Raw genomic sequence first — 57,671 nt, forward strand, 5'->3', positions numbered from 1 at the left:
AGCACCGCGTTCGCAGCACCGCAGGTAGTTGATAAAGTCGCCGCTATTGTTAACAACGGCGTGGTGTTAGAAAGTGATGTGGACGGCATGATGCAGTCCGTTAAAGGTCAGGCACAGCAGGCAGGACAGCAGCTACCCGATGATAAAACGTTACGCCATCAGATTATTGAACGTCTGATTATGGACAACATTCTCCTGCAAATGGCGAAACAGGCCGGCATTCAGATCAGCGATGCTCAGCTGGATCAGGCCATTGGCAATATCGCCGCACAAAATAAAATGAGTACCGATCAGCTGCGTAGCCGCCTGGCCTACGACGGCATCAACTACGCCACCTACCGTGAGCAAATCCGTAAAGAGATGCTGACCTCAGAAGTGCGCAATAACGAAGTTCGCCGCCGTGTCACTATTCTGCCGCAGGAAGTGGACTCCCTGGCAACGCAGATGGCCTCGCAGAACGACGCAGGCACCGAGCTGAACCTCAGCCACATTCTGCTGCCGCTGCCGGAAAACCCTTCACAGCAGCAGGTTGACGATCAGGAAGCGCTGGCGCGTAAACTGGTTGAAGAAGCCAAGGGCGGCGCTGACTTCGGTAAGATGGCCATCACCTACTCTGCCGATCCACAGGCGCTGAAGGGCGGTAACATGGGCTGGGGCCGTATTCAGGAGCTGCCGTCACTGTTCGGCCAGGCACTGATTACTGCCAAAAAAGGCGACATTATCGGTCCAATCCGTTCCGGCGTTGGCTTCCATATCCTGAAAGTGAACGACATGCGCGGCGACAGCCAGAGCATCTCCGTAACCGAAGTGCATGCCCGCCATATTCTGCTGAAGCCGTCGCCGATCATGACCGACGACCAGGCTCGCCAGAAGCTGCAGGAAGTGGCCAATGAGATCAACAGCGGCAAGCTGAGCTTTGCCAATGCGGCTAAGCAGCTGTCACAGGATCCGGGCTCTGCAAATCAGGGCGGCGACCTGGGCTGGGCTTCTCCGGAAACCTTCGACCCGGCCTTCCGTGATGCGCTGCTGCGTCTGCAAAAAGGCCAGATGAGCGCCCCGGTTCACTCTTCGTTCGGCTGGCATTTAATTCAGCTGCTGGACACGCGCCAGGTTGATAAGACCGACGCGGCGAAGAAAGAACGTGCTTACCGCCTGCTGTTCAACCGCAAGTTCGCGGAAGAAGCACAGACGTGGATGCAGGAAGAACGCGCCACTGCCTATGTGAAGATTCTGGATGCCAATGCGCAATAACTTTCGCGTCGTTATCACCCCCGGCGAACCCGCCGGGATTGGTCCCGATTTAATCGTTCAGCTGGCCCAGCAGGCCTGGCCGGTTGAACTGGTTATCTGTGCCGACTCCGAGCTGCTGCGCACCCGCGCGGCAGCTTTGCATTTACCCCTGACCCTGCGTGAATACCAACCGGATATGCCCGCTCAGCCACAGAGCGCGGGTACGCTGACCGTATTGCCGCTGCCGCTGGCGCAGCCGGTGACCGCCGGTGAGCTGTGCGTGGACAACAGCCATTACGTGCTGGCTTCCCTCGCCCGCGCCTGCGATGGCTGTCTGAACGGCGAGTTTGCCGCGCTGATCACCGGACCGGTCCACAAGGGTGTCATTAACGATGCCGGCATTCCATTCAGCGGCCATACCGAATTCTTTGCCGAACGCGCGGGCTGCGATCGCGTAGTCATGATGCTGGCAACGGAAGAGCTGCGCGTAGCGCTGGCAACCACACATTTGCCGCTGAAGGATGTTTCCGCCGCCATTACTCGTGAAAGCCTGCATGAAGTGATTACGATCCTGCATGCCGATCTGCAAAGTAAGTTTGGCAGCCGGGAGCCGCATATTCTGGTCTGCGGGTTGAATCCCCACGCCGGGGAAGGCGGCCATATGGGCCGCGAAGAAATTGACACCATTATCCCGGCGCTGGATGAACTGCGCCAGCGCGGGATAAATCTGACCGGCCCGCTCCCTGCCGATACGCTGTTCCAGCCCAAGTATCTGCAAAATGCAGACGCTGTACTGGCGATGTATCACGATCAGGGACTTCCGGTGCTAAAATATCAGGGCTTTGGCCGCGCGGTGAACATCACCCTCGGTCTGCCATTTATCCGCACGTCTGTCGATCACGGTACGGCTCTTGAGCTGGCCGGAAGCGGGCAGGCCGATGCGGGCAGCTTTAAAACGGCGCTTAACCTCGCCATCACAATGATTAAGAGCAGTAATGAATAGTCGCGTCCATCAGGGCCATTTTGCCCGCAAACGTTTTGGCCAGAACTTCCTTAACGATCAGTATATTATCGACAGTATTGTCAACGCTATCCACCCCCAGCGCGGCGAGGCGATTGTCGAAATCGGCCCCGGCCTTGGCGCACTGACCGAACCGGTTGGCGAGCGTATTGATGAAATGACCGTTGTGGAACTTGACCGCGATCTGGCTGCACGCCTGCAAACCCATCCGTTCCTTGGCCCGAAACTGACGATCTTCCAGCAGGATGCGATGACCTTTGATTTTGCGGCGCTCGCCGCAGAAAAAGGCCAGCCGCTGCGCGTGTTCGGTAACCTGCCGTATAATATTTCCACGCCGCTGATGTTCCACCTGTTCAGCTATGTCGGTTCGATTCGCGACATGCACTTTATGCTGCAAAAGGAAGTGGTGAATCGTCTGGTTGCCGGTCCGGGCAGTAAGGCGTATGGTCGTCTGACGGTAATGGCGCAGTACTACTGCCAGGTGATCCCGGTGCTGGAAGTCCCGCCGGAGTCCTTCACCCCGGCGCCAAAAGTTGATTCCGCCGTGGTGCGTCTGGTGCCTTATGCCACGCTGCCTAACCCGGTAGAAAGCGTTCGAGTGCTGAGCCGCATCACGACAGAAGCCTTCGGTAAACGCCGTAAAACGCTGCGCAACAGCCTGGGCCATCTGTTCACGCTGGAAGCGCTGGAAGAGATGAATATCGATCCCACCCTGCGCGCCGAGAACATTACGGTGGCGCAGTACTGCCAGCTGGCTAACTGGTTATCTGCGAATCCACAGCCGCAGGAGAGCTGAATATGAACGATACGCCCCGTGTTTGTGTACAGGTACAGAGTGTCTATATCGAGTCGCAGTCCGCACCTGATGAAGATCGCTATGTTTTTGCCTACACCATCACCATCCGCAATCTGGGGCGTGTTTCCGTTCAGCTTCTTGGCCGCTACTGGCTGATCACCAACGGTAACGGTCGTGAAACCGAAGTTCAGGGCGAAGGCGTTATCGGTGAACAGCCGCATATTGAACCCGGCGGCGAATACCAGTACACCAGCGGTGCAGTGCTGGAAACGCCAATGGGCACCATGCAGGGTCACTATCAGATGGTGGACAGTGAAGGCGAAAAACTACTGGTGGATATCCCGGTATTTCGTCTGGCCATCGCCAGCCATATTCATTAATCCGCTCTTTTCCCTTCAGCCTCTACTACCCTGCTTATCGCCGGGGATCGCCAGGGCTGCTTTCATATTTTCAGGACAGATGCATGAGTACTTATCTAATCGGGGATGTTCACGGCTGCTATGACGAGCTGCGGTCGCTGCTGGGTCAGGTTGCCTTCGATCCGCAGCAGGACCAGCTATGGCTGACCGGTGATTTGGTCGCGCGCGGTCCGGACTCACTGGAAGTACTGCGTTTTGTGCGTTCGCTGGGAGACTGCGTCAGACTGGTGCTGGGCAACCACGATTTGCACTTGCTGGCGGTGTATGCCGGCATCAGCCGCAATAAGCCCAAGGATCGCATTTCACCCCTGCTCCAGGCGGACGATGCCGATGAGCTGATCAACTGGCTGCGTCGCCAGCCGCTGCTGCAGGTCGATGAAGAGAAAAAGCTGGTCATGGCGCATGCCGGCATCACACCGCAGTGGGATATTGAAACCGCCAAAATGTGCGCACGAGAGGTGGAATCGGTACTGAGCAGCGATACCTATCCTTTGTTCCTTGATGCCATGTACGGCGATATGCCCAACAACTGGTCGCCGGAGCTGAGTGGCCTGGCACGGTTGCGGTTCAGCAGCAACGCCCTGACGCGGATGCGCTTCTGCTTCCCCAACGGTCAACTGGATATGATCAGTAAAGAATCGCCGGAAAGCGCCCCGCCACCGTTAAAACCGTGGTTCAACATTCCGGGCCCGGTCTCGCGTGAATACACCATCGCATTCGGCCACTGGGCGTCGCTGGAAGGTAAAGGGACTCCGGAAGGAATTATTGGCCTGGACACGGGCTGCTGCTGGGGCGGCACGCTGACCATGCTGCGCTGGGAAGATAAGCGGGTATTTACCCAGGTTTCCAGCCGCGAAAGTGAAATCCTGTAAGCACGGGCCTTGTTTAAAGCAAAAGGGCGGACAGCATTGTCCGCCCTTTTTAACTTCTCACGATTAACGACGATCGTTAACGACGGTCCAAAATCTCAAAGCAGAAGCTGTGGGAGTTTTTGTCGTCAGCATCGTGGAACTCGCTGAAGGTTGACTGCCACTCGTCCGGCTCATAGTCAGGGAAATGGGTATCCCCTTCCACTTCCGCATCAATGTGGGTCAGATACAGGCGATCGGCACGCGGCAACAGCTGCTCGTAAATACGACCACCGCCAATCACCATCAGCTCATCAACATCACCAGCGGCTTTCAGCGCGTCTTCGATAGAGGTCACCCAGGTCACCCCTTCCGCATCGCCTTTTTTACTGCTAATCACGATATTCAGGCGTCCCGGCAGCGGGCGACCAATGGATTCCCAGGTACGACGCCCCATCACCACCGGCTTGTTCAGGGTGTGGCGCTTAAACCAGGCCAGATCCGCTGGCAGATGCCACGGCATGGCATTTTCCATCCCAATTACACGATCGGCCGCCAGGGCCGCAATCAGGCTAATCATCATATAAAACTCAACAGGGGTAAAATTGGCGCCATCATACGGAAAGGCGAAAGTTTCGTCGATAGCAAAGCGTAGCTTATTCAGTAAAGGTTTATCAGGTTATCGGTTGCGTCACTTTCCCCACAATTTTCGCCATGAAATTCCCCGACGGCGTGCTAAAATTCTGCTTTCGTTAAGATGCAGACCACCATCATGTTAGAAACCAGTTTATTTGTCGCGACCATTGCGGCACTGGGAATGCTCTCTCCCGGACCCGATTTTTTCCTGATTATCAAGAACGCCGCTCGCTATCGCCGCAGCGCGGCGCTGATGAGTGCGCTCGGCGTTAACTGCGCCGTCGCCACCCATATGGCCTACTGCGTCGCCGGACTGGCGGTGGTGATCACCACCACGCCGTGGCTGTTTATGCTGCTGAAGTATGCCGGTGCGGGTTATCTGATTTACATCGGCATTCAGGCACTGATTTCTCGCGGCGGCAGCAAAATGGATCTCAGCCAGGTTGCCCCGGAACAGACCTCGCTGAAGAAAGCGTTCCTGCAGGGCTATCTGTGCAATCTGCTGAACCCCAAGGCCACACTGTTCTTCCTGTCGATCTTTACCCAGGTACTGAGCGTGAATTCCGACATCAGCGAAAAGCTGCTGTATGCCGGTATCATCCTTGGCCTGTCGGCGCTGTGGTGGCCGCTGTTGGTAGTGCTGATCCAGAGCGCTCCGGTGCGTCGCGGGCTCGCTAAAGCCCAGCGCATTGTTGATAAGCTGCTGGGCGGCGTTCTTATCGCACTGGGCATCAAGGTCGCGCTTTCCTGATCGCTACAGGCGGATCTGGCTGTCCGCATCAAACAGTTGCACTCTGGTCACATCCAGCGCAATACCGATGGTATCCCCGGCCTGTGCGCCAGAGCGCAGTGTGCTGTAAATCATCAGTGGAATGCCGTGCAGCGTACCGTGAATCAGTTCGGACAGCCCGGTCGGCTCCACCAGCGACACCTGTAGCGGCAGAGCGCCCTCGTCGGCCAGATCGCACAGCGTAATATTTTCCGGGCGAATGCCGTAAATCACCTCTTTCCCTGCCGCGATGCCATCGCGTTCGCCCAGCGGCAGCACCAGTCGGGTATTCACTTCCACACACGCGCCGCGATCGCCTCGCTGTACCCGCCCGTTAATAAAGTTCATAGGCGGGGAACCGATAAAGCTGGCGACAAATTTATTCGCTGGCGTGTCGTACAGCTCCAGCGGCGTCCCCACCTGCTGAATCACCCCGTGATTTAGCACCACGATGCGATCGGCCAGCGTCATCGCCTCCACCTGATCGTGGGTGACGTAAACGATGGTATTACTCAGCTGCTGATGCAGTTTTTTTATCTCCACCCGCATCTGGCCGCGAAGCTGGGCATCAAGGTTAGAGAGCGGCTCATCAAACAGAAACACCTGCGGCTGGCGCACAATCGCCCGCCCCATCGCCACGCGCTGGCGCTGGCCGCCGGACAGCTCTTTGGGGCGTCGATCCAGCAGGTGCGTCAGGCTGAGGATCTCCGCCGCGCGCTGCACTGCCGCATCAATTTCCGCCTTCGGACGTTTTTGCACTTCCAGGCTGAAGCCCATGTTGCGCGCCACGGTCAGGTGCGGATAGAGCGCATAGCTCTGAAATACCATCGAGATATCGCGATCCTTTGGCGCAACCTGATTCATCAGGCGGCTGCCGATGCGAATATCCCCACTGCTGGCCAGCTCCAGCCCGGCGATGGTGCGCAACAGGGTGGATTTACCGCATCCCGACGGCCCTACCAGCACCACAAACTCGCCGTCGGCGATAGTCAGATCGATATTGCGCAGCACCTCAACGTTGCCGTAGCGCTTCTGGATTTGAGAGAGAGAAATTTGAGCCATCGTGATTATCCTTTTACCGCGCCAGCCGTCAGCCCCTGGATCAGGTAGCGCTGAATGAAGGCGAAAAACAGACAGGCGGGGATCAGCGCCAGCACGGCGGCGGCCATCATATCTCCCCAGGAAACGGCGAATTTAGACACGAAGCTCAGCAGCCCGACCGGGAAGGTCATCACTTCGTTTTTATTAATCAGCATCAGCGAGAACAGCAGCTCGCTCCACGCGGCGGTAAAGACAAACCCCAGCGTGGCGGCCATGCCCGGCAGGGTCAGCGGCATCAGCACCCGATACAGCGCCTGAAAGCGGGTGCAGCCTTCCAGCATCGCGGACTCTTCCAGATCTTTCGGGATCGCATCGAAAAACGACTGCATCAGAAAGGTGGCAAACGGTACGTTGAACGCACTGTAAACCAGGATCAGACCGAACAGACTGTTGGTCAGCCCAAGCGGCGCCATCACCTTATAAATCGGTGCCAGGATCATCACCAGCGGGAACATCTGGGTAAATAGCAGCGCCGCAGCCATCACCGTTTTGCCGCGAAAGCCAAAGCGGGAAAACGCGTAGCCCGCAGCGGCCGCCACCACCGTCGACAGCGCGGCGGTGCCGAACGAGACGATCAGACTGTTGGTGAAGAAGGTCGGGAAGTCGCTCTCCACCAGCACCCGGCGGAAATGGTCAAGGGTCAGCGCCGCAGGCCACAGCCGGACGCCCTCGCTGAACAACAGGGGATCGGGGGTCAGCGAAATTTTGATCACCCAGTACAGCGGGAACAGCGCAAATAACAGATAACACAGGATACCGGCACGATGGCCAATCAAACGTAACAGTGCACTCATCGTCGCCTCCTTATTTCAACAGACGCTGGCGAATGCGCAGCAGCACCAGCGCGTAGCAGGTCATCAGCACCAGCAGGAATACCGCCATCGCCGAGGCGTAGCCGAAGTCCAGCTTGCGGTAGGCGGTGGTAAAGATGTAGCTGGAGAGGATCGAGGTGGAACCGGCGGGGCCGCCGTCGGTCATCACCACGATCAGATCGGCAAAGTTGGCGATCCAGATGGTTCGCAGCATCACAGTAATCGCGATCATCGGAGCCAGGAACGGCAACGTCACGCGCTTAAACTGCTGCCAGCCGCTGGCACCGTCCATCGACGCGGCTTCATAGAGATCCTTCGGGATCGACTGCAAGGCAGCAAGCAGGGTGATGGCAAAAAAAGGAATGCCAAACCAGACGTTGGCGATCACCGGCCCGTACAGCGCCAGCTGCGGATCGGAGAGGATATTGTACGGCTCGCTGAGCACGTGCAGATCCACCAGCCAGTGCGGCAAAATACCGATTACCGGGTTAAGCAGCCACGACCAGGTCAGGCCGGATAAAAATGCCGGTACTGCCCACGGCAGAAACACCAGCGCCTGCGCCCAGCGGCGCAGCGGGAACTCGCGATTCAGCAGCAGCGCCAGCCCCAGGCCCAGCGCGAACTGCAGCGCCAGCGAAGTCAGCGTCCAGTTCACGGTATGGCCCAGCGCCTTAAAGAAGCGCCGATCGTCAAACATCTGGCGGAAGTTATCCAGGCCAACCCAGCCGCTATCCATCGGATTCAACAGCTGAATATTCTGGAAGGCGTAGGAAATGCCGATCATCATCGGCACAAAAATAAACAGCCCGATCAGCACCAACGTCGGGCTGAGGTAAAGCCACGGCTCGGCCAGCATACGCAGGCGAGCAAAGCGCGGAGCGCTGGCGACGCGGCCAGCGGGGGTATCAAGCATCATAGGGCGTCTCCGTAAAGGCTCCCGCCTGAGCGGGAGTCACTGTTATTGCGTGGCCAGCCAGGCCTTCTGCTCTTTCGTCAGGTATTTCGCCCAGTCCTTGACCATGGATTCCGTATCGTTCTGATCCAGCAGGGTTTCCTGCGAACTTTCCTTCACAATCACCGAGTTAAAGTAGCCCCAGCCTTTCAGATGCGTCGGCATGGTCAGCGGCACATAGTTCGGGCTGTTCAGCTCGGCAAACCAGCCGGCAAACTGCGGCGAGTGGTAGTAAGGATCGTTTTCCGCCCCCTTGTAGATCGGCAGCGTACCCACGAACTTCGACCAGGTAAGGTTGTTTGACTCGCTGCTGAGGAACTGGATCAGCTGCCAGGATTGATCCTTCTGTTTTGCCTGTTTGAACACCGACCAGCCGGTATAGCCAATGGTCGGGAAGGCTTTGCCCGACGGGCCAACCGGCATCGGAGCTACGGCAAAGTCCTCGGCAGGCATGCTGTTTTTGATGGCGATCAGCGCATCCGGGTCCTGATCGAGCATCGCGCATTTACCGGAGTAGAAGCCGGAAACGATCTCGTTAAAGCCCCAGTTCACACTGTCCTTCGGCGCGCCGCCGCTCTGGTACATATCTACCAGCAGCTGCGCCCCCTTCAGCGCTCCGGGCTGGGTCAGCGTGCTGTTACCCTGCTTATCGAAGAAGTCCGGCGAGCCGTTCATCGCCGCCATAAACATCATCCAGGCGTTGGTGCCGCCCACGCCGCCGCGCATGCAGTAGCCGCTAATGCCGTTGCCCAGCGCGCTGATTTTCTTCGCATCGGCCACGAACTCATCCATGGTTTTCGGCGCTTCGCTCAGGCCCGCCTGCTGGAACAGCTTCTTGTTCCAGAACATCGCCCGCAGATAGAAGCCGTAAGGGATCATCGTCGCTTTACCGTTGGCGGCACGCGCCATCGCCAGCGCCTTGTCGGTCAGCTGCGGCGTGGCAGACCAGCTTTTCAGCTGCGGCTCCAGGTCTTCCAGCATATTGTTGCTGGCGTACAGCCCCTGCCAGGTATCCGGCATCTCCACTACGTCCGGCACCTGGCCGCTTTGCAGCATGGTGCCCAGCTTTTCAAACGCCTGGCCCCACGGCAGCGAGATCACCTCGATTTCCGTTCCCGGATGCTGTTTCTTGTAGTCCGTCAGCATCTCCTGCAAAACGGCGGTCCTTGCCGGGCTGGTGATCACCTCTACCAGCGTCAGTTTGGTGGCGGCCTGGCTAAAGACCGCGGCACCCATTCCCAGGGCGGCGACCACGCACTGGCATAACAAAGCGCGCATAGGATGTTGCATGATGATGACCTCTGGTTAGATGAAATGTCCCGCCGGGCGGGGTTTAGCGTGCGGCGGCAATCGCCTGCTGCAAGTCGAGCCACAACTCTTCCGTCTCTTCCAGACCGATAGAGACGCGCACCACGCGGGGCGACACGCCAAAATCGCGAGCGGAATTAAACTCTCCTGCCTGGTTGAGCACCGAAATCGCCGGCATCACCAGGCTTTCAAAACCGCCCCAGCTCACGCCCATATGGAACAGGCCAAGCGCATTACAGAAGCGGGGAATATCCACCGACTCATCCAGTTCGAAGGCGAACAGCCCGCTGTAGCCGCTGAGGGCGGAGGAAGGCAGCGGTTCAAGACCGGGGTGATAAACGCGGGTGACCTGCGGATGCGCCAACAGCTGCCGGGCAATGCTCAATGCGCTCTCCTGATGCTGACGCATACGCAGCGGCAGCGTACGCAGGCCGCGGATCAGCAGCCAGGCTTCGTTAGCCGACAGCTTGCCGCCGAGGAACGGGCTGACACCGCTGGTGATAGCGGCAATACGTTCGCGGCTGGCAATCACCAGCCCGGCCACCACATCGCTGTGGCCGCTGATGTATTTCGAGGCGGAATGCACCACGATATCGATGCCCAGCGTCAGCGGTTTTTGATACAGCGGCGACGCCCAGCTGTTGTCGATAATGGTGGTGACGCCCATCGACTGCGCCAGTTCGGCCAGCGAACGCAGGTCCTGTTCGCCCATCACCCAGCTGCTCGGGCTTTCCAGATACAGCAGTTTCGCGTCGGACAGCGCCGCTTTAACCGACTCAAGCGACTCGCCGTCGACGAATTCGCTGCGAATACGGAAGCGCTGGCAGAAACCGCGCAGGAAACGATAGGTATCCGGGTAAACGTGATTGATACACACCACTTTGTCCCCGGGCGATACCACGCTGAGAATGGCGTTGCTGATCGCCGCCATGCCGCTGCTGAATGCCAGGCAGGCTTCCCCCTGCTCCAGCTTCGCCACCTTTTCCTGCAGCTCTTTCACCGTCGGGTTATCCACGCGGGAATAGAGCGGCTGGTCGCTGTCGCCACGGAAGCGGGCAATCATGCTGTCGTAGTCGCTGAAGCTGAACAGCGAAGACTGGTAAATCGGCGGCGATACGGCCCCTTTGTCATGACGGGCATCGTGGGTTAACTGGGTCTGGTCACTACGCTTTTCTGGCTGCATGGATCACGTCCTTCATGTCACGTTCGGTTATGTCAAGAATCAGATGGCTGACGCGCTTTGCCTCATCGGCATCGCGCTGCTGTATGGCCTCAAACAGTGTGCGGTGTAGCGGAAACGAGTCGCTGAACAGCGCCTGCTCGGGCGGGGATTCAAAAAAGGCGTGCAGGGTGTCGTACAGCCCCACCACCATATGCAGTAACAGCGGGTTGTGCGCCGCCTGGTAAATACTGGAGTGAAATAGCCAGTCCTCCGCGCCGGCGGAACCGACGGCCAGGTGCACGCGCTCCATCTCCAGCAGACGCTGTTCAATCAGCAACAGGTCATCCGCCGTGGCGCGCACCGCCGCCAGCGAGCAGGATTCGGCCTCAATAATTCGGCGGACCTCCAGCGCGTGCAGCATGTTTTGTGAGTCGTTTTTGAAGCGCAGCGACAGAAAACTGTCATTGCTGGTGACTTCGGCCTGCAGAAAGGTGCCGCTGCCCTTGCGCCGCACGATAATGCCCAGTGTTTCCCAGCGTTTCAGCGCTTCGCGCACCGTATTGCGGCTAACGGCAAGCTGCTCCGCCAGCACCCGCTCCGGCGGCAGGCGCTCGCCGATCTGCATCCCTGACTGCGCCACATAGCGCGTCAGCGCATCGAGCACCAGCACATCACTGTGCTGTACAGCTATCGGTGCCAGTGCGGCGGGAAGTAATGACATGCTGCCTCCTGAAATTGGTCCAACAACTCAACCTGTCAGGGACACTGCAAAGAGAATGCCAAAATTTATACATATGATTTAACTGGTTATTTGTATTTGATAAGAAAATCTTCTGAGCGGGAAAGGTGCAGAATTGCGAAGCATTGCGCAGGGATTGAGCAAGGTGCGAGACATGTCTGAGGCAAGCAAGCAAAATCAGGGTGTTTAATAAAACGACAAAAAAACCTTGAACTAACCCATATTTGGGCATAGTTTAGAGCCTGGAGAAACAGCAGTGGATGCTATCTTTGTAGAACTTCCGCCGTTTGCACGTCATCGTGCCGACTATCTTACTGACGAAGCGTTCCGCAGTTTGCAGAATTTGCTTATGCTCTGCCCCACCTGCGGTGACGTGATCCAACACACCGGTGGGCTGCGTAAAATACGCGTGGGCGACAACCATCGCCATAAAGGAAAACGCGGTGGCTCGCGGATAATCTATTACTGGTGGCAGGAACAGGCACATTTTCTGCTGTTTACCATTTACAGCAAAGGTGAAATAGGCGATCTCTCGCCGCCCCAGCGCGAACACTTACGCGCGTTGCTAACACACCTGACTAAAGGATGATGATCACATGGAAAAACGCGATCTTTACGCTGAGCTGGTTGAAGGTTTTGGCGCTCTGGCTGAACAGCAGCAGGGCAAGAAAACCCTGAAAACCCACCGTCTGACGGCCAGGGCCGAAATTGCTCTGGCACCGGAAGAGCTGCGCACTATTCGTGAAAATTTACAGCTTTCACAGGCGGTATTTGCGCAGTATTTGCAGACCGGACTGACCACCTATCAGAACTGGGAGCAGGGGCGGGCAAAACCGAATAAACAGGCTATTTTACTGATCCGCCTGATCGAGAATGAGTCCACCACGCTGGAGACTCTGGCAAAAATTGGTTAAAAAAAGGGGCGACCAGAAAACTGGTCGCCCCTTAACGCCTCTGTAGCGGTCAGGCATGCCTGACCTGGCCCGACGAGAGGGTGATTAACCGTTAATCTGCGCGTGCATTTCCTGCACTGAGATAACCTGGTCGATCGCGCTGGCGTTCAGCGAGTTGGTGGTGGCGAAGGCACCGTTCAGCGTGGTGTCGTAGTGCACTTTATACTGCAGCGCACTGCGGCGGATCAGCTTGGAGTCTTCAATCGCCTGACGGCCTGCGGTGGTGTTAACGATGTACACGTACTCACCGTTCTTCACGCGGTCCTGAATGTGCGGACGGCCTTCATGCACCTTGTTGACGCGACGCACTTCGATACCGGCAGCTTTCAGCACCGCTGCGGTGCCGTCGGTGGCATCCAGCTCAAAGCCGAAGCCCAGCAGACGACGCGCCAGCTCAACGATACGTTTCTTATCGCCTTCACGAACCGACAGCAGCGCACGACCGCTCTTCTTCATGTTGCTCTGCGCACCCAGCATCGCTTTGCTGAAGGCTTCAGCGAAGGTGCGGCCTACGCCCATCACTTCACCGGTAGAACGCATTTCCGGGCCAAGGATAGGGTCCACGCCCTGGAACTTGTTGAACGGCAGCACCACTTCTTTCACCGAGAAGTACGGCGGGATAATTTCTTCGGTCACGCCCTGCTCAGCCAGCGTTTTACCGGCCATCACGCGCGCGGCCACTTTCGCCAGCGGCACGCTTGTAGCTTTAGAGACGAACGGCACGGTACGAGCAGCACGTGGGTTCACCTCAATCAGGTAAACTTCGTTATCCTTCACCGCAAACTGCACGTTCATCAGACCGCGTACGCCCAGCTCGAAGGCCAGCTTCTCAACCTGCTGACGCATCACATCCTGAATTTCCTTGCTCAGCGTGTAGGCCGGCAGGGAGCAGGCGGAGTCACCAGAGTGAACGCCAGCCTGTTCGATGTGTTCCATGATGCCGCCAATCAGCACCTGCTCACCGTCGCAGATCGCATCTACGTCGACTTCTACCGCGTCATCCAGGAAGCGATCCAGCAGCACCGGCGCGTCGTTGGAAACGGAAACCGCCGTGGTGAAGTAGCGCTTCAGGTCGATTTCGTCGTAAACGATTTCCATCGCCCGGCCGCCCAGCACGTAGGAAGGACGCACAACCAGCGGATAGCCGATGGTGGCCGCTTTCTCTACCGCCATTTCGATGGTGGTAACAGTGGCGTTGGCAGGCTGTTTCAGCGCCAGGCGGTCAACCGCCTGCTGGAAACGCTCGCGGTCTTCAGCACGGTCAATGGCGTCCGGGCTGGTGCCGATAACCGGTACGCCTGCGGCTTCCAGCGCACGCGCCAGTTTCAGTGGAGTCTGGCCGCCGTACTGTACGATAACGCCTTTCGGCTTCTCAATGCGCACGATTTCCAGCACGTCTTCCAGCGTGACCGGCTCGAAGTACAGACGATCTGAGGTGTCGTAGTCGGTGGAGACGGTTTCCGGGTTACAGTTCACCATGATGGTTTCGAAACCGTCTTCGCGCAGCGCCAGCGAGGCATGAACGCAGCAGTAGTCGAATTCGATACCCTGGCCGATACGGTTTGGACCGCCGCCCAGCACCATGATTTTGTCGCGATCCTGATTCGGGTTCGCTTCGCACTCTTCTTCATAGGTGGAGTACATGTAGGCGGTGTCGGTCGAGAATTCGGCCGCACAGGTATCCACACGTTTGTACACCGGGTGCAGGTTGTGCTGCTCGCGCAGTTTACGAATTTCTGATTCGGTCACACCGGCAACCGCTGCCAGGCGCGCATCGGCAAAGCCTTTACGCTTCAGGGTGCGCAGGAAGTCATAGGTCAGGCCGTTCAGACCGACTTTCGCTACCTGCTGCTCCAGCTGAACCAGCTCTTCAATCTGCACCAGGAACCAGCGATCCACGTTGGTCAGCGCGAAGACATCTTCCACGGTCATTCCGGCACGGAAGGCGTCGGCGATGTACCAGATGCGGTCTGAACCGGCATCTTTCAGCTCGCGGCGAATGATGGTCAGCGCTTCAGCATCGTTAAGGTCAACTTTCGGGTCGAAGCCGTTCGCGCCCACTTCCAGACCGCGCAGCGCTTTCTGCATGGATTCCTGCAGCGTGCGGCCAATCGCCATCACTTCACCCACGGATTTCATCTGGGTGGTCAGACGGTCGTTAGCACCGGCAAATTTCTCGAAGTTGAAGCGTGGGATCTTGGTCACCACGTAGTCGATGGACGGTTCGAACGATGCCGGGGTCAGGCCGCCGGTGATATCGTTGGTCAGTTCATCGAGGGTGAAGCCCACCGCCAGCTTGGCGGCGATTTTAGCAATCGGGAAGCCGGTCGCTTTCGATGCCAGCGCGGAAGAGCGTGATACGCGCGGGTTCATTTCGATAACGATCAGGCGGCCGTTTTCCGGGTTAACGGAGAACTGCACGTTGGAGCCACCGGTTTCCACGCCGATTTCACGCAGCACCGCCAGCGAGGCGTTACGCATGATCTGGTACTCTTTGTCGGTCAGCGTCTGTGCTGGCGCAACGGTAATCGAGTCACCGGTGTGGATGCCCATGGCATCGAAGTTTTCAATCGAGCAGACGATGATGCAGTTGTCGTTTTTATCACGCACCACTTCCATCTCGTACTCTTTCCAGCCAATCAGCGACTCATCAATCAGCAGCTCGTTGGTTGGCGACAGATCCAGACCGCGTTCGCAGATCTCTTCGAACTCTTCGCGGTTGTAGGCGATACCGCCGCCGGTGCCGCCCATGGTGAAGGAAGGACGAATGATGCACGGGAAGCCCACGTCGGCGGCAACCGCCAGCGCTTCTTCCATATTATGTGCGATACCGGAACGCGCGGTGTCCAGGCCGATGCTTTTCATCGCCACGTCGAAGCGGCGACGATCTTCAGCTTTATCAATCGCATCAGCGGTGGCACCAATCATGGTCACACCGAACTCTTCCAGCACACCACGGCGCTCCAGCTCCAGCGCACAGTTCAGCGCAGTCTGGCCGCCCATGGTTGGCAGCACGGCATCCGGGCGCTCTTTTTCAATGATTTTACGCACCACTTCCCAGTTAATCGGCTCGATGTAGGTCGCATCGGCCATATCCGGGTCGGTCATAATGGTCGCCGGGTTAGAGTTCACCAGAATGACGCGGTAGCCCTCTTCACGCAGCGCCTTACACGCCTGCGCACCGGAATAGTCAAACTCACAGGCCTGACCGATAACGATAGGACCTGCGCCAATGATCAGGATACTTTTTATGTCTGTACGTTTTGGCATTGCTCTCTCTCCTGACCTTATTTCGCGCTGGAACGGTAAGCTTCAATCAGTTCGATAAAGTGATCGAACAGGGGGGCTGCATCGTGCGGGCCCGGGCTGGCTTCAGGGTGACCCTGGAAGCTGAAAGCCGCTTTATCCGTGCGGTGAATACCCTGGACCGTGTGGTCAAACAGTGAGGTATGCGTCACGCGCAGATTCGCAGGCAGGTTGCTGTCATCAACGGCAAAGCCGTGGTTCTGGGCGGTAATCATCACGGTGTTCTTATCGTGATCTTTCACCGGGTGGTTGCCGCCGTGGTGACCGAGTTTCATCTTCACGGTTTTTGCACCGCTGGCCAGCGCCAGCAGCTGGTGACCGAGGCAGATGCCAAATACCGGAATATCGGTTTCCAGGAAACGCTTAATTGCGCTGATGGCGTAGTCGCACGGCTCCGGGTCACCAGGGCCGTTGGAGAGGAAAATACCGTCCGGGTTCAGCTTTAATACGTCTTCAGCCGGAGTCTGTGCAGGCACCACGGTCAGGCGGCAGCCGCGATCCACCAGCATACGCAGAATATTGCGCTTCACGCCGTAATCGTAGGCCACTACGTGGAACGGCAGTTCGCCTTCCGCTTTCGCCGCAGGCAGGTCGCCTTCCAGCGTCCAGCTACCCTGCAGCCAGCTGTAGGCTTCCGGGGTGGTCACTTCTTTCGCCAGGTCCATGCCTTTCAGGCCAGGGAAGGCTTTAGCCTTTTCCAGCGCCACGGCAGCGTCCAGTGCATCTCCGGCAATAATGCAGCCGTTCTGCGCCCCTTTTTCGCGCAGCAGACGAGTCAGCTTACGCGTATCGATATCGGCAATAGCGACAATGTTGTTGCGGACCAGATAGTCGGTCAGCCCTTCTTCATTGCGATAGTTGCTGGCAATCAGCGGTAAGTCACGGATCACCAGACCCTGTGCATGTACCTGAGTAGATTCTGCGTCAGCTGAGTTGGTGCCGACATTGCCGATATGGGGATAAGTAAGAGTAACGATTTGGCGGGAATAGGAAGGATCAGTGAGGATTTCTTGATAACCGGTCATTGAAGTGTTGAAAACAACTTCTCCCACTGCCGATCCGGTTGCCCCGATGGCCCGACCGTGGAATTGGGTTCCGTCTTCCAGAACCAAGAGCGCTGACTTAATCAAAACATCCTCCAGGGAATAAACAGTCACAATATCTGCATATTAATTCAGAAATAGAGCCGAATCAATGCAAAAACTGCCTGACTGCTCAGTTTTTGGCAAATTGCGCGCATTCTAATGATCGCCCTCGCGAATGTCTACCCTGCGAGGCACTTTTTCTTCACTTTTTAACTCACTGGTTGGTTTATAAGAAGATTAACGCTGAAAACACCACATATCCTGGCAATAAAATCGGTTGCCTGCCAGTGAATGCATAAAAATGGATGCGGGAACGTGAAAAAGTGGACCAAATGGTCAAAAATCTTATAAAAAGGAGGATGAATGATAGGTAAAGTTAGTTTTATAAGACCTACAGACTATAAATTACAAAAAGATGTCATTTTTAAAAAATAAAAAGGGCAATAAAATTATTGCCCAGCCAATCATAAACTTATGATTGAAATAACCACATCACGATGGTTTACAACACTTATAAATCATCAAGATTAAGCACACTTCTCATGTCAAAAAGACCTGATTTATGCGCACCCAACCATAATCCTGCCTTAACCGCGCCATTAGCAAAGGTCATGCGGCTGGAAGCCTTGTGGGTAATCTCTACGCGCTCGCCGATATCTGCAAACATTGCGGTATGCTCTCCGACGATATCGCCTGCACGGACGGTGGCAAAACCGATGGTTTGCGCCTTACGTTCCCCGGTGATCCCTTCACGGGCATAAACCGCGTGCTCATTCAGATCCCAGTCCATGGCATCGGCAATCGCCTCACCCATCGCCAGCGCCGTACCGGAAGGAGCATCGACTTTATGACGGTGATGCGCTTCTACAATTTCGATATCCGCGTACTCACCCATGACTTTGGCCGCTTTTTCCAGCAGCTTGAGCACCAGATTCACACCGACGCTGAAGTTGGCGGCAAACACGATACCGATATCTTCCGCAGCGGCTTTGATTGCGGCTTTCCCGGCGTCATCGAAACCGGTAGTACCAATTACCATCGCTTTTTTATGCTGGCGGCAAAATTCCAGATAGTTCAGCGTCGCTTCCGGGCGGGTGAAGTCGATCAATACGTCGAAGTCGTTGACCACCGCATCCAGGCTGTCGCTAATCTTCACGCCCTGTAAGCCACAACCCGCCAGTTCACCGGCATCGCTGCCAACCAGAGAAGAACCGGCACGCACTAGGGCGGCACCCAGACGTGCACCTTCAGCCTGAACAGCAGCCTGAATCAGCTGACGCCCCATACGCCCTGCGGCTCCCACAACGGCGATACGGATTTCTGCGTTACTCATAATTATTCATTCCTGACAGATTTCTATGCATGCAAAGCGCATACAGATTAACCACGCGTTAACCTCTGCGCCACAATTAAAACCACATAATTAGAATTTTACGCCAGCTGGCGCAGATTATCAGTAAAACAGATTTATGGTGGATCGGGGAGAGGTTGTCACTGATGGATTTGGGTTGGGGAGAAGGCTGGATCATGGCGTGGCTGATGTTTTTTCCGCTGATGGCTTTGGGTTGGGGAGAAGGTTGGATTATGACGTGGCTGATGTTTTTGCCGCTGATGACTTTGGGTTGGGGGGACAGCCTCTGCGGCTTCCGGGCGGTCCTCGCGCCGCTGCGCGGTACCTTCGTCTACGGCATCCGGCCTGTCAGACCGGTGAAGATGGTGCATCCCTGCACCAGCTTCACCTGACACCAACATCCTTGTTGGTGTCTCCTGGCCTGCTGCCTCCGCCTCAGCGCTGCGGAATGCCCTGCAGCCGCAGAGGCTGTCCCCCTTCCATCAATCGTGTCGCGGGTTCAAAGACAGCGTCAGATACAGCGAGTAGATATGCGGCTATTGCTTCATAGATTTACTGGCTTTTGGCTATCCCTGTTGCCGTCTCCTGACCTGCTGCCTCCACCTCAGCGCTGTGGAATGCCCTGTCCCCTTTCACCAATGGATGTGGTGGGTCTAAAGATAACGTCAGATATATGATCGTATTCAACAGGCAACGCGGAAAATGAGGCGAGGACGGATGGGCTTTGGCAGGGCAATCCGCAGCGCTGAACGCAGAGAGGAAGACTGGACTCGCCAACAGGACGTTGGCGAGAGGTGAAGCTGGCGCAGGGACGCGCCATCTTCACCGGTCCAAAAGGCTGACGAACGCAGTGAGGGAACCGGGCAAAGCCCGGCGCGAGGACCGCCAGGCCAAAGCCCATCCGTCCTCGCTGCAACCTATCTGATAGCCACCGAAATCACAGTAAACTATTCGATCTACCGAACCTCAACGCGCAATTCTGCAGCTTTAAAGACTTCATCCAACGAAACGAATACGCATAAGGTCGTATTCAACAGGCAACACAGAAAGTAAGGCGAGGACGGATGGGCTTTGGCAAGGCAATTCGTAGCCTGGAATAGAAAGAGGCCGTTTTCAACAGGCAACGCGAAAAATGAGGCGAGGACGGGTGGGCTTTGGCAGGGCAATCCACAGCGCGGAACGGAGAGAGGAAGACTGGACTCGCCAACAGGACGTTGGCGAGAGGTGAAGCTGGCGCAGGGACGCGCCATCTTCACCGGTCCAAAAGGCTGACGAACGAAGTGAGGGAACCGGGCAAAGCCCGGCGCAAGGACCGCCAGGCCAAAGCCCACCCGTCCTTGCGACTACCCGAACAACAACCATCAATACAACAGCGATCTATACACCTGCAATCTGAGCAACAGCCCCGAGACAACAGCAAGCGAAACAAACCGATTATTCGACCTGCCGAACCTCAACGCGCAGCTCTTTCGGCACTTCAAACACGATATTCTCTTCGCGACCAATCAGCTCAATGGCATCCACACCGCCAAGCTGATTCAGCCGCTGGATAACTTCCTGCACCAGCACGTCAGGAGCCGATGCACCGGCAGTAACGCCAACGCAGCGTGCGCCTTTGATCCACTCTTCCTGAATATCATCGGCAGAATCGATCAGCCGTGCCAGCTTACCGGCGCGCTGCGCCAGTTCAGCCAGACGGTTGGAGTTAGAGGAGTTTTTCGAACCCACCACCAGCACCACGTCCGCATCCTTCGACAGTGTACGCACCGCTTCCTGGCGGTTGGTCGTCGCGTAACAGATATCGTCTTTACGCGGACCCACAATTTTTGGGAAACGCGCACGCAGGGCATCGATCACTTCATAAGTGTCGTCCACCGACAGCGTGGTCTGAGTCATAAAGCACAGGTTGTCTTCATCCTTCACCTGCAGCTTCCACACATCAGCGGGCGCTTCCACCAGGTACATACCCCCTTTCGGGTTATTGTACTGGCCCATGGTGCCCTCGACCTCCGGGTGACCGGCGTGGCCAATCAGGATCGCCTCGGTGCCCTTACGGCTGGCACGCGCAACTTCCATATGGACTTTGGTCACCAGCGGACAGGTGGCGTCGAACAGCATGGTGAGATCGCGCGCTTTCGCTTCTGCACGCACCGCCTGGGAAACGCCGTGGGCGGAGAAAATCAGAATGCAGCCATCCGGCACTTCGCTGATTTCCTCAATAAAAATCGCCCCACGTTCGCGCAGACTGTTAACCACGTAGCGGTTATGCACCACTTCATGACGAACGTAAATCGGTGCGCCGTACATCTCCAGCGCACGCTCGACAATGCTGATAGCGCGATCAACGCCCGCACAAAAACCGCGTGGGTTAGCCAACAGGATCTGCATTCGCCGCCTCCAGTACCGGATTAATCTCCAGTACTTCTACGTCAAAATGAATGGTCTGCCCGGCCAGCGGATGGTTGAAATCAACGGTGATTGAATCACCGGAAATCTCACGAATCACACCGGGCATTTCGTTACCGTCCATGCCGGAGAACAGCATAATTGCGCCAACCTCCGGTTCGCCTGCCTGCATAAAATCACGGCGCGAGAAGTACTGGATCAGGTCCGGACTGATGCCGCCAAAAGCGTCTTCAGACTCCAGCGCAAAGGCATGTTTGTCACCAACCTTCAGTCCAATCAGCTGGTTTTCCAGCCCTTCGGACAGGCTGCCGTCACCCAGACAAAACAGCGCTGGCTTACCGTTATTGCGTGTGGACTCTGCGGTCGATCCATCCGCCAGTTTTAAGGTGAAATGCACCAGCAGTGAGCTGTCGCGCTGTACAGAATCGATCATGCCCTACCCTTTATTCTTAGCCTGTTTACCGGCCGGGCTGATAAACCCTTCCAGTACGACCAGCGCGGCACCTATACAGATAGCGCAGTCGGCGATATTAAACGTGGCAAAGTGCCAGTCTCCAACATAAAAATCGATGAAGTCCACCACGAAGCCATGATATGACCGGTCGAACAGGTTGCCCAATGCGCCACCCACGATCAGCGCATAGGCGATGTTATTCAGTTTATTGCTCGCCGGGCTACGGTACATCATCACCAGCAGCACTACGACAATAGCGATGGCAATGCCGGCGAAGAACCAGCGCTGCCAGCCACCTTTATCGGCAAGGAAGCTGAACGCCGCGCCGTAGTTGTGAGCATAAAAGAAGTTAAAAAATGGCATCACCGGCATCGACTCGTGCAGCATCAGCGTATTCATAATCCACTGTTTACTGGCGAAATCGATGCCAATCACCACCAGCACCAGCCACAGCCAGCGCAATCCGGTAGAAAGAACGGGGCGGCTCATTATGCAAACTTACGCAGTTCGCCGCTGCCCGCGACGTTGGTGGCACAGCGACCACAAACGTCTGCATGCGCAGCGTTCTGGCCGATATCGGTGGTGTAATGCCAGCAGCGCGGGCACTTCTCACCGTCTGCTTTACGCAGAGCGATCTTCAGGCCTTTGACGATCTCGCTCTGCTGCGCGTCGTCGCCAGCCTGAGCGTAATCCGCCACCTGAGCACCGGAGGTCAGCAGCACAAAGCGCAGCTCTTCGCCCAGGCTGTTCAGCTTCGCGGCCAGCTCAGCATCGGCATACAGCGTCACGCTGGCTTCCAGAGAGCCACCGATCAGTTTGTCTGCACGCGCCTGCTCAAGCACCTTGTTCACTTCGCTACGCACTTTCAGCAGATCCGCCCAGTAGGCGTCGTTCATGGACTCATCCGCCGCCAGGCCGAACAGGCCATCGAACCACTCTTCGGTAAACACGTACTGGCTGCGTTTGCCCGGCAGGTAGCCCCAGATTTCATCGGCGGTAAACGACATGATCGGTGCCATCCAGCGCACCAGCGCCTCGGCGATGTACCACAGTGCGGTCTGGCAGCTGCGGCGCGCCAGGCCATCGGCCTTCGCGGTGTACTGACGGTCTTTGATGATGTCGAGATAGAAGGAACCCATTTCCACCGAGCAGAACTGCATCAGGCGCTGAACTACTTCATGGAAGTCATAGGCTTCATAAGAGGCAACGATATCGTTCTGTGCTGCCAGCGCACGGCCCACTGCCCAGCGATCGACAACGACCATATCTTCCGGTTTCACCAAATCGGTTTCCGGATTAAAGCCCGCCAGGTTAGCCAGCAGGAAGCGCGCGGTGTTACGAATGCGGCGATAGCTGTCGGCTGAGCGCTTAAGGATTTCGTCGGATACGGCGATTTCACCGGAGTAGTCGGTAGAAGCGACCCACAGACGCAGAATATCCGCGCCCAGTTTGTTCATCACGTCCTGCGGCGAAACGGTGTTGCCCAGCGATTTGGACATCTTGCGGCCCTGACCGTCAACGGTGAAACCGTGGGTCAGTACCTGACGATAAGGCGCTTTGCCCTTCATCGCCGTTGAAATCATCAGTGAAGACATAAACCAGCCGCGATGCTGGTCAGAACCTTCCAGATACATATCCGGTGCATGGCCGCCGAACTCAGGACGCGCATCCACAACGGAGTAGCTGGTGGAGCCGGAGTCAAACCATACGTCCAGCGTATCCGGTACTTTCACATAGTTGTCGGCGTCATCACCCATCAGCTCACGCGGGTCAAGATCCCACCATGCCTGGATACCTTCTTCCTCTACGCGCAGCGCGACTTTTTCCATCAGCGCCAGGCTGTCCGGATGCAGCTGCTCGGTGTCTTTATGCACGAACAGCGCCATCGGCACGCCCCAGGTACGCTGGCGTGAGATACACCAGTCAGGACGGTTCGCCACCATCGCTTCGATACGCGCCTGGCCCCAGTCCGGGATCCACTGCACGCCTTTGATCTCTTTCAGCGACTGCGCACGCAGGCCTTTCTGATCCATGCTGATAAACCACTGCGGAGTAGCACGGAAGATAATCGGCGTTTTGTGACGCCAGCAGTGCGGGTAGCTGTGGTGCAGTTTTTCAACATGCAGCAGTGCGCCCTTCTCTTTCAGCAGCTCAACGATCATATCGTTGGCTTTAAAGACGTTAACACCGTCCAGCGTCGGGTAGGTACCCGGCAGATAGCTGCCGTCCGGACCAACCGGGTTAGCGGTTTCCAGACCGTATTTCTGACCGATAACATAGTCATCCGGACCGTGGCCCGGCGCGGTATGCACAGCACCAGTACCGGCTTCCAGCGTAACGTGCTCACCCAGCACGACTTTCGACTGAATCTGCTCCAGGAACGGATGCTGGAACAGCTGAAGCTCCAGCGCCTCACCCTTGCATTCGCCCAGCACGGTCCACTCGGCCACGCCCGCGCGTTTCATCACGCTTTCTACCAGCTCTTTCGCCAGGATCAGGCTGCGGCCTTCGATCTGCAGGAGCTGATACTCAAATTCCGGATGCAGTGAGATACCGCGGTTGGCCGGCATGGTCCACGGGGTGGTGGTCCAGATAACCAGCGATACCGGGCCTTCTGAAGCGGCAACGCCAAACTTCGCGCGCACGGCATCAGCATCCAGCGCGTTAAACATCACGTCAATGGATGGAGAAGTTTTGTCGTAATACTCCACTTCGGCTTCCGCCAGCGCAGAGCGGCAGTCCAGGCACCAGTGCACCGGCTTAGCGCCTTTGTGCAGGTGACCGTTACCGATGATTTTACCCAGCGCGCGGATGATGTTGGCTTCGGTTTTGAAGTTCATCGTCAGGTACGGGCGATCCCAGTCACCCAACACGCCCAGGCGGATGAAGTCGGCTTTCTGTCCTTCAACCTGCTCGGCAGCGTATTTGCGGCAGGCAGCACGGAACTCGGCCGGGGTCACTTTCTCGCCCGGCTTGCCGATCATCTGCTCAACTTTGTGCTCGATAGGCAAACCGTGGCAGTCCCAGCCCGGTACGTAAGGCGAATCGTAGCCCGCCATGCCTTTCGACTTAACGATAATATCTTTCAGAATCTTGTTTACTGAGTGACCAATATGAATGCTGCCGTTCGCATAAGGAGGGCCATCATGAAGGATAAAGGTTTTTTTCCCTTTTTTGGCTTCGCGGATGATGCCGTACAGTTTGTCATCATACCAACGTTGCAGCATTCCCGGTTCGCGTTTGGCCAGATCGCCACGCATCGGGAACCCCGTTTCCGGCAAATTCAGGGTTGATTTATAGTCACTCATCAGATTCTCGATTCCGTATTTCGCTTCAGTTCTGTTTAAACCGGTGTCTTCAGCCCGAAAAAGTCGCGGGCAGTCACCACATCTTTAGCAATTTGCTCTTTCAGTGCATCGAGCGAGGCAAAGCGCTGCTCGTTGCGAATTTTTTTACGCAGCACCACATCAATATGGCGCCCGTATAGGTCGATAGCGACATCCAGCAGATGCACTTCCAGCTGCTGACGCAGCCCGGCAACGGTGGGTCGGGTGCCAATATTGGCGACGCCCGGCAGCGGACGCTCCCCAAGGCCCAGGACTTCAACGGCATACACCCCTTTTACCGGGGAAACGGTACGACGCAGCGGCAGGTTAGCGGTGGGGAAACCAATCGTCCGGCCCAGCGCATCGCCGTGGACCACGCGACCAGAAATGCTGAAGGGATGCCCCAGCAAAACGGCGGCCTGCGCCAGATCGTCGTCTGCCAGCGCCTGACGTACCGCCGTGCTGCTGATGCGTTTGCCATTATCGCAAAATGTCTGGGTGCTGATGACATCGAAACCGTATTCGACGCCAGCCTTCTGTAATAACAGGAAATCGCCCTGGCGACCAGCGCCAAAGCGGAAATCATCACCGACGACAAGGAACTGCACGCCCAGCTTATCGACCAGCAGATCGGCAATAAAACTTTGCGCCGTGTGGGCAGCAAAACGCCTGTCGAAGCGCACGCACAGCACGTTATCAATACCGGCTTGTTCAAGGTAACGAACTTTTTCACGCAGGCGGGTCAGCCGCGCCGGGGCACCGTCAGCCGCGAACAGCTCCAGCGGCTGGGGTTCGAACAGCATCACCATCACCGGCAGATTGCGCTGTCGCCCTTCTTCGCACAGGCGCGCCAGCAGCGCCTGGTGACCGCGGTGTACGCCATCGAAATTACCGATAGCCAGTACGCAGCCGCGATGCTGCTCTCTCAGGTTATGTATACCGCGGATAAACTTCATGGCTGGCTCAAATTTGTGGAAATCGGCGGATTATACCTTGTACAGCGATGAAGGTTAACCCGCGATTGCGGGCTTTCGCGCTTTCTTACTGCCATTTCATTCTGTATGGTACTCGCTGGCCATGGGATTATATTTTTTCTTGTGAATAAGCTGTATTCGCCAGGCTTATGCTGGTAGAATCTTGCGCCATCGAAACGTAACCAAGTGCCAATGTTTCATCGGCGCTTATTTGCACAAATCCATTGACAACCGAAGGCGAAAAGGGCATATTCCTCGGCCTTTGAATTGTCCTCATAGAACTATTTGGGAGTTGGACCTTGGCTAATATCAAATCAGCTAAGAAACGCGCCGTAACGTCTGAGAAGCGTCGTAAGCACAACGCTAGCCGTCGTTCAATGATGCGTACCTTTGTTAAGAAAGTATACGCAGCTATCGCTACTGGCGATAAAGCAGCTGCACAGGCTGCATTCAATGAAATGCAACCTATCGTGGACCGCCAGGCAGCTAAAGGCCTGATCCACAAAAACAAGGCTGCTCGTCATAAAGCAAACCTGGCTGCACAGATCAGCAACCTGGCGTAATGCCGGCTTGTTAATCCGCGTTAAAAAGACCGCCTTACGGCGGTTTTTTTATGTCCGTTAAACGGCAAACAGCGCGCTGAAATCCTTATTGCAGATCCGCTGTACCGCCGGATGCTGAATCATTCGTTCAGCAAAAATCACGTGGTACTCTTCAACCACCGCCTCCGCCTGGCCCAGTTCAACAATCCCCTCAGCGTAATAACTCTCTTTGCCATACAGCGTGGGTGCCACAAAAATGGCCCGATTTGCGGCTCCAAAGGCCTTCATCAGCGCCGCATCATCGAATTCACCCAGAATGGTAACGTCCAGATTCTGTGACTGAAACCAGTTCAGCAGCCTGCGCCCCAACATTGAACGCCTGCCGGGAACCAGCAAATTATGCGCGGTCAGACAGGCAGGAAACGCGCTATCGGGCAGCGCATCATGGCACCAGAAGCTAATGCCACATTCGCCCAGCTTGATGGAAAACAGCCCCGCCTGCTGCGAGGAGTCCACCGGGCAGTCGGAGAGGATCATATCCAGTTTGTGTTCGCTGAGCTGCTCCAGAAGCAGTTCATGGGTAGACTCAAAGCAGCGCAGATGGATAGGCTCCGCTTCCTGTACGGCGGTCGCCAGAATCTGGCTGACCAGCTTTTTGGATAACGCATCGGCCACGCCAACGTCAAATAGCAGGCTCGCTTCCTTGCGATAGTTAACGATATCCAGCATCTCCTGGCTGAGGGTAAACATGCGGTCGGCGTAGCGGAAAACCAGCTGTCCCAGCTCTGAGGGCACCAGCCCCCGCCCCTGCCGCTTAAACAAGCGCCCCTGCAGACGCTCTTCCAGCGCCTTCAGCTGGCCGGTAATGGTCTGTGGCGTAAGGTTGAGTACCTCAGCAGCTTTAACCACCGAGCCGGTTTTACAGACCTGCCAGAAGTAATAGAGGTGGTTAAAGTTCATCTGCGACATGTCATCCCTCGCGTTGCCTTACTTCAGCTTAACCCGCAGCAGCAGATAGCCCACCACGGCGGAAACCACCGAGCCGGTCAGGATGCCCAGCTTCGCCAGGGTAACCATCTCTTCATGCTGTGCATCAAAGGCCAGTGAAGCGATAAAGATCGACATGGTAAAACCAATCCCACACAGCACGCCAACGGCGGCAATATCGACCATTTTAGTTCGCTCAGGCAGCGCAGCAATTTTCAGCTTCACGGACAGCCAGCAGATCAGCGTAATCCCTAACGGTTTGCCGATAAACAGGCCAAGGATAATCCCCAGCGGTACGGCGGAGAACAGACCGTTAAGCGACACGCCGCTCAGCGATACCCCGGCATTGGCAAAGGCAAACAGCGGCAGAATAACCCAGCTGACCCACGGCTGTAATCCGTGCGCCAAATCGACCGACGGTGAAACACCCTCCTTTTCCTTCAGCGGGATAAAGAAGCCGACAATGACCCCCGCCAGCGTGGCGTGAACGCCGGATTTCAGCACCGCAATCCACAGCACCATCCCGACCAGCAGATACAGTGACGTTTTACGAACGCCACACAGATTAAGCAGTGCCAGCGCGACAATCGCAGCAGCAGCAATACCCAATGAGAGCAGCGAAAGGTCGCTGGTGTAGAAGAAAGCGATAATCACGATCGCCCCAAGATCGTCAATGACCGCCAGCGCCATAAGGAACATTTTTAACTGTACCGGCACCCGACTCCCCAGCAGCGCGAGAATACCCAGCGCAAAGGCAATGTCCGTGGCGGTGGGGATCGCCCAGCCGTGGATCGCCAGTGGATCGTTATGGTTAAAGGCGGTGAAGATCAGGGCCGGAGCCAGCATTCCGCCCAGCGCGGCGATCAGCGGGAACATCGCCCGCTCGCGACTGTTTAGCGAGCCGGTGACCAGTTCGCGCTTCACCTCAAGACCAATCAGAAGGAAGAACAGCGCCATCAGCGCATCATTGATCCACAGCAGCAGATCTTTGTTGATGTCGAGTTCACCAAAACGGAACTGCACCGGCATCGCCAGCAGCGCCTGATATCCCTGCTGCGTCGCGCTATTGTTTGCCAGAAGCATCGCAATGGCAGCGGCCACGATCAGGACCACACCGCCGGTGGCGTCATTGTTAAGCAGACGCTTAAGAGCTGTTTTCATCGAAGATTCCATTAATTCGAGTGTGTGCGTGAAGAAGACCACAGCATACTCGTTTTAACTCTTCGTAAAAAAAAGATTATAAATGGTTAACCGATCGGAATTTCCGAAGAATTGCTCTCCGCTGCCGTATGCCGATACGAAGCCGGGAAAATTCCCGTGAGCCGCCACAAACATGCCGGTGAAAACGGAAGCCGCATAAAGCAAATGGGCGATCTCTGCCGAGATCGCCCATCAAATACCACGCTCAGAGCTAAAGCAGATTAACGCGTCAGATCGTCAAAGAACTTTTTCACGCCGTCAAAGAAACTCTTTGAACGCGGGCTGTTCTGATCGCCGCTCGGGCCACCGAAGCTCTCTTCCAGCTCGCGCAGCAGCGTTTTCTGCTTCTCATTCAGGCTGACCGGGGTTTCCACCACCACGCGGCACAGTAGGTCGCCCTGAGCACCACCGCGTACGGATTTCACGCCTTTACCACGCATACGGAACAGCTTGCCGGTCTGCGTTTCTGCAGGCACCTTCAGCTTCACGCGGCCATCGAGGGTCGGCACTTCAATCTCACCACCCAGGGCTGCCATTGCGAAGTTGATCGGCACTTCACAGTACAGGTTGTTCTCTTCACGTTCGAAGATACGGTGTTTTTTCACCTGAACCTGAACGTACAGATCGCCAGACGGTGCGCCGTGCTCACCGGCTTCACCTTCGCCGCTCAGACGAATGCGATCGCCGGTATCCACGCCCGCCGGAATTTTCACCGACAGCGTTTTTGATTTCTCTACACGACCGTGGCCGTGACAGGCGTTGCACGGATCTTTAATCACCGAACCGCGACCGTGACAGGTTGGACACGCCTGCTGAACGGTGAAGAAGCCCTGGCGCATCTGCACCTGACCTGCACCGTGACAGGTTGAACAGGTCTGCGGCTTGGTTCCCGCTTTCGCTCCGCTACCGTGGCAAACCTCACACTCTTCCAGCGTTGGAATGCGGATCTCTTTGGTCACGCCGCGTACCGCTTCTTCCAGCGTCAGTTCCATGTTGTAGCGCAAATCAGCACCGCGTGCGGCGCGCTGCTGACGGCGGCCTCCGCCGAAGATATCGCCGAATACGTCGCCAAAGATATCGCTAAAATCTGCACCGCCACCGCCGAAACCACCGCCGCCGCCGCCCATTCCGCCCTGTTCAAAGGCAGCATGGCCGTACTGATCGTAAGCCGCACGTTTCTGCGCATCGGTCAGAATTTCGTACGCTTCTTTGATCTCTTTGAATTTCTCTTCGGCTTCTTTATCGCCCTGGTTGCGGTCAGGGTGGAACTTCATCGCAAGACGTTTATAAGCCTTTTTGATTTCACGCTCTTCCGCAGATTTGGAAACGCCTAAAACCTCGTAATAGTCTTTCTTCGCCATTGTTATTGATCCTGCCCTTAACATGCGTGCACGGGCGGGGAGAAATCTCCACGCCCGTGCTGGTTAATACGATGCTCCATCAGGGGAGCATCATGCCCGCTCAAGGGCGATTATTTCTTGTCTTTAACTTCTTCGAATTCGGCGTCAACGACGTCGTCATCTTTCTTACCTTCGGCTGCTTCGGCTGCGCCGCCAGCGGCCTGCTGCTGCTGAGCAAATTCCATCAGCTTACCGGACACTTCCATCAGCGCCTGGATTTTCGCTTCAATCTCAGCTTTGTCTTCGCCTTTCAGCGCAGTATCCAGCTCGGTCAGAGCCGCTTCGATTGGCGCTTTCACGTCTGCTGGCAGTTGGTCACCGGCATCGGTCAGCTGCTTGCGGGTGCTGTGCGCAACCTGGTCACCCTGGTTACGGGTCTGCACCAGCTCTTCAAACTTGCGGTCAGACTCGGCGTTAGCTTCTGCATCACGCACCATTTTTTCGATCTCTTCGTCGTTCAGACCGGAAGAGGCCTTAATGGTGATCTTCTGCTCTTTACCGCTGTTTTTGTCTTTAGCGGATACGTGCAGAATACCGTCGGCGTCGATGTCGAAGGTCACTTCGATCTGCGGCATACCGCGCGGCGCAGCCTGGATACCGTCAAGGTTGAACTGGCCCAGTGACTTGTTATCCGCAGCGCGTTTACGCTCACCCTGCACAACGTGGATGGTTACCGCAGACTGGTTGTCTTCAGCGGTAGAGAACACCTGGCTGTGCTTGGTTGGGATGGTGGTGTTCTTGGCGATCAGTGAAGTCATCACGCCGCCCATGGTTTCGATACCCAGCGACAGTGGGGTAACGTCCAGCAGCAGAACGTCTTTTACTTCACCGGCCAGTACGCCACCCTGTACGGCTGCGCCCACGGCAACGGCTTCGTCCGGGTTAACATCTTTACGCGGCTCTTTACCAAAGAACTCAGCCACTTTTGACTGCACCATTGGCATACGCGTCTGGCCACCAACGAGGATAACGTCGTTGATATCAGACACGGACAGGCCCGCATCCTGCAGCGCAACTTTCAGCGGCTCAATAGAACGAGTAACCAGGTCTTCTACCAGTGATTCCAGTTTCGCACGAGTCACCTTGATGTTCAGGTGCTTAGGACCGGTCGCATCCGCCGTGATGTACGGCAGGTTGACGTCGGTCTGCTGTGCAGAAGACAGTTCGATTTTCGCTTTTTCAGCGGCTTCTTTCAGGCGCTGCATAGCCAGCGGATCGTTGTGCAGATCGATACCTGAATCTTTCTTAAACTCAGCCACCAGGTAGTTGATCATGCGGCTATCGAAGTCTTCACCACCCAGGTGGGTATCACCGTTGGTTGCCAGAACTTCGAAGGTTTTTTCGCCGTCAACTTCATCGATTTCGATGATAGAGATATCGAAGGTACCACCACCCAGGTCGTATACCGCGATAGTGCGGTTGCCCTGACCTTTATCCAGACCGTAGGCCAGTGCGGCTGCGGTTGGTTCGTTGATGATACGTTTGACTTCCAGACCAGCGATGCGGCCGGCATCTTTGGTTGCCTGACGCTGTGCATCGTTGAAGTAAGCCGGTACGGTAATAACCGCTTCAGTCACCGGCTCACCCAGATAATCTTCGGCTGTTTTCTTCATTTTTTTCAGCACTTCTGCAGAGATCTGCGGAGGTGCTACGCGCTGGCCTTTCACGTCCAGCCATGCGTCACCGTTGTCAGCGCCAACGATTTTGAACGGCATGATTTTAATATCACGCTGTACTTCTTCATCCTGGAAGCGACGGCCAATCAGGCGCTTAATCGCAAACAGGGTATTCTGCGGGTTGGTCACGGCCTGACGTTTAGCAGGCTGACCCACCAGCGTTTCACCATCCTGAGTGTAAGCAATGATGGATGGCGTGGTGCGATCGCCTTCCGCATTCTCCAGTACGCGTGCCTTGCCGCCATCCATGATAGCTACACAAGAGTTAGTCGTACCCAGGTCAATACCAATAATCTTACCCATCTAAACGTCTCCCACTTAAATTCATTTCAAATCAGGTTATGAACCTTAAATGCGGGCATTATTCACAGTTTCAACTGCTCATCCCGCTCTTTTTTTTCCAGGTCCGTAGCCTCGGATGCCAATTAAGATGGGGCCGCCAGGCGCCGCATCAAGGGGCAACAGCAAAAAAAATTCGTTTTTTTTGAAAAAAAACGGACCGGCAGAGGCCAGTCCGGTTTAACCACGGCAAATCAGGGGTTACTGCGCGCTGACCTGCTGCAGTAAAACGCGCTGCGCGGATGCCCGCTTAAGCCACAGACCGACCAGTACACCGACCCCGGCCAGGCCCAGAACGTAATAAGCCGGTGCCATCGGCGTCAGCTTCATCATCAACGTGACCATGATCGGCGTCAGCCCACCGAAAATGGCATACGAGAGATTGTAAGAGAAGGAGATCCCGGTAAAGCGGACCGCAGGTGGAAATGCCGACACCATGACGAAAGGCACCACGCCAACGACGCCAACGCACAGACCGGCCAGCGCATAGGCGCTGAATAGCCAGGCCGGATACTCGGCGGCAACGGTAAAGAAGGTCCAGCTGGTCACTGCCAGCAGCAGGCTGCCGACGATCAGCGTGGTTGCCGCACCGATGCGATCGACCAGCGCACCGGAGATAATGCAGCCGAAGATCAGCATCACCGTGGCCAGGCTGTTCGCTTTCAGGGTCAGCGCCGCGGGCAGGCCGTGGAGTTTTTGCAGCAGCGCGGGTGCCATCAGCAGCACCACCACAATACAGGCGGAGAGCAGCCAGGTCAGCAGCATCGACACCACCACGCTCTGGCGATGATGGGCAATCACCGTCTTCAGCGGCAGCTCATCCGATAAGGCTTTGCGCTGCTGCATCTGGGTAAACACCGGCGTTTCGTGCAGCCAGCGGCGCAGATACATGGCCAACAGGCCAAAGGCACCGCCCAGCAGGAAGGGAATACGCCAGCCGGTCTCGGCGATAGTCTGCGGTGTCATGCTGGTATTAATCAGCGTGGCGACCAGCGATCCCAGCAGAATGCCAAAGGTCAGTCCGGCGGTCAGCGTACCGCAGGCAAAACCTACGCGCTTTTGCGGCACGTGTTCGGCCACAAACACCCAGGCACCGGGAACCTCACCACCAATAGCCGCACCCTGCAAGACGCGCAACAGGAGCAGCAGAATGGGGGCAGCAATACCCAACGTGGCGTAGGTGGGCAGCAGGCCCATCGCCAGCGTTGGCAAAGCCATCAGCAGAATACTCAGGCTGAACATTTTCTTGCGCCCTTTGCTGTCACCAAAGTGGGCCATGATCAGACCGCCAAGCGGACGGGCAAGATAGCCGGCAGCAAAAATAGCAAAGGTTTGCAGCTGGCGTAGCCATTCCGGAATATCGGCGGGGAAAAACAGTTCGCCAATCACCGCTGCAAAAAAAACGAAGATAATAAAGTCGTAGAATTCCAGCGCGCCACCAAGCGCGGCGAGCACCAGGGTTTTGTAATCCTGTCGGTTCAGAGGTCGTGCATGTGCTTGTTCCATGATTCTTCTGATAAATCCATAGTCTGAGAGCAGAAAAATAATTACACCTTGTAAAGCTATGCTTACTATAACGGCAATTATCATCTACACCAGACGGCACTGGATCTTATACCTGAGAATCCTGTTTTTTAGCTGTTTGTCTCGCGGCGAGCGCTTTTCGGCCTAAATGCTGCTACTACCTGCGGGTTAGTTTCAATGTAAGGTCCGTCAAGCAGTTGAATGCAGTAGGGCACGCTGGCAAAAATACCGTGCACAACCGTCTTGCCCTGCTCATCCTTCAGCCCTTCCAGCGTCTCTTTGATCGATTTCGGCTGGCCCGGCAAATTAATCACCAGCGACTGTTTGCGAATCACACCAACCTGACGGGAAAGGATAGCGGTAGGAACAAAATTCAGGCTGATCTGCCGCATCTGTTCGCCAAACCCGGGCATCTCACGATCGGCGATTGCCAGAGTGGCATCGGGCGTCACGTCGCGGCGAGCAGGCCCGGTGCCACCGGTGGTCAATACCAGATGGCAGAAAAGCTCATCAACCAGTTCGCAGATTGCCTGCTCGATCATCGGCTGCTCATCGGGGACCAGCCGCTTCTCAATTTTGAACGGCGTGGATAGCGCTTCAGAAAGCCAGGCTTCCAGCGCGGGAAGCCCCAGATCCTGATAGATGCCGTTTGCCGCGCGGTCAGATACGGAGATCAGGCCAATGCGAAGTGTATTCATAGGTATTTGCCGTCAGATAGAGAAAGTTAACGCAAGGATAAACCATAGCAAAGCAGGATGTATAGCGAGGGTGGCGATTGGAAATTCAGAGACAGAAACGGTAGAAGCCAACGCTGCTACAGCTTCAGGTGTCAAGGCTGGAGCGCCAAATTAACTGGAGCTGTAGCAAGGTGGCTGGCGGGTTAATCCCCGGGAGCTTACGTCAGTAAGTGACCGGGGTACGTCCGCGCAGCTAACGCCGCTACAGCTTCAGGTATGAAGGCTGTTACAGCAGGTCAGCGATCATCTTGTCGAGCTTGCCCTGGTCAACGGCAAAGTTACGGATGCCTTCAGCCAGTTTCTGAACCGCCATTGGGTCCTGGTTGTGCTGCCACAGGAACTCAGACTCGGTCATTTTCGCCGGACGTGCTTTCACTTCACCGGTGTAAGACAGTTTACGCTCGATGCTGCCTTCGGTCTCAGCCAGCTCTTTCAGCAGGCCTGGAGAGATGGTCAGACGGTCGCAGCCAGCCAGCTCAATGATTTCGCCTACGTTACGGAAGCTTGCGCCCATCACCACGGTCTCGTAACCGTGCTGCTTGTAGTATTCGTAGATTTCAGTCACAGAGATCACGCCTGGATCTTCAGCCGGTGCGTACTCTTTCTTATCAGTGTTAGCTTTGTACCAGTCGAGGATACGGCCAACGAATGGCGAGATCAGGTACACGCCAGCTTCGGCGCAGGCGCGCGCCTGAGCGAAGGAGAACAGCAGGGTCAGGTTACAGTTGATGCCTTCTTTTTCCAGCTGCTCTGCGGCACGGATACCCTGCCAGGTAGAAGCCAGTTTGATCAGGATGCGGTCGTTGCTGATGCCGGCATCGTTGTACAGTTTGATCAGGCTACGCGCTTTCGCGATGCTGCCTTCGGTGTCATAAGACAGACGTGCATCGACTTCGGTAGAAATACGGCCCGGAACCAGCTTAAGGATTTCCAGACCAATGTTGACGGCCAGTTTGTCCGCGGCGAAAGAAACCTGCGCTTCTTTGTCGCTGCTCTGCTCACGTGCCCAGGCAACTGCTTCATCAATCAGTTTACGGTATTCAGGGATCTGGGCGGCGCTGAGGATCAGAGAAGGGTTGGTGGTTGCATCCTGCGGTTTGTAGAGTTTCATCGCTGCGATGTCACCAGTATCGGCAACAACGGTAGTGATCTGACGCAGGGAGGATAATTTGTCCGTCATAGTTGTCATTCTCATCAAGGTTGAAACAAGGTTGATTTGTCAGGGTGTTGAAAATGTCTGCCCCGGATGATAGCACGCGTACCCTGCCACGCAACAACCATAAAACCCTGTGCCACAGGGGGATAAAACCTCAACACAAACGGGCTTTTTTCGTTCCTTTACGATGAATCAGCAGATCCACCAATGACAGCGATTTGTCCTCTTTAAACGCTTTTTTGCTACAGTATGCACTGGCAATTTTTCGCGATGCACAAGGACCCCCGATCATGTTGATGGTAATTTCCCCCGCAAAAACGCTGGACTATGAAAGCCCGCTGGCGACCAAACGTTTTACCCAGCCCGCGCTGCTGGAGGAGTCACAGAAACTGATCGCCGTTGCGCGTCAGCTTTCCCCGGCGCAGATTGGTTCCCTGATGCACATCAGCGACAAGCTGGCGGTGCTGAACGCGGAGCGCTTCAATGACTGGCAGCCTGAGTTTTCCCCTGAAAACGCGCGCCAGGCCATTCTGGCGTTTAAAGGCGATGTGTACACCGGCCTGCAGGCGGAAAGCTTTAGCGAAGATGATTTTGACTATGCACAGCAGCACCTGCGTATGCTTTCCGGTCTGTACGGCCTGCTGCGCCCGCTGGACCTGATGATGCCTTACCGGTTAGAGATGGGTATCAAGCTGGAAAACCCGGCGGGTAAAGACCTCTACAGCTTCTGGGGCGACCGGCTGACCCTGGCGCTGAACGATGCACTGGCTGCGCAGGGCGATAATGTGCTGGTGAACCTCGCTTCCGACGAGTACTTCAAGTCTGTAAAACCTAAGCAGTTGAACGGCGAGATTATCAAGCCGGTGTTCCTCGATGAGAAGAACGGCAAGTTCAAAGTCATCAGCTTCTACGCCAAGAAAGCGCGCGGTCTGATGAGCCGCTACATTATTCAGAACCGCCTGACGAAGCCCGAGCAGCTGAAAAAGTTTGATGTGGACGGATACGTTTACGATGCCGACGGCAGCAAGGGAAATGAGCTGGTGTTTAAGCGGCGTGAAATGGCGTAAAAAAAACGGAGTGGGCGATACCCTCTCCGTTTTGTCGCTGATTAACCGACTGTGAGCGGCTAATCAGCGTGATAGCCAGGGGCGAAGCTTTCCGCCCCGGCACAAATTACTTCTTCAGCAAGAATTCACGCAGATCGGCAAATTCGGCCTTCATGTTGTGCGACAGCAGCGGCAGGTCCGCACGCTCGGCCAGGGCTTCCGGCAGAGGCAGCTTGCGGTCAAGGATCGCTTCCACGCTCTCGATGAACTTCGCCGGATGCGCGGTGCCGAGGAACAGACCAAACTCCCCTTCCTGCAGCTGATCGCGCAGCAGACGGTAGGCAATCGCCGCGTGAGGTTCTGAGATATAACCAAGATCGGCCAGCTCGCGCATGGTCTCTTTGGTGGTTTCATCACTCACCGCACCAAAGCCCAGATCCTGCAAACGCCAGGTTTTACGGCGGAAGATCTCTTCCACGCGCGGCCAGTTGTTTGGCTGCGACACATCCATCGCGTTAGACAGCGTGGCAACGGTGGCGTTTGGCGTCCACTGGCCGTCGGCCAGGAAGCGCGGCACGGTATCGTTGGCATTAGTAGCGGCGATAAAACGCTTCACCGGCAGGCCCAGTGATTTGGCCAGCAGACCCGCAGTCAGGTCGCCAAAGTTACCGCTTGGTACCGAGATCACCAGCTGATTACGTTTTTCCTGCGGCAGCTGAGCGACGGCTTCGAAGTAGTAGCAGATCTGCGCCAGAAGGCGGCTGATATTGATCGAGTTTGCCGAGTTCAGGCCAATCGCCTTTTTCAGCTCTTCATCGTCAAAGGCCTGCTTAACCAGCGCCTGACAGGCATCAAAGTCACCGTCGATAGCGATAGTCTGGATGTTGCCACCCAGCGTACAGAACAGTTTTTCCTGCAGCGGGCTGATTTTACCCTGCGGATACAGGATCACCACGCGCACGTTTTCCATGCCGTAGAAGGCGTGAGCCACTGCGGCACCGGTATCACCCGAGGTCGCGGTCAGAATGGTGATCTTCTCATCTGCATCGCTGACGTGGGAAAGCATCTGCGCCATAAAGCGGCCGCCGAAGTCCTTAAAAGCCAGAGTCGGGCCGTGGAACAGTTCCAGAGACGCGATATCATCAGTCACGCTGGCGACCGGAGCCGGGAAGGTAAAGGCGGTCTTCAGACGCGCCAGCAGCTGTTCTTTTGGAATTTCATCGCCGATAAACGCCGACAGGATCTTGCTGCTGCGAGTGACGAAATCCTCCTCCAGCAGTGCATCAATATCGGTCAGTTCGAATTCGGGTAATTCCAGCGGAAAGAACAGGCCCTGCTGTGAACCCAGCCCCTGCTTCACCGCCTGGGCGAAGCTAACCTGCTCGTTGTGATCCTTAAGATTGTACAGTTTCATGCGTTATCCCAGTTTACGTGCGCCTGCCGTATCTAAACGACAAATATGAACGAAGCCTTCATCATTTTGCAGATAGTTCTGGCGAAGCCAGTCCGCCATCCGCTGTGCCGTATCCAGCTGATTGCATACGGCAAACAGCGTCGGCCCTGAACCCGAAATACCGCAGGCCAGTGCGCCGATATCGGCAGCGGCCTCGCGCGCTTCGGCAAAGCCGGGCAGCAGTCGGGTACGGTAAGGTTCAGCAATCACATCCTGCATCAGCTTCGCGGCCAGTTCTGGCTGCTGCGTATGGCAGGCATGAATAAAGCCGCCGAGGTAGCGGCCGTGGCGAATAATATCCTCTTTGCGATACTGCGCGGGTAAAATCGCGCGCGCCTCGGCGGTAGAGACTTTGATCCCCGGATACGCCATCACCCACAGCCAGTCATCAAATCCTGGCACGGACTGACTGATAATGCCGTTTTCTTCCAGCATCAGCTGCATGCCGCCAAGGAAGCACGGCGCAACGTTATCGTAGTGTACACTGCCGGAAATACGCCCTTCCAGCTCGCCCATCAGGGCCAGCAGCTCGGTATCATTCAGCGGTTTGCCGCAGAACTCGTTCATCGCCATTAAACCGGCCACTACCGAGCAGGCGCTGGAACCGAGGCCGGAACCGATCGGCATATTTTTTTCCAGCGTCATCGCCACCGGCACGCGCTTGCCGATGGCTTCACAGAAGCGATCCCAGCACTGATAGACAATGTTTTCTTTCGGATCGGCGGGCAGTTTGCTGACAAAGCTGCCTTCATTGAGCAGGCTGAACTCGTCAGCCGCTTCCACGCTGACGCAGTCGCCCAGCAGCGTACCGTCAATCGGCGATACCGCCGCCCCAAGCACGTCGAAGCCGACGCTGACGTTGCCAATTGAGGCAGGGGCATGAATCTTAACCATGTTTAAACTCCCAACTTCCACGACAGAGTGCGTAACAGATCGGCAAACACGCCCGCCGCGGTCACATCATTACCGGCACCGTAACCACGCAGCACCAGCGGAATTGGCTGATAGTAACGGCTGTAGAAGGCCAGCGCGTTTTCGCCGTTTTTCACTTTAAACAGAGGATCGTTACCGTCCACGGCATCAATCTTCACTTTGCAGACACCGCCCTCTTCAATCGCACCGACGAAGCGCAGGACTTTACCCGCGTCACGCGCACTGGCAACCCTGGCGGCAAACGCATCATCCAGTTCCGGCAGACGCGCCATAAAGGTATCGACATCAGCAATGGCGGTAAACTCTTCCGGCAGCACCGCTTCGATCTCAATATCATCCAGCTCCAGCTGATAGCCCGCTTCACGCGCAAGGATCAACAGCTTACGCGCCACGTCCATCCCGGAAAGATCGTCGCGCGGGTCCGGCTCGGTAAAGCCCATCTCACGTGCCATATGCGTGGCCGCAGAGAGTGATACGCCTTCGTCCAGCTTACCAAAAATAAACGACAGCGAGCCGGAGAGAATACCGGAGAAGCGAATCAGTTCGTCACCGGCGTTGAGCAGATTTTGCAGGTTCTCGATCACCGGCAGACCGGCACCAACGTTGGTATCGTACAGGAACTTACGGCGTGATTTCGCCGCCGCCGCACGCATCTGCTGGTAATAGCTATACGACGAGGTATTGGCCTTTTTGTTCGGCGTCACCACATGGAAGCCATCGGCCAGGAAATCGGCATACTGATCGGCAACCTGCTGACTCGATGTACAGTCAACGATCACCGGGTTCAGCAGGTGATATTCCTTCACCAGGCGCTTCAGCCTGTCCAGATCGAACGGCTCTTTTGCCGCCTGCAGCTGTTCCTGCCAGTTTTCCAGCGGAATACCGTGAACGTTAGTCAGCAGCGCCCGGGAATTAGCAATACCGCAAACGCGCAGATCGATATGTTTGTTCTTCAGCCAGGCCTGCTGGCGATTAATCTGATCGATTAACGCACCGCCGACACCGCCGCTGCCGATCACGAACACCTCAATCACCTGATCGGTGGCAAACAGCATCTGGTGCACTACGCGCACGCCGGTGGTCGCTTCATCATTACTGACCACAGCGGAGATAGAGCGCTCGGAAGAGCCCTGAGCGATAGCAACGATATTGATGTTGGCGCGGGCCAGCGCGGAGAAGAACTTGGCCGAGATGCCGCGCAGCGTGCGCATGCCGTCGCCGACCACGGAGATCACCGCCAGCTGCTCCATCACATCCAGCGGCTCCAGCAGGCCGTCCTTCAGCTCCAGATAAAATTCGTCTTCCAGCACTTTACGGGCCCGCGACAGCTCGCTCTGCGACACGCAGAAGCTGATGCTGTATTCCGATGATGACTGAGTGATCAGCACCACTGAGATACCGCTGCGGGACATGGTGGCGAATACGCGCGCCGCCATGCCAACCATGCCTTTCATTCCCGGACCGGAAATGTTGAACATCGCCATATTGTTCAGGTTGGTGATGCCTTTTACCGGCGTGTCATCATCGCTGGCACTGTCACCGATTAACGTACCTGGAGCCTGTGGGTTGGCGGTATTTTTTATCAGGCAGGGGATCTGGAACTGGGCGATAGGAGCGATGGTGCGAGGATGGAGAACTTTAGCGCCGAAGTAGGAAAGCTCCATGGCCTCCTGATACGACATTGACTTAAGCAGCCTCGCATCCGGGACCTGACGCGGGTCGCAGGTATAGACGCCGTCAACGTCAGTCCAGATCTCGCAACAGTCGGCACGCAGACAGGCGGCCAGCACCGCAGCAGAATAGTCAGAACCGTTACGGCCCAGCACGACCAGTTCGCCGCGCTCGTTACCGGCGGTGAAACCGGCCATCAGCACCATATTGCTGGCAGGGATTTTACTGGCAGCGATGCGGCGGGTCGATTCCGCAATATCCACGGTTGATTCCAGATAGTGACCAACTGCCAGCAGATTCTCTACCGGATTGATCACGCTGACGCCGTAGCCGCGCGCCTGGAGCAGCCCTTCCATAATGGCAATTGAGAGTTTTTCACCGCGGCAGATGATGGCAGCATTAACGCTGTCCGGGCACTGTCCCAGCAGGCTAATCCCGTGCAAAACCTGCTTAAGCTGGGTGAACTCCTGATCGACCACGCTCTTCAGGCGGTCAAAGTCGAAGCCCGGCTGAGCATCGGCCAGTCCCTGTAACAGCTCAGCAAAAATACGTTCGGCATCGCTGAGATTCGGCGCGGCATCCTGGCCACCGATGGTTTTTTCAATCATCGCCACCAGATGATTGGTAATTTTTGCTGGCGCGGACAATACGGTAGCAACCTGTCCCTGCTTTGCATTGCTTTCCAGAATGTCAGCCACACGCAGAAATCTTTCCGCATTGGCTACCGAGGTTCCACCGAATTTCAGCACTCGCATGTTCAAACTCTCCTGAATTTTCACCAAAAAAAAGCCCGCACTGTTCAGGTGCGGGCTTTTTTCTATTTTACTCTTTATGCGTCAGCCCGCACCGTTACCTGTGGTAATGGTGGTGGTAATAATGATTGTGGTAATCAGGCTGTTTTTACGCATTTTAGATTTATCGTCTGTCTGTAAAATCTGTCGGCCTTCAGAAGTAAAGCAATTGCCCCACTAAGTCAATTTTTTTATCGCCTGCGCCTTATCGGCCCGGCGACGTCAGTTGAGACAAATTTAGCCTGATGCCGATCTGTTCTGTTATCCCTGCGATGGATAGCAGTAAATCACGCCATCAATTCGGCATTAGCCAGCGTTTTTATCTGCCAGCTTTTTTTCCACGTCGTGAAGTAAACGATGCAGCATTGCCGTATCCCGCTGCTGTAGCAGACCCAGCCGCTGCTGAAGCCAGTCCGCCAGTTTAACGTCACCCGTTACGTCCAGCTTCTCCAGCAGCAGCTGCGCACGCTGGCGCAGTGCGGCAAGCTGGGGAACCTCTGCCGCAGGCTCGGCGGCAGCACTGACCTGGCGCAGCGCAGATAGCTGGTAACAGTAGACCATCACCGCCTGGCCCAGATTCAGCGACGGATAGTCCCCGGCCATCGGGACCCCTGTCAGCAGATCGACCAGTTCCAGTTCTTCATTGGTCAGGCCGCTATCCTCACGGCCAAATACCAGTGCGGCGCTGCCAATCCACTGCTGCTTTTCTTCCAGTACGGTTTGTACCTGCTGTGGCGTTGCGTAGTAACGAAACTTTGCGCGACTGCGTGCCGTGGTGGCAATGCTGAAATCGATATCCTCAAGCGCGGCGGCCAGCGATTCCCAGTGCGTGGCATTATCGAGGATCTCGCAGGCTCCGTGGGCAACCCGTCTGGCGGCATCATCAAGATGGACATCGCTACTGACAATACGTAACTCACTAAATCCCATGGTTTTCATCGCACGCGCAGCGGCACCAACGTTTTCAGGACGAGCAGGAGAAACAAGAATAAGAGGGAAACGCATAACCGCCTTTACTATTAACAAAACCAGAGCGGGTACTTTGCCATGCCAAAGGCACAAATGACAGACGCTGATATTTAACAACTCGCCAACAGCAGCGTGGTAACAATTTAAAAGAGAAGAATCTGATGTTACACTAGCATTCTGTTGAATAAGCAATAAAAACCTGATGTTACGTAAATAAAATCAGTTTTATCAATTAAGTAACAATTGTTAAATGTATAGCAAACGTTAGATTAACCTCTCATCCTTAATCGTTAGCATTTGGCTCTGTTTGTGAGCTAAGCTGGCATTCTGGGAAGAGTTTTTCACAAAACTGTTAACGTGCTACAATTGGTTTGATATAAGTCAACTAAGCGTTACTTTATTGCTTAATGGTTGTTGCCAGTGCTGTTATGTTGCCGTTGTTGCAGTTAGGATGTATGCCGTATTTGCACTGCCGGGGCATTCAGACGCCACCCGTTTGGCTACGCTGACCATGTTGTTGACAGTAACTAAGGTGTATCAAGAAAATTATTCTGTACTGCTGTTCTTTTATCGCTGATTTTTCACATCAGCCTTGTGACGGCGGTATGTCCTGTTCCAGTTTTGTTGGCAATTTTAGGTAGCGAACACATGCAGACCCCGCACATACTTATCGTTGAAGACGAATTAGTCACTCGTAATACACTCAAAAGTATTTTTGAAGCCGAAGGCTACATGGTTTATGAAGCTACGGATGGTGCCGAAATGCACCAGATCCTGACGGAAAACGACGTCAATCTGGTCATTATGGACATCAATCTGCCCGGTAAAAATGGCCTGTTGCTGGCTCGTGAACTGCGTGAGCAGGCTAATGTCGCCCTGATGTTCCTGACCGGACGCGACAACGAAGTTGACAAGATTCTCGGTCTTGAAATCGGCGCAGATGATTACATCACCAAGCCGTTTAACCCACGTGAACTGACCATCCGTGCCCGTAACCTGCTGTCGCGCACCATGAATCTGGCCGCGGTGAGCGAAGAGCGTAAACTGGTAGAATGCTACCGCTTCAACGGTTGGGAGCTGGATATTAACAGCCGCTCTCTGATCAATCCGCAGGGCGAACAGTACAAACTACCGCGCAGTGAGTTCCGTGCGATGCTGCACTTCTGCGAAAACCCGGGAAAAATCCAAACCCGTGCTGACCTGCTGAAAAAAATGACAGGCCGCGAACTGAAACCACACGATCGCACTGTTGATGTCACCATTCGCCGAATTCGTAAACATTTCGAATCAATTCCTGATACTCCAGAGATTATCGCCACCATTCATGGCGAAGGCTATCGCTTCTGTGGCGATCTGGAAGATTAACGGAAATCGTATTAAGTATTCATGGGCCGAATTTATTCGGCCCATTTTTTTATCTAAAAATCATGCGGTTCCGCAGTTCACTTTCCTCCCCACGGAATAATTGGCACGGCGCTGAGTGCATTTTTTGGTGAACCGTCAACAACCTTATCGGAATAACTGAGATAGATTAAAGCATTACGATTTTTGTCATAGAAACGGACAACCTGCAGCTTTTTAAATACCAGCGAAGTGCGCTTGCGGAAAACGACTTCTCCGTTTGATTTTCCCTGAGCGATTTTATCGGAAAGCGTAACCGGACCAACCTGCTGACAGGAAATTGCCGAGTCTGACGTATCCTCGGCAAGCCCCAGCCCCCCCTTGATGCCGCCAGTTTTTGCACGGCTCAGATAGCAGGTCACATTCGTCACATCCGGGTCATCAAATGCCTCTACGACAATTTTATGATCGGGGCCAAACAGTTTGAAAACCGTGTCAACAGAGCCAATCTCTTCAGCCTGTAGAGAGAATGAAACCAGCGCGACTGAAGCGACTATTAACAATTTTTTAATTGTCATGACGTTACCATTTCAAAGAAAATAGCCGACATTGTAAGTCATCTTGGATGACATACATAGCTCACCGCTACTCACGCGAACTATTCAATGAGCAATTGATTTAGCACATTCTTAAAACTATAACCGCGTACTTTAATTTTGCATTTAGTGCTACTATCCACCGACTTTGCTTTATTTGCTGCAACACTGAACTGAGTAGAATGAGGACGATTTAATGGACCAAGCCGGTATCATTCGAGATTTGCTTGTCTGGCTGGAGAGCCACCTGGATCAACCGCTGTCGTTAGATAACGTCGCGGCAAAGGCGGGTTATTCAAAATGGCATTTGCAAAGAATGTTTAAAGATGTCACGGAGCATGCCATTGGTGCATATATTCGTGCGCGTCGTTTGTCAAAAGCAGCGGTCGCCCTGAGGCTGACCAGCCGTCCGATTCTGGACATCGCTTTGCAGTATCGTTTTGATTCTCAACAAACCTTTACCCGGGCCTTCAAAAAGCAATTTACCCAGACTCCAGCCTGGTATCGCCGTTCATCTGACTGGAATGCTTCCGGGCTTCGCCCGCCCATTCGTCTGGGAGAGTTTAAACTTCCGGAACCAACGTGGGTTAGCATGCCGGAAACAACATTACTGGGACAGACGCAAAGTTATACCTGCACGTTGGAACAGATCTCCCGTTTTCGTGATGATATGCGCGTGCATTTTTGGCGCCAGTTTTTGACTGAAACGGATACGGTTCCGCCGGTGCTGTATGGCTTACACCAGTCGCACCCCAGTTCTGAAAAAGATGATGAGCAGGAGATACTTTACACAACAGCCGTGATGCCCGACCAGAACACCAGCCAGCTACAATCAGCGCAGCCGGTCACACTGGAAGGGGGAGACTATGTACAGTTTACCTATGAGGGATCGACCAGCGGATTGCAGGAGTTTGTCCTGCTGCTGTACGGCACCTGTATGCCACTTTTACATCTCACACGACGCAACGGCCAGGATATTGAGCGCTTTTACACGCACGGTGGTAAAAAGCGCGCTGAACCGCCGACTGAAATTCGCTGCGAATATCTGATCCCTATCCGGCGCGCGCCGGAATAAATGGGAAACAGCCAGGGCCAGTCACACCGGCCCTTTTTGTTCAGCGCTGCAGCTCGTCAAGCGCCGGTTCATCAAGATGGGTAATATCGCCAGCGGTTTCCACCACCCAGCCGGATGCCAGCCACGGGCTTTCCTGATGTTCGATACGAGAAATTGAGCAGTTACGAAGCCTTAACCGACGTTCTGCATTGGCAGGCAGACCCAAAATAGTGCTAAGCAATACGCCCAGCGCCATGCCGTGACTGACCAGCAGCGGGCGGCTACCGGCAGGCAGTTCAAGGCAGGCATTGAGGGCCTGATGCATACGAGCGGCCATCTCACTCATTGATTCCCCTTCAGGAATACGCCCATCTACGGTGCCGTCCACCAGCGTCTTACGCCAGCGTTCTTCTTCCGGTGTGAGGGAATCCAGCGCACGCTGCTCCAGCACGCCCATATTCAGCTCGCGCAGGCGGGGATCGACGGTCACATCGCAACCGCAGGCATCGGCAATAATCTCAGCAGTACGGCGGGTACGGCCCAGATCGCTGGCGATGACATGGGTAATACCGAGGCTTTTAACCCGCTCACCCACCTGATGCGCCTGTAATTCTCCTTTTGCAGTCAGCGCACTGTCTGACTGCCCCTGAATGCGCCGAGCGGCATTCCACAGCGTTTCTCCGTGGCGAACAAGATAGACCTGTAACATACGTTTTTCCGTTATACTGCGATTATTTACGTAAAGGGTTCAACCAATTATGTACCATGTTGTCGCTGCTACCAGCAATCCAGCCAAAATTAGGGCAATTACTCAGGCCTTCAGCGATATTTTCGGAGAAGGATCCTGCCACATTGAGGGTGTAGAGGTCGACAGCGGCGTAGCGGCACAGCCCATGACAAATACAGAAACGCGAACTGGCGCACGTCAAAGAGTGATGAATGCCAGGCAGGTCCGACCTGAAGCTGACTTCTGGGTGGCGATTGAGGCTGGAATCGAAGAGGACACCGCTTTCGCCTGGATGGTGATTGAAAACCATAAACTACGCGGTGAATCCCGCTCTGCCAGCTTTACGCTACCGGCGGTTGTAATGAAAGGGATTCATGAAGGTCGCGAGCTTGGCGAAGAGATGGCGCGCCTCACCGGAATTGATAATATCAAACAGAAAGGCGGCGCTATCGGCGCCTTCACCGCCGGGCATCTGTCCCGCACCAGCGTTTATCATCAGGCGCTGATCCTCGCCCTCTGTCCCTTCCATAACGACGTTTACAGCCAGCCGGTTTAAACCCGATCGCTGCCGTTCAGCAGTTGCGCTTCCAGCCAGGCTTTCAGGGCAGGTGGCGCACTTTTCAGACTGTTCGATCCACGGGTAATCGTGGCAATACCGGCACCCAGCTGGTTTTTAAGCTCGCGCTGGCTCATATCACCGCGCATCAGCTCTTCTACGATCCGTAGCCGGGTTCCTAACGCTTCACGCTCATCCGGAGTCAGCATCAGCTGGAGCAGCGGCAGATGCAGCTCACTCTGATAGGCACGCTGCATCAGTACGACAAAGCGCAGCCAGTCTTCATTTGGGGGTTCAACGGATACCGGAACAGGAGAATCATCGGTCATGATGGGCAACCATACTATTTAACTAGTACAGAAGTGTAGCATCATCACCGCCATACTTGAAGCCGCAACTGCATCAGCCGCTGCGGCCTGTTGGGAAGCACCTTAATAACGCTGCTGCCACTCGCTGTCAGCAAACAGCTTGTCCGGCTTATTGAGGAAATAACGGTAATAGGCATCATAGGCCAGCACGTTTTTCACATAGCCGCGTGTTTCTGAAAACGGAATGGTTTCAATAAAAGCCACCGGATCTAAACGCCCGGCGCTGTTGCCCTGCCAGGTTCTTACCCGCCCCGGACCGGCGTTATAGGCAGCAGACGCAAAGATGCGGTTCTGCCCGAACTGCTGATAAACCGATTCCAGATATTGTGTCCCAATCTGAATATTGGTTTCCGGATCAAGCAGCTGGCTGCTATTGCTGTAGCCGCTGATGCCGAATTTGGTCACCGTATGCTGAGCGGTTGCCGGCATCACCTGCATCAATCCGGATGCACCTACCGGCGAGCGGGCTTTCGGATTCCAGGCACTCTCCTGCCGTGCAATCGCCATTGCATAGCTTTGCGGTATGCTTTTTCCACTGATGTAGCGCTCAAACTGGCTCTGCCAGGCCAGCGGGAAGCGCTCCTGCAGGCTGTTCCACAACTTACCTGCAATAGTCGCCTGCACGCTAAGATCCCACCACCCCTGCTTCAGCGCGTAGCTGGCCAGCATCTGCTGCTGACCGGCGGTGCGGCTGCCGATCAAATAGCTCCACTCGCTGCGCGCCAGATTATCCATCCCCCAGTACATGAGCTCACGCACCCGGGCAATTTCCGGACCGGTGGTCAGTGCGGCGTCAATCGCCGGAGCCTTATCGATTTGCAGGGGATACTCCACACCCAGCCGCTGTGCAGCCGCCATCGGATAGAAGCCGCGCTCCTGCATCAGCTTGCGCAGAATGCCCTCGGCTTCCTCATTGCGCCCGCGCTCAAGCAGCAGGTCGGCCTGCCAGTACTGCCACTCGTCTTTCTCCTTCGCCTCCACCGGCAGACGGGCAATCCAAGTGTTTAAGCCACGGCGATCGTTGTTGCCCAGCGACATCCTCACCCGGCGCTCAACCAGCGAGGTCGAATCACTGCGCATCACCACGTCATCACGCCAGCGGCCCTGCTCGCTGGTAATATCATTACCCATCAGCCGCCAGGCTACCGCCTCTTTCAGCTCCTGCACCTGCTGCTCGTCCAGCTTCTGCTGCACCGCCAGTGAAGGGATCATCTGCCGGGCCTGCTCCGCATCGGTGCGCGCCACGCTGGCGAACGCAATCGCCGTCGCCTGGCGGGTAAAATCGGTTGGACCCACGCTGGCCGCGAAAGTCTGAATGGTCTGCGGATCGTTTTGCAGATTCATCACCGCGCTGGCGATGGTCTGATAATCCGCAGGCAGCTGCTTCGCCAGATAGTTCACCAGGCTGCCGTTGCCCGCTTTCATCGCCAGGCGGATGCGCTCCAGCGTAGTGATCGGATTTTGCTCTCCTGCCTGCTGCCAGACGCTGAACAGTTTGTCGCAAGTGGCAGGCAGCGACGAGCCGGTCAGCCAGATCTCTTTAGCTCCCTGCCAGGCGACCTGCTGCTCGCCGGTGGCCCATTTGGCGTAGTACCAGTTACAGCGCGCGGCAACGGGTTTGGGAGCCTGGGGGCTGAAGACCAGCAGCCCGCGCCAGTCTTCGCGCCGCGCCAGCTCGTTAACAAAACGGGCGGGCAGCGAGCGCACGGGTGGCAGTGTCGGATAGCGTTGGATAAAGGCGTTCACCGCCAGCCCGGTTTCCTGACCGAGATCCTGTGCCAGCTGGCGATACTCCAGATAGGGATAAAGCGGATAATCCTGCAAAGTGGGCATCAGCTGTGCCACGGTATCCATCTGTTTGCTATCCCAGGCCTGCTTGATCTGCAAATACCGGGTGCGCTGTGCATCCAGCGAATCCGCCTGCACACTGCCTGCCGCCAGCACCAAACAGGATGCCACTGTCCACAACTGCCACTTGTCCGCCATGACCTTCCCCACCTTACTTTGTTAATCCTGAACACCCAAAACTACCCCCTTCATGCTAACCAGGTACAGCCGGTTGTGCCACGTGACGAACAAATATTTACCGAAATCCTTTCTGCGCCCCATTTTTGCTCATTCGCTGCGCGTTGATTGTGCACGCTCAGCGCAGAGATGGATTAAAAACAATAAAATTCAATCAATTAAAAACATGGCACATCCTTTGCTCTATTGAATTCCATCTTGTATACCAGACGGAATTCAACATATGGCTTTAACCACAGGATTTACGTTACAGGACTGGCAGCATCACTATCAGCAGCATCCTGATTCGGTGCTGTCCACGCTGGAGTCGCTGCTCTCCGGACTTTCAACCGCCGACAATGCCTGGCTGTACCTTGCTTCTCCCGCCCAGCTGCGAGCGCAGGTTGAACCGCTGCTGGCGGCCTGGCAGCAGAATCCGGCGTCGCTGCCGCTGTTTGGCGTTCCCTTCGCGGTTAAAGACAATATTGACGTCGCGGGCTGGCCGACCAGCGCCGCCTGCCCGACCTTCACTTATCAGGCCGAAGCCGATGCCACTGCGGTAGCCAGACTGAAGGCAGCCGGTGCCGTGGTGATTGGCAAAACTAACCTCGATCAGTTCGCCACCGGCCTGGTCGGCACGCGCTCGCCGTTCGGCGCGGTCAGCAACACCTTTAACCCGGAATACGTCAGCGGCGGCTCCAGTTCCGGCTCCGCGTCGGTAACCGCCCGCGGGCTGGTCGGTTTTGCCCTCGGGACCGATACCGCCGGGTCCGGCCGCGTTCCCGCCGGATTCAACAATATCGTTGGCCTGAAGCCGACCAAAGGCTGGCTGTCGGCGACCGGCATGCTGCCCGCCTGCCGCCTGAACGACACCATTTCGATTTTCGCCCTGACGGTGGAGGATGCCTTCCTCGTCGCCAGCTGTGCCGGGGGCTACGACAGCCAGGATGCCTATTCGCGCGCCGATCCGGGCCTGGCACCCGCCGCCCTCTCCGCCGCGCCGCGTCTGGCCATTCCGGCCGTCCCGGAGTTCTTCGGCGATGCACAGGCCGCCGCCGCATGGGAAGCCGCACTGGCAGAGCTCACTGCCGGGGGCGCAACGCTGCATCCCATTGATTTCACACCGTTCCACCAGTTGGCGGAACAGCTTTATTACGGCCCGTGGGTGGCTGAACGTACCGTGGCCGTCGGCGACATGCTCAACCGCCCGGAGGAGATGGACCCGGTGGTGTACGGCATCGTTAACAGCGGCCATAACTACAGCGCCGTGGAGACCTTTAAAGCCGAGTACCTGCGCGCCGAGCTGACCCGTCAGATCCAGCAGACCCTGAGCCAGTTTGATGCGCTGGTGGTGCCGACCTCACCGACCATTCATACCCTGGAAGAGATGAAGCAGGAGCCGGTGCGTTACAACTCGCAGTTCGGCACCTACACCAACTTTACCAACCTCGCCGACCTGTCCGCGCTGGCGCTTCCCGGCCCGTTCCGTGCCGACGGACTGCCTGCCGGGATCACCGTTATCGCGCCAGCCTGGTACGACCGTGCGCTGGCAGAATTTGGTCGCCGCTGGCAGCAACAGCAGGCGCTCAGCCTCGGTGCGACCGGCCTGCCGCAGCCCGCGTCCAAAAAGTCATTACCCGCGTCTCCACTGCACGTGCGCGTTGCGGTAGTGGGTGCCCACCTGACCGGCATGCCGCTGAACCACCAGCTGACCCGCCGCGATGCCGTGCTGGTGGAAGAAACCACCACCGCCGCCTGCTACCGGCTGTATGCGCTGGCTAACACCACCCCGGCCAAACCCGGCCTGGCGAAAGACAGCGCGGGCGCAGCAATCACCGTTGAGCTGTGGGATATCCCGCTGGCCCGCTTCGGCGAGTTTGTTGCAGAAATCCCGGCACCGCTGGGGATAGGAACGCTGGAACTGGCCGATGGCCGCACGGTGAAGGGCTTTATCTGCGAACCGGCGGCACTGGCAGAGGCAACTGAAATCACCGCATTCGGTGGCTGGCGCAACTGGCTGGCCCGTCAGGAGACGTCACATGTTTAATACCGTACTGATCGCCAACCGTGGCGAAATCGCCTGCCGCGCCATCCGCACCCTGAAGCGCCTGGGTATTACCAGCGTGGCCGTTTTCTCCGATGCGGATCGGAATTCCCAGCACGTGAGAGATGCCGATATTGCGATTGCGCTGGGCGGCGAAAAAGCCAGCGACAGCTACCTGAAAATTGACAAGATCCTTAATGCCGCGCTGGAAACTGGCGCTCAGGCCATCTGGCCGGGCTACGGTTTTCTGTCCGAAAGCCTGCCGTTTGCCGCCGCCTGCGAAGAGGCCGGCGTGGTGTTTATCGGCCCCACCGCGCATCAGATCGGCGAATTTGGCCTGAAGCACCGGGCGCGTGAACTGGCCGCTGCCGCAGGCGTACCAATGACACCCGGCACGCCGCTGCTTGCTTCGCTGGACGAGGCACTGGCCGCTGCGGAGCACATTGGCTACCCGGTTATGCTGAAAAGTACCGCGGGCGGCGGCGGCATCGGTCTGACCCGCTGTGAGGACGACGCTGCACTGCGCAGCGCCTGGGAGAGCGTCCGCCGCCTGGGCGAGCAGTTCTTTAGCGATGCGGGCGTGTTCCTGGAACGCTGCATCGATCGCGCCCGCCATGTTGAGGTACAAATCTTCGGCGACGGTCAGGGCAAAGTGATTGCCCTCGGCGAACGCGACTGTTCCTTACAGCGCCGCAACCAGAAAGTGTTGGAAGAAACCCCGGCACCCAGCCTGCCTGCCGCCACGCGCAGCGCGCTGCTGGAATCTGCAGTAAAACTGGGCGAGCTGGTGAACTACCGCAGCGCCGGAACCGTGGAATATATCTACGATGCCGCCCGCGACGAATTCTACTTCCTCGAAGTGAACACCCGACTGCAGGTGGAACATCCTGTCACCGAATGCGTCACCGGTCTGGACCTGGTGGAGTGCATGCTGCAGGTCGCGGCGGGCGAACAACCCGACTGGGCGCGGATGGCTCAGGCCCCGCAGGGGGCTTCCATTGAAGTACGTATCTACGCGGAAGATCCGCTGAAGAACTTCCAGCCCAGCCCCGGCGTACTGACCGAAGTCAGCTTCCCGGACGATGTGCGCGTGGACAGCTGGATTACCACCGGCACCGAAGTTTCCGCCTTCTACGATCCGATGATCGCCAAACTAATCGTTCACGCCGAAAACCGCGAGGCGGCGCTGAAGAAAATGCAGACCGCGCTGAATCAGACTCGCCTGCACGGCATCGCCACCAACCTCGACTATCTGCGCCAGGTTGTCGCCACGGACGCCTTCCACAGCGGCAAGGTGTGGACGCGCATGCTGGACAGCTTCAGCGCCGCCTCGCCGGTGATTGAAGTGATTCAGCCAGGCACCTGGAGCAGTATTCAGGACTATCCAGGCCGCCTCGGCTACTGGGATATCGGCGTGCCGCCTTCCGGCCCGATGGATGATTACGCTTTCCAACTGGCTAACCGTATCGTCGGCAACGCAGAAGAAGCCGCCGCGCTGGAGTTCACGCTACAGGGACCGACTTTGCGTTTCCACAGCGATGCGCTGATCGCCCTGACCGGTGCGCGCTGCCCGGCCACACTGGACGATGAAGAGGTTGCTTACTGGCAGCCGCTGGCGGTCAAAGCGGGCCAGACGCTGACATTAGGTCGTGCGCAGCAGGGCTGCCGTACCTATCTGGCGGTGCGAAACGGTTTCGATGTGCCGGAATACCTCGGCAGCCGTTCTACGTTTGCCCTCGGCCAGTTTGGCGGCCACGCCGGGCGCACGCTGCGCGTTGCCGATATGCTGGCGATTTCGCAGCCCGAACTGGAAGCCTGCACGACGCCAGCGCCGGTCAGCGAACCCCGGGCGCTGCCTGTGGCCGCCCAGCCGGTCTACGGCGATGAGTGGCGCATCGGCGTGCTCTACGGGCCGCACGGCGCACCCGACTTCTTTACCCAGCAGTCGATTGATGAGTTCTTTGCCAGCGACTGGCACGTCCACTACAACTCAAACCGCCTTGGCGTACGCCTGGTGGGGCCGAAACCCGGCTGGGCGCGTGATAACGGCGGCGAAGCCGGGCTGCACCCTTCCAATGTTCACGACTGCGAATACGCCATCGGCGCGATCAACTTTACCGGCGACTTCCCGGTGATCCTCACCCGCGACGGACCGAGCCTTGGCGGCTTCGTCTGCCCGGTGACCATCGCCAAAGCCGAGCTGTGGAAAGTCGGCCAGGTAAAACCGGGCGATCGCCTGCGCTTCCATCCGATTAGTCCGGAAGAAGCCCATGCGCTGGAGCAGGCTCAGGCCCGCAGCGTGGAAAACCTGAGCGCGCTGCATCTGCCGAGTTTTGAGGTGCCGTCGCTGGCAGAAACCGCGCACGGTTCCGCCACCATTCTCGGCTCACTGAAAGCCACCGCCACTACACCAACGGTGGTCTGGCGCCAGGCGGGCGACAATTACATCCTGCTGGAATACGGCGATAACGTGCTGGACCTGGCGCTGCGCCTGCGCATCCATCTGCTGATGACCGCGCTGCGCGATTACGGCCAGCCCGGCGTTGAAGAGCTGTCTCCCGGCGTGCGCTCGCTACAGATCCGCTATGACAGCCGCATTCTCAGCCAGAAACAGCTGATGACGCTGCTACAGGATCTTGAGAAAAATCTCGGCGACGTCAGCCGGATGAAGGTGCCGTCGCGCATCGTGCATCTGCCAATGGCCTTTGAAGACAGCGCGACGTTAGGCGCGGTGGAACGCTACCAGGAAACCGTCCGAGCCAGCGCGCCGTGGCTGCCGAACAACGTTGATTTTATCCAGCGTATTAACGGCCTCAGCAGCCGCGATGAGGTGAAAGATACGATCTTCGACGCCAGCTATCTGATCCTCGGCCTGGGCGACGTTTACCTCGGCGCACCGTGCGCGGTGCCGATTGACCCGCGTCACCGCCTGCTGAGCTCGAAGTACAACCCGGCGCGCACCTTTACCGCCGAAGGCACCGTTGGTATCGGCGGCATGTATATGTGCATCTACGGCATGGACTCCCCCGGCGGTTATCAGCTGGTGGGCCGCACGCTGCCAATCTGGAACAAGTTCCTGAAAAACGATCAGTTTGCCGCCAACGAACCCTGGCTGCTGCACTTCTTCGACCAGGTGCGCTTCTATCCGGTCAGCGAAGCCGAGCTGGACGTGCTGCGTGATGATTTCCGTGAAGGCCGCGCCAGCGTGCGTATCGAACACAGCGAATTCGACTTTGCGGAACACACGCAGTTCCTCGCCGATAACGCCGGGTCCATCGCGGCCTTCCGCAGCCGCCAGGCCAGCGCCTTTGATGCCGAAGTAGCACTGTGGGCGCAGGAAGAGGAAGGTGCGCCGCTCAGCAGCAGTGAGAATCTGCTGCCGCCGGAAGAGGACGACAGCGCCCTGCAGGTCAGTGCCGATATGAACGGCAATATCTGGAAGATCCTGGTGCAGGAAGGGGACGTCGTGGAGGCCGGGCAGCCGCTGATCGTGGTAGAGGCGATGAAAATGGAGCTGGCCATCAACGCACCGCAGGCCGGTCGGGTAAAACGCATTGGCTGTCAGTCAGGCCGTCCGGTCAGCCCGGGCGATGCGCTGCTGTGGCTGGAATAAGGATGTGAGCATGCAGGGAACGTCGCAGAAAAACAGCAAAGATCGGCCGGAGGTGCTGGCCGATCGCGTCTACCACGCGCTGAAAAATGACATTTTCGACTTTCGTCTGATGCCGGGCGACCGCTTCAGCGAAAGCGAAATCGCCACGCGCATGGCGGTCAGCCGCACCCCGGTGCGCCAGGCGCTGTTTCGCCTGGAGCGTGAAGGCTATGTCGAAGTGTGGAACCGCCTCGGCTGGCAGGTTCGCCAGTTTGATTTTGCGTACTTCGAAGAGCTGTACGACCTGCGCACGGTGCTGGAGTGCGAGGCGGTGAAACGGCTCTGCCGCCTGCCCGCCCGGCAGTGCAGCGAGCTGCTCGACCGGCTGACGCGCTTCTGGATTGACGAACCGCGTCTGGCCGACTTTATCGCCGTTTCCCTGCATGACGAAGCGTTTCATATGGCGCTGGTTTCTGCCGCAGGCAACGAAGAAATGGCCCGTATTCACAGCGAGTTAACTGAAAAAATCCGCATCATCCGCCGCCTCGACTTCACCCGTGAGGATCGCGTTGATGCCACCTATAACGAACACGCCCGGATCTTAAACGCAGTACTTCACCAGCAAAGCGAGGAGGCCCAACAAATTCTGACCGACCATATTGCCGTCAGCAGGGCAGAGGTCAGAAAAATCACATTGCATATGCTCCAGCAGGCGAGGCTACACACGGTTTCACCCACATAATCTTTTAAAAAATTTCAGGGGATTACTGATGAAAAGACGTTCATTGCTCAAGGCCTTTGCACTTTCTGCCACCGTTATTGGCATGGGATTATCCTGGAACGCTCAGGCGGCCGACACCATTAAAGTCGGCATTATGCACTCACTCTCCGGCACCATGGCGATTTCCGAAACGCCGCTGAAGGACGTGGCGCTGATGACCATTGATGAAATCAACGCCAGGGGCGGCGTGCTGGGCAAAAAGCTGGAGCCGGTGGTGGTCGACCCCGCCTCTAACTGGCCGCTGTTTGCGGAAAAAGCCCGCCAGCTGCTGACCCAGGATAAAGCCGCCGTGGTGTTTGGCTGCTGGACATCGGTATCCCGTAAGTCCGTTCTGCCGGTGTTTGAAGAGCTGAACGGTCTGCTGTTCTACCCGGTGCAGTATGAAGGCGAAGAGATGTCGCCAAACGTGTTCTACACCGGTGCCGCGCCAAACCAGCAGGCGATTCCGGCGGTTGAGTATCTGATGAGTGAAGATGGCGGTTCGGCAAAACGCTTCTTCCTGCTGGGTACAGACTACGTTTATCCGCGCACCACCAACAAGATCCTGCGCGCTTTCCTGCACTCTAAAGGCGTGAAGGACAGCGATATCGAAGAGGTCTACACGCCGTTTGGCTACAGCGACTACCAGACTATCGTATCCAACATCAAAAAGTTCTCTGCCGGTGGCAAAACGGCGGTGGTTTCCACCATCAACGGCGACTCTAACGTACCGTTCTACAAAGAGCTGGCTAACCAGGGCATCAAAGCAACCGATGTACCGGTCGTCGCCTTCTCGGTAGGCGAAGAAGAGCTGCGCGGGATTGATACCAAGCCGCTGGTCGGCAACCTGGCCGCGTGGAACTACTTCGAATCGGTGGATAATCCGGCTAACGCCAAGTTCGTTGCCGATTACAAAGCCTATGCCAAAGCGCACAAACTGCCGAACGCCGATACCGTCGTGACCAATGACCCGATGGAAGCCACCTATGTCGGCATCCATATGTGGGCGCAGGCGGTCGAGAAAGCAGGCACCACCGACGTGGATAAAGTCCGCGCCGCCATGGCCGGACAGACCTTTGCCGCGCCGGACGGCTTCACTCTGACCATGGATAAAACCAACCACCACCTGCACAAACCGGTGATGATTGGCGAAATCGAAGATAACGGCCAGTTCAACGTGGTGTGGCAGACCGATAAGCCGGTTCGCGCACAGCCGTGGAGCCCGTACATCGCCGGTAACGACAAAAAGCCTGACCACCCGGTAAAAACCACCAACTGATAGTCCCGTTCCGAAGGGCCAGGCGCTGCCTGGCCCGCTGAAATTCATCGCACCCGAGAAAAGCGAGAGAGCACACTATGATGCGATTGCTGCTAATACTGCTGTTCAGCCTGCCATGCCTTGCCGTGGCCGGACCGGCAGCGGACTTTTCCGCCGCCAGCCGCAGCGATCAGCTGAAGATTCTCCAGCAGTGGGCCGCCGCTCCGGACCCTGCCCGCCTGCCGCTGTTGCAGGCCCTGCACGGTGAAACCGTGGTTCTCGACGAGAACAAACAGCCCTTCAATCAGCTCAAAGACCAGCTGACACCGCTGGAAGGCAGTGCCACGCCGGTGGGCGTCACCAAAAAGCTGTTTATGAATAACCGGCTACGCACGATGATTGCCACCACGCTTGCCGCCCATCAGCTGGTCAGCCCGCAGGCTGCGACGCGGCTGAAAGCGGCGCGCGCGCTGCAAAATGATGCCCAGCCCGATCAGCTGCCACTGCTGCGCCAGAGGCTGGCGGCAGAGCAGGACAGCAGCGTCCATGCGGTATTAGCCCAGGCCGTTGCCGGGTTACAGCTGGCCGACAGCGACCCGCAGGTACGTCTGCAGGCGGTCAGAGTGCTGGGCGAAACCAGCGATCCGCAAACCCAGGCCAGCCTGGAACGCCTGCTGTCACCGCAAAATGAAACGGATGCCACCGTACGCGCCGCCGCCGCCGATAGCCTCAAACAGATCCGCCATCGCCTGATGCTGGGTGATGTGCTCGGCCAGGCATTTACCGGCCTGTCGCTGGGCTCCGTGCTGCTGCTGGCGGCACTCGGTCTGGCTATCACCTATGGTCTGCTGGGGGTGATTAATATGGCCCACGGCGAAATGCTGATGCTGGGCGCTTACGCCACCTGGATGGTGCAAAACCTGTTTCAGCGTTTTGCCCCGGAGTGGCTGGCATTTTATCCGCTGCTGGCGCTGCCGGTAGCCTTCTTTATTACCGCCGCCATCGGCATGGTGCTCGAACGTACCATCATTCGCCATCTTTATGGCCGCCCGCTGGAAACGCTGCTGGCGACCTGGGGCATCAGCCTGATGCTGATCCAGCTGGTCCGCGTCGTCTTTGGCACCCAGAACCTGGAAGTCGCTAACCCTGCCTGGCTTTCGGGTGGAATGCAGGTGCTGCCGAACCTCGTTCTGCCGTACAACCGCCTGGCGGTAATGGTGTTCGTGGCTGGCGTGCTGATACTGACCTGGCTGCTGCTCAATAAAACGCGTCTGGGCATGAACGTACGGGCGGTAACGC

The 57,671-nt window shown here is 56.5% G+C and carries 50 protein-coding genes and 1 other annotated feature (2 of these 51 running past the window's edge); of the genes, 19 read left to right on the forward strand and 31 right to left on the reverse strand.

Features of this window, described 5'->3' with window-relative positions; all coding sequences use genetic code 11:
* From surA to apaH, 5 genes are all read left to right on the forward strand, one after another.
* A protein-coding gene (surA, locus tag OMR58_RS14155) for a peptidylprolyl isomerase SurA (RefSeq protein WP_105594752.1) crosses the window boundary here: on the forward strand, positions 1 to 1,251 show its 3' portion. The gene continues 45 nt to the left of window position 1, outside the view; the window shows 1,251 of its 1,296 coding nt (coding positions 46-1,296); the start codon falls outside the window, past its left edge; it ends in the stop codon at positions 1,249 to 1,251.
* The gene (pdxA, locus tag OMR58_RS14160; RefSeq protein ID WP_264546241.1) at positions 1,241 to 2,233 is read left to right on the forward strand and encodes a 4-hydroxythreonine-4-phosphate dehydrogenase PdxA; all 993 of its coding nucleotides are present in this window, start codon (positions 1,241 to 1,243) and stop codon (positions 2,231 to 2,233) included. The genes surA and pdxA overlap by 11 nt, the downstream gene beginning before the upstream one ends.
* Entirely contained in the window at positions 2,226 to 3,047 is an 822-nt protein-coding gene (gene rsmA / locus OMR58_RS14165; protein WP_200545154.1) for a 16S rRNA (adenine(1518)-N(6)/adenine(1519)-N(6))-dimethyltransferase RsmA, read from the forward strand. Before pdxA ends, rsmA begins: the two co-directional genes overlap by 8 nt.
* A gap of 2 nt (positions 3,048 to 3,049) precedes the next feature.
* The gene (apaG, locus tag OMR58_RS14170) at positions 3,050 to 3,427 is read left to right on the forward strand and encodes a Co2+/Mg2+ efflux protein ApaG (RefSeq protein ID WP_105594755.1); all 378 of its coding nucleotides are present in this window, start codon (positions 3,050 to 3,052) and stop codon (positions 3,425 to 3,427) included.
* Positions 3,428 to 3,510: 83 nt separating this feature from the next.
* On the forward strand, positions 3,511 to 4,338 hold the full coding sequence (gene apaH / locus OMR58_RS14175; protein WP_264546242.1) for a bis(5'-nucleosyl)-tetraphosphatase (symmetrical) ApaH: 828 nt from the start codon (positions 3,511 to 3,513) through the stop codon (positions 4,336 to 4,338).
* A gap of 76 nt (positions 4,339 to 4,414) precedes the next feature.
* Here apaH and folA read toward each other — a convergent pair whose 3' ends face one another.
* Positions 4,415 to 4,897: a type 3 dihydrofolate reductase gene (folA, locus tag OMR58_RS14180; protein ID WP_264546243.1), complete on the reverse strand. Its 483-nt coding sequence runs from the start codon at positions 4,895 to 4,897 to the stop codon at positions 4,415 to 4,417.
* Positions 4,898 to 5,086: 189 nt separating this feature from the next.
* Here folA and OMR58_RS14185 point away from each other — a divergent pair, with 189 nt between their 5' ends.
* The gene (locus OMR58_RS14185; protein ID WP_200545151.1) at positions 5,087 to 5,701 is read left to right on the forward strand and encodes a LysE family translocator; all 615 of its coding nucleotides are present in this window, start codon (positions 5,087 to 5,089) and stop codon (positions 5,699 to 5,701) included.
* 3 nt (positions 5,702 to 5,704) lie between these two features.
* Here the strand turns inward: OMR58_RS14185 and OMR58_RS14190 are convergent, their stop codons facing one another.
* The 6 genes from OMR58_RS14190 to OMR58_RS14215 are packed head-to-tail and all read right to left on the reverse strand — an operon-like array spanning position 5,705 to position 11,775.
* Positions 5,705 to 6,781, reverse strand: coding sequence for an ABC transporter ATP-binding protein (locus OMR58_RS14190; protein WP_264546244.1), 1,077 nt, complete (start codon positions 6,779 to 6,781; stop codon positions 5,705 to 5,707).
* 5 nt (positions 6,782 to 6,786) lie between these two features.
* A complete protein-coding gene (locus tag OMR58_RS14195; RefSeq protein ID WP_200562044.1) occupies positions 6,787 to 7,614 on the reverse strand; it encodes a carbohydrate ABC transporter permease in 828 nt (275 codons plus the stop codon).
* A gap of 10 nt (positions 7,615 to 7,624) precedes the next feature.
* A complete protein-coding gene (locus OMR58_RS14200; protein WP_123337309.1) occupies positions 7,625 to 8,548 on the reverse strand; it encodes a carbohydrate ABC transporter permease in 924 nt (307 codons plus the stop codon).
* A gap of 42 nt (positions 8,549 to 8,590) precedes the next feature.
* On the reverse strand, positions 8,591 to 9,862 hold the full coding sequence (locus tag OMR58_RS14205; RefSeq protein ID WP_264546245.1) for an ABC transporter substrate-binding protein: 1,272 nt from the start codon (positions 9,860 to 9,862) through the stop codon (positions 8,591 to 8,593).
* 55 nt (positions 9,863 to 9,917) lie between these two features.
* Entirely contained in the window at positions 9,918 to 11,075 is a 1,158-nt protein-coding gene (locus tag OMR58_RS14210; RefSeq protein ID WP_264546246.1) for a PLP-dependent transferase, read from the reverse strand.
* Positions 11,056 to 11,775, reverse strand: coding sequence for a FadR/GntR family transcriptional regulator (locus tag OMR58_RS14215; RefSeq protein ID WP_200562042.1), 720 nt, complete (start codon positions 11,773 to 11,775; stop codon positions 11,056 to 11,058). Before OMR58_RS14215 ends, OMR58_RS14210 begins: the two co-directional genes overlap by 20 nt.
* Before the next feature lie 274 nt (positions 11,776 to 12,049).
* Here OMR58_RS14215 and OMR58_RS14220 point away from each other — a divergent pair, with 274 nt between their 5' ends.
* Together OMR58_RS14220 and OMR58_RS14225 are read left to right on the forward strand one after the other, a co-directional pair.
* Entirely contained in the window at positions 12,050 to 12,382 is a 333-nt protein-coding gene (locus OMR58_RS14220) for a toxin (RefSeq protein WP_200562040.1), read from the forward strand.
* A gap of 7 nt (positions 12,383 to 12,389) precedes the next feature.
* Positions 12,390 to 12,707 (forward strand): helix-turn-helix domain-containing protein, encoded by a 318-nt coding sequence (locus OMR58_RS14225; RefSeq protein WP_200562038.1) that lies wholly within the window; start codon positions 12,390 to 12,392, stop codon positions 12,705 to 12,707.
* Between the two features lie 84 nt (positions 12,708 to 12,791).
* Here OMR58_RS14225 and carB read toward each other — a convergent pair whose 3' ends face one another.
* The 3 genes from carB to dapB all read right to left on the reverse strand — a co-directional run bounded on the left by carB (position 12,792) and on the right by dapB (position 18,470).
* On the reverse strand, positions 12,792 to 16,016 hold the full coding sequence (carB, locus tag OMR58_RS14230; protein ID WP_200562036.1) for a carbamoyl-phosphate synthase large subunit: 3,225 nt from the start codon (positions 16,014 to 16,016) through the stop codon (positions 12,792 to 12,794).
* 17 nt (positions 16,017 to 16,033) lie between these two features.
* A complete protein-coding gene (gene carA, locus OMR58_RS14235; protein ID WP_234471977.1) occupies positions 16,034 to 17,182 on the reverse strand; it encodes a glutamine-hydrolyzing carbamoyl-phosphate synthase small subunit in 1,149 nt (382 codons plus the stop codon).
* 466 nt (positions 17,183 to 17,648) lie between these two features.
* Positions 17,649 to 18,470 (reverse strand): 4-hydroxy-tetrahydrodipicolinate reductase, encoded by an 822-nt coding sequence (gene dapB / locus OMR58_RS14240; RefSeq protein ID WP_264546247.1) that lies wholly within the window; start codon positions 18,468 to 18,470, stop codon positions 17,649 to 17,651.
* A 164-nt stretch (positions 18,471 to 18,634) separates the two neighbouring features.
* On the opposite strand from dapB, the gene OMR58_RS14245 reads away from it, so the two are divergent.
* Positions 18,635 to 18,880, forward strand: coding sequence for a hypothetical protein (locus OMR58_RS14245; RefSeq protein ID WP_264546248.1), 246 nt, complete (start codon positions 18,635 to 18,637; stop codon positions 18,878 to 18,880).
* A 1,042-nt stretch (positions 18,881 to 19,922) separates the two neighbouring features.
* Here the strand turns inward: OMR58_RS14245 and ispH are convergent.
* From ispH to ribF, 5 genes are read right to left on the reverse strand one after another with little or no spacing between them, the layout of a single operon-like run.
* Positions 19,923 to 20,876, reverse strand: coding sequence for a 4-hydroxy-3-methylbut-2-enyl diphosphate reductase (ispH, locus tag OMR58_RS14250; protein WP_105594768.1), 954 nt, complete (start codon positions 20,874 to 20,876; stop codon positions 19,923 to 19,925).
* Entirely contained in the window at positions 20,857 to 21,327 is a 471-nt protein-coding gene (fkpB, locus tag OMR58_RS14255; RefSeq protein ID WP_105594769.1) for an FKBP-type peptidyl-prolyl cis-trans isomerase, read from the reverse strand. The genes ispH and fkpB overlap by 20 nt, the downstream gene beginning before the upstream one ends.
* A 3-nt stretch (positions 21,328 to 21,330) precedes the next feature.
* A complete protein-coding gene (gene lspA, locus OMR58_RS14260) occupies positions 21,331 to 21,837 on the reverse strand; it encodes a signal peptidase II (protein ID WP_200545140.1) in 507 nt (168 codons plus the stop codon).
* On the reverse strand, positions 21,837 to 24,656 hold the full coding sequence (gene ileS, locus OMR58_RS14265) for an isoleucine--tRNA ligase (RefSeq protein WP_264546249.1): 2,820 nt from the start codon (positions 24,654 to 24,656) through the stop codon (positions 21,837 to 21,839). Before ileS ends, lspA begins: the two co-directional genes overlap by 1 nt.
* Positions 24,657 to 24,691: 35 nt before the next feature.
* Positions 24,692 to 25,630: a bifunctional riboflavin kinase/FAD synthetase gene (gene ribF, locus OMR58_RS14270; protein WP_105594772.1), complete on the reverse strand. Its 939-nt coding sequence runs from the start codon at positions 25,628 to 25,630 to the stop codon at positions 24,692 to 24,694.
* A 317-nt stretch (positions 25,631 to 25,947) separates the two neighbouring features.
* Here ribF and rpsT point away from each other — a divergent pair, with 317 nt between their 5' ends.
* The gene (rpsT, locus tag OMR58_RS14275) at positions 25,948 to 26,211 is read left to right on the forward strand and encodes a 30S ribosomal protein S20 (RefSeq protein ID WP_105594773.1); all 264 of its coding nucleotides are present in this window, start codon (positions 25,948 to 25,950) and stop codon (positions 26,209 to 26,211) included.
* A gap of 57 nt (positions 26,212 to 26,268) precedes the next feature.
* Here the strand turns inward: rpsT and nhaR are convergent, their stop codons facing one another.
* The 7 genes from nhaR to tal form a co-directional block, all read right to left on the reverse strand.
* A complete protein-coding gene (gene nhaR / locus OMR58_RS14280) occupies positions 26,269 to 27,159 on the reverse strand; it encodes a transcriptional activator NhaR (RefSeq protein ID WP_105594774.1) in 891 nt (296 codons plus the stop codon).
* 18 nt (positions 27,160 to 27,177) lie between these two features.
* A complete protein-coding gene (gene nhaA / locus OMR58_RS14285; RefSeq protein ID WP_264546250.1) occupies positions 27,178 to 28,338 on the reverse strand; it encodes a Na+/H+ antiporter NhaA in 1,161 nt (386 codons plus the stop codon).
* A gap of 260 nt (positions 28,339 to 28,598) precedes the next feature.
* The gene (dnaJ, locus tag OMR58_RS14290) at positions 28,599 to 29,738 is read right to left on the reverse strand and encodes a molecular chaperone DnaJ (RefSeq protein ID WP_105594776.1); all 1,140 of its coding nucleotides are present in this window, start codon (positions 29,736 to 29,738) and stop codon (positions 28,599 to 28,601) included.
* Between the two features lie 110 nt (positions 29,739 to 29,848).
* On the reverse strand, positions 29,849 to 31,756 hold the full coding sequence (gene dnaK, locus OMR58_RS14295) for a molecular chaperone DnaK (protein WP_200562028.1): 1,908 nt from the start codon (positions 31,754 to 31,756) through the stop codon (positions 29,849 to 29,851).
* Between the two features lie 237 nt (positions 31,757 to 31,993).
* Entirely contained in the window at positions 31,994 to 33,298 is a 1,305-nt protein-coding gene (locus OMR58_RS14300) for an MFS transporter (protein ID WP_264546251.1), read from the reverse strand.
* 128 nt (positions 33,299 to 33,426) lie between these two features.
* Positions 33,427 to 34,014, reverse strand: coding sequence for a molybdopterin adenylyltransferase (mog, locus tag OMR58_RS14305; RefSeq protein ID WP_105594779.1), 588 nt, complete (start codon positions 34,012 to 34,014; stop codon positions 33,427 to 33,429).
* A 265-nt stretch (positions 34,015 to 34,279) separates the two neighbouring features.
* Entirely contained in the window at positions 34,280 to 35,233 is a 954-nt protein-coding gene (gene tal / locus OMR58_RS14310; RefSeq protein ID WP_200562021.1) for a transaldolase, read from the reverse strand.
* A gap of 266 nt (positions 35,234 to 35,499) precedes the next feature.
* Between tal and yaaA the strand changes: the two genes are divergently transcribed.
* Positions 35,500 to 36,276, forward strand: a complete 777-nt coding sequence (gene yaaA / locus OMR58_RS14315; RefSeq protein ID WP_264546252.1) for a peroxide stress protein YaaA — start codon at positions 35,500 to 35,502, stop codon at positions 36,274 to 36,276.
* 106 nt (positions 36,277 to 36,382) lie between these two features.
* On the opposite strand, the gene thrC is transcribed toward yaaA, so the two are convergent.
* From thrC to OMR58_RS14340, 5 genes are all read right to left on the reverse strand, one after another.
* Positions 36,383 to 37,669, reverse strand: a complete 1,287-nt coding sequence (thrC, locus tag OMR58_RS14320; RefSeq protein WP_200562017.1) for a threonine synthase — start codon at positions 37,667 to 37,669, stop codon at positions 36,383 to 36,385.
* Positions 37,670 to 37,672: 3 nt separating this feature from the next.
* The gene (thrB, locus tag OMR58_RS14325) at positions 37,673 to 38,602 is read right to left on the reverse strand and encodes a homoserine kinase (protein ID WP_264546253.1); all 930 of its coding nucleotides are present in this window, start codon (positions 38,600 to 38,602) and stop codon (positions 37,673 to 37,675) included.
* 2 nt (positions 38,603 to 38,604) lie between these two features.
* Positions 38,605 to 41,067, reverse strand: coding sequence for a bifunctional aspartate kinase/homoserine dehydrogenase I (thrA, locus tag OMR58_RS14330; protein ID WP_200562012.1), 2,463 nt, complete (start codon positions 41,065 to 41,067; stop codon positions 38,605 to 38,607).
* A 24-nt stretch (positions 41,068 to 41,091) separates the two neighbouring features.
* Positions 41,092 to 41,213, reverse strand: a sequence feature (Thr leader region).
* Positions 41,149 to 41,220: a thr operon leader peptide gene (gene thrL, locus OMR58_RS14335; protein WP_105594825.1), complete on the reverse strand. Its 72-nt coding sequence runs from the start codon at positions 41,218 to 41,220 to the stop codon at positions 41,149 to 41,151. It overlaps the preceding feature by 65 nt.
* 189 nt (positions 41,221 to 41,409) lie before the next feature.
* Positions 41,410 to 42,108: a tRNA/rRNA methyltransferase gene (locus tag OMR58_RS14340; protein ID WP_264546254.1), complete on the reverse strand. Its 699-nt coding sequence runs from the start codon at positions 42,106 to 42,108 to the stop codon at positions 41,410 to 41,412.
* A gap of 612 nt (positions 42,109 to 42,720) precedes the next feature.
* Between OMR58_RS14340 and arcA the strand changes: the two genes are divergently transcribed.
* On the forward strand, positions 42,721 to 43,437 hold the full coding sequence (arcA, locus tag OMR58_RS14345; RefSeq protein ID WP_105594790.1) for a two-component system response regulator ArcA: 717 nt from the start codon (positions 42,721 to 42,723) through the stop codon (positions 43,435 to 43,437).
* Positions 43,438 to 43,514: 77 nt separating this feature from the next.
* Here arcA and creA read toward each other — a convergent pair whose 3' ends face one another.
* Positions 43,515 to 43,991, reverse strand: coding sequence for a protein CreA (creA, locus tag OMR58_RS14350; RefSeq protein ID WP_264546255.1), 477 nt, complete (start codon positions 43,989 to 43,991; stop codon positions 43,515 to 43,517).
* Between the two features lie 214 nt (positions 43,992 to 44,205).
* Here creA and robA point away from each other — a divergent pair, with 214 nt between their 5' ends.
* Positions 44,206 to 45,084, forward strand: coding sequence for an MDR efflux pump AcrAB transcriptional activator RobA (gene robA, locus OMR58_RS14355; protein ID WP_200545127.1), 879 nt, complete (start codon positions 44,206 to 44,208; stop codon positions 45,082 to 45,084).
* Between the two features lie 40 nt (positions 45,085 to 45,124).
* Here robA and gpmB read toward each other — a convergent pair whose 3' ends face one another.
* Positions 45,125 to 45,772: a 2,3-diphosphoglycerate-dependent phosphoglycerate mutase GpmB gene (gene gpmB, locus OMR58_RS14360; RefSeq protein WP_200545126.1), complete on the reverse strand. Its 648-nt coding sequence runs from the start codon at positions 45,770 to 45,772 to the stop codon at positions 45,125 to 45,127.
* A gap of 49 nt (positions 45,773 to 45,821) precedes the next feature.
* Here gpmB and yjjX point away from each other — a divergent pair, with 49 nt between their 5' ends.
* Positions 45,822 to 46,346 carry an inosine/xanthosine triphosphatase gene (gene yjjX, locus OMR58_RS14365; RefSeq protein ID WP_200562004.1) on the forward strand — a complete coding sequence of 175 codons (525 nt, stop codon included), beginning with the start codon at positions 45,822 to 45,824 and terminating at the stop codon, positions 46,344 to 46,346.
* Here the strand turns inward: yjjX and trpR are convergent.
* Together trpR and sltY are read right to left on the reverse strand one after the other, a co-directional pair.
* Positions 46,343 to 46,675, reverse strand: a complete 333-nt coding sequence (trpR, locus tag OMR58_RS14370; RefSeq protein ID WP_264546256.1) for a trp operon repressor — start codon at positions 46,673 to 46,675, stop codon at positions 46,343 to 46,345. The two genes, yjjX and trpR, sit on opposite strands and share 4 nt — an antisense overlap.
* Positions 46,676 to 46,777: 102 nt before the next feature.
* Complete coding sequence (gene sltY, locus OMR58_RS14375) at positions 46,778 to 48,700, reverse strand: murein transglycosylase (protein ID WP_264546257.1); 1,923 nt, start codon at positions 48,698 to 48,700, stop codon at positions 46,778 to 46,780.
* Between the two features lie 262 nt (positions 48,701 to 48,962).
* On the opposite strand from sltY, the gene atzF reads away from it, so the two are divergent.
* The 5 genes from atzF to urtB all read left to right on the forward strand — a co-directional run.
* A complete protein-coding gene (atzF, locus tag OMR58_RS14380) occupies positions 48,963 to 50,765 on the forward strand; it encodes an allophanate hydrolase (RefSeq protein ID WP_264546258.1) in 1,803 nt (600 codons plus the stop codon).
* Complete coding sequence (gene uca / locus OMR58_RS14385) at positions 50,758 to 54,375, forward strand: urea carboxylase (protein WP_264546259.1); 3,618 nt, start codon at positions 50,758 to 50,760, stop codon at positions 54,373 to 54,375. Before atzF ends, uca begins: the two co-directional genes overlap by 8 nt.
* Positions 54,376 to 54,385: 10 nt before the next feature.
* Positions 54,386 to 55,096 (forward strand): GntR family transcriptional regulator, encoded by a 711-nt coding sequence (locus OMR58_RS14390; protein ID WP_264546260.1) that lies wholly within the window; start codon positions 54,386 to 54,388, stop codon positions 55,094 to 55,096.
* A 28-nt stretch (positions 55,097 to 55,124) separates the two neighbouring features.
* Positions 55,125 to 56,393, forward strand: a complete 1,269-nt coding sequence (gene urtA / locus OMR58_RS14395; protein WP_264546261.1) for an urea ABC transporter substrate-binding protein — start codon at positions 55,125 to 55,127, stop codon at positions 56,391 to 56,393.
* A 77-nt stretch (positions 56,394 to 56,470) separates the two neighbouring features.
* Positions 56,471 to 57,671, forward strand: partial view of an urea ABC transporter permease subunit UrtB gene (gene urtB, locus OMR58_RS14400; protein WP_264546262.1) — the 5' portion only. 359 nt of this gene lie beyond the right edge of the window; only the first 1,201 of its 1,560 coding nucleotides appear in the window; it begins with the start codon at positions 56,471 to 56,473; its stop codon lies beyond the right edge, outside the window.

This window comes from Erwinia sp. INIA01 (assembly GCF_025947915.1).
Lineage (GTDB): Bacteria > Pseudomonadota > Gammaproteobacteria > Enterobacterales > Enterobacteriaceae > Erwinia > Erwinia coffeiphila.

Excerpts from the sequence above, each read along its gene's own strand:
- rsmA (WP_200545154.1), top strand. The coding sequence starts at position 2,226 with ATGAATAGTCGCGTCCATCAGGGCCATTTTGCCCGCAAACGTTTTGGC.
- mog (WP_105594779.1), bottom strand. The coding sequence starts at position 34,014 with ATGAATACACTTCGCATTGGCCTGATCTCCGTATCTGACCGCGCGGCA.
- pdxA (WP_264546241.1), top strand. The coding sequence starts at position 1,241 with ATGCGCAATAACTTTCGCGTCGTTATCACCCCCGGCGAACCCGCCGGG.
- ileS (WP_264546249.1), bottom strand. The coding sequence starts at position 24,656 with ATGAGTGACTATAAATCAACCCTGAATTTGCCGGAAACGGGGTTCCCG.
- yjjX (WP_200562004.1), top strand. The coding sequence starts at position 45,822 with ATGTACCATGTTGTCGCTGCTACCAGCAATCCAGCCAAAATTAGGGCA.
- OMR58_RS14215 (WP_200562042.1), bottom strand. The coding sequence starts at position 11,775 with ATGTCATTACTTCCCGCCGCACTGGCACCGATAGCTGTACAGCACAGT.
- OMR58_RS14185 (WP_200545151.1), top strand. The coding sequence starts at position 5,087 with ATGTTAGAAACCAGTTTATTTGTCGCGACCATTGCGGCACTGGGAATG.
- fkpB (WP_105594769.1), bottom strand. The coding sequence starts at position 21,327 with ATGATCGATTCTGTACAGCGCGACAGCTCACTGCTGGTGCATTTCACC.
- urtA (WP_264546261.1), top strand. The coding sequence starts at position 55,125 with ATGAAAAGACGTTCATTGCTCAAGGCCTTTGCACTTTCTGCCACCGTT.
- dapB (WP_264546247.1), bottom strand. The coding sequence starts at position 18,470 with ATGAGTAACGCAGAAATCCGTATCGCCGTTGTGGGAGCCGCAGGGCGT.
- thrC (WP_200562017.1), bottom strand. The coding sequence starts at position 37,669 with ATGAAACTGTACAATCTTAAGGATCACAACGAGCAGGTTAGCTTCGCC.
- yaaA (WP_264546252.1), top strand. The coding sequence starts at position 35,500 with ATGTTGATGGTAATTTCCCCCGCAAAAACGCTGGACTATGAAAGCCCG.
- sltY (WP_264546257.1), bottom strand. The coding sequence starts at position 48,700 with ATGGCGGACAAGTGGCAGTTGTGGACAGTGGCATCCTGTTTGGTGCTG.
- OMR58_RS14205 (WP_264546245.1), bottom strand. The coding sequence starts at position 9,862 with ATGCGCGCTTTGTTATGCCAGTGCGTGGTCGCCGCCCTGGGAATGGGT.
- carB (WP_200562036.1), bottom strand. The coding sequence starts at position 16,016 with ATGCCAAAACGTACAGACATAAAAAGTATCCTGATCATTGGCGCAGGT.
- thrB (WP_264546253.1), bottom strand. The coding sequence starts at position 38,602 with ATGGTTAAGATTCATGCCCCTGCCTCAATTGGCAACGTCAGCGTCGGC.
- folA (WP_264546243.1), bottom strand. The coding sequence starts at position 4,897 with ATGATGATTAGCCTGATTGCGGCCCTGGCGGCCGATCGTGTAATTGGG.
- nhaR (WP_105594774.1), bottom strand. The coding sequence starts at position 27,159 with ATGTCGCAGATGAACTTTAACCACCTCTATTACTTCTGGCAGGTCTGT.
- OMR58_RS14390 (WP_264546260.1), top strand. The coding sequence starts at position 54,386 with ATGCAGGGAACGTCGCAGAAAAACAGCAAAGATCGGCCGGAGGTGCTG.
- uca (WP_264546259.1), top strand. The coding sequence starts at position 50,758 with ATGTTTAATACCGTACTGATCGCCAACCGTGGCGAAATCGCCTGCCGC.
- apaG (WP_105594755.1), top strand. The coding sequence starts at position 3,050 with ATGAACGATACGCCCCGTGTTTGTGTACAGGTACAGAGTGTCTATATC.
- OMR58_RS14200 (WP_123337309.1), bottom strand. The coding sequence starts at position 8,548 with ATGATGCTTGATACCCCCGCTGGCCGCGTCGCCAGCGCTCCGCGCTTT.
- gpmB (WP_200545126.1), bottom strand. The coding sequence starts at position 45,772 with ATGTTACAGGTCTATCTTGTTCGCCACGGAGAAACGCTGTGGAATGCC.
- nhaA (WP_264546250.1), bottom strand. The coding sequence starts at position 28,338 with ATGAAAACAGCTCTTAAGCGTCTGCTTAACAATGACGCCACCGGCGGT.
- ribF (WP_105594772.1), bottom strand. The coding sequence starts at position 25,630 with ATGAAGTTTATCCGCGGTATACATAACCTGAGAGAGCAGCATCGCGGC.
- trpR (WP_264546256.1), bottom strand. The coding sequence starts at position 46,675 with ATGACCGATGATTCTCCTGTTCCGGTATCCGTTGAACCCCCAAATGAA.
- creA (WP_264546255.1), bottom strand. The coding sequence starts at position 43,991 with ATGACAATTAAAAAATTGTTAATAGTCGCTTCAGTCGCGCTGGTTTCA.
- OMR58_RS14300 (WP_264546251.1), bottom strand. The coding sequence starts at position 33,298 with ATGGAACAAGCACATGCACGACCTCTGAACCGACAGGATTACAAAACC.
- arcA (WP_105594790.1), top strand. The coding sequence starts at position 42,721 with ATGCAGACCCCGCACATACTTATCGTTGAAGACGAATTAGTCACTCGT.
- OMR58_RS14225 (WP_200562038.1), top strand. The coding sequence starts at position 12,390 with ATGGAAAAACGCGATCTTTACGCTGAGCTGGTTGAAGGTTTTGGCGCT.
- OMR58_RS14190 (WP_264546244.1), bottom strand. The coding sequence starts at position 6,781 with ATGGCTCAAATTTCTCTCTCTCAAATCCAGAAGCGCTACGGCAACGTT.
- OMR58_RS14210 (WP_264546246.1), bottom strand. The coding sequence starts at position 11,075 with ATGCAGCCAGAAAAGCGTAGTGACCAGACCCAGTTAACCCACGATGCC.
- atzF (WP_264546258.1), top strand. The coding sequence starts at position 48,963 with ATGGCTTTAACCACAGGATTTACGTTACAGGACTGGCAGCATCACTAT.
- thrA (WP_200562012.1), bottom strand. The coding sequence starts at position 41,067 with ATGCGAGTGCTGAAATTCGGTGGAACCTCGGTAGCCAATGCGGAAAGA.
- dnaJ (WP_105594776.1), bottom strand. The coding sequence starts at position 29,738 with ATGGCGAAGAAAGACTATTACGAGGTTTTAGGCGTTTCCAAATCTGCG.
- apaH (WP_264546242.1), top strand. The coding sequence starts at position 3,511 with ATGAGTACTTATCTAATCGGGGATGTTCACGGCTGCTATGACGAGCTG.
- OMR58_RS14245 (WP_264546248.1), top strand. The coding sequence starts at position 18,635 with ATGGATTTGGGTTGGGGAGAAGGCTGGATCATGGCGTGGCTGATGTTT.
- lspA (WP_200545140.1), bottom strand. The coding sequence starts at position 21,837 with ATGAGCCGCCCCGTTCTTTCTACCGGATTGCGCTGGCTGTGGCTGGTG.
- OMR58_RS14195 (WP_200562044.1), bottom strand. The coding sequence starts at position 7,614 with ATGAGTGCACTGTTACGTTTGATTGGCCATCGTGCCGGTATCCTGTGT.
- dnaK (WP_200562028.1), bottom strand. The coding sequence starts at position 31,756 with ATGGGTAAGATTATTGGTATTGACCTGGGTACGACTAACTCTTGTGTA.
- ispH (WP_105594768.1), bottom strand. The coding sequence starts at position 20,876 with ATGCAGATCCTGTTGGCTAACCCACGCGGTTTTTGTGCGGGCGTTGAT.
- OMR58_RS14340 (WP_264546254.1), bottom strand. The coding sequence starts at position 42,108 with ATGCGTTTCCCTCTTATTCTTGTTTCTCCTGCTCGTCCTGAAAACGTT.
- robA (WP_200545127.1), top strand. The coding sequence starts at position 44,206 with ATGGACCAAGCCGGTATCATTCGAGATTTGCTTGTCTGGCTGGAGAGC.
- tal (WP_200562021.1), bottom strand. The coding sequence starts at position 35,233 with ATGACGGACAAATTATCCTCCCTGCGTCAGATCACTACCGTTGTTGCC.